Origin of the sequence: Algoriphagus sp. NF (genome assembly GCF_028823735.1) — a bacterium.
Lineage (GTDB): Bacteria > Bacteroidota > Bacteroidia > Cytophagales > Cyclobacteriaceae > Algoriphagus > Algoriphagus marincola.
The window spans coordinates 1-57,671 of the sequence record NZ_JAPEIB010000022.1; the positions used below are offsets into that span (position 1 = coordinate 1).

The 57,671-nt window shown below is 41.9% G+C and carries 42 protein-coding genes and 2 tRNA genes (1 of these 44 running past the window's edge); 36 read left to right on the forward strand and 8 right to left on the reverse strand.

Going from position 1 to position 57,671, the window contains the following annotated elements; all coding sequences use genetic code 11:
- Together OU792_RS11565 and rpsA are read left to right on the forward strand one after the other, a co-directional pair.
- Positions 1-496: hypothetical protein (locus tag OU792_RS11565; RefSeq protein ID WP_274670248.1), on the forward strand; the 496-nt coding region annotated here is incomplete at its 5' end.
- A gap of 298 nt (positions 497-794) precedes the next feature.
- Positions 795-2,555, forward strand: a complete 1,761-nt coding sequence (gene rpsA / locus OU792_RS11570) for a 30S ribosomal protein S1 (RefSeq protein ID WP_026947005.1) — start codon at positions 795-797, stop codon at positions 2,553-2,555.
- Positions 2,556-2,850: 295 nt separating this feature from the next.
- On the opposite strand, the gene OU792_RS11575 is transcribed toward rpsA, so the two are convergent.
- A tRNA-Cys gene (locus OU792_RS11575) sits at positions 2,851-2,921 on the reverse strand.
- Between the two features lie 425 nt (positions 2,922-3,346).
- Between OU792_RS11575 and OU792_RS11580 the strand changes: the two genes are divergently transcribed.
- From OU792_RS11580 to OU792_RS11725, 30 genes are all read left to right on the forward strand, one after another.
- Complete coding sequence (locus tag OU792_RS11580; RefSeq protein WP_134199828.1) at positions 3,347-4,615, forward strand: c-type cytochrome; 1,269 nt, start codon at positions 3,347-3,349, stop codon at positions 4,613-4,615.
- Between the two features lie 31 nt (positions 4,616-4,646).
- Complete coding sequence (locus OU792_RS11585; protein WP_274670249.1) at positions 4,647-7,730, forward strand: TAT-variant-translocated molybdopterin oxidoreductase; 3,084 nt, start codon at positions 4,647-4,649, stop codon at positions 7,728-7,730.
- A 17-nt stretch (positions 7,731-7,747) separates the two neighbouring features.
- Positions 7,748-9,112: an NrfD/PsrC family molybdoenzyme membrane anchor subunit gene (gene nrfD / locus OU792_RS11590; protein ID WP_024283465.1), complete on the forward strand. Its 1,365-nt coding sequence runs from the start codon at positions 7,748-7,750 to the stop codon at positions 9,110-9,112.
- Position 9,113: 1 nt separating this feature from the next.
- Complete coding sequence (locus OU792_RS11595; protein WP_026947002.1) at positions 9,114-9,647, forward strand: DUF3341 domain-containing protein; 534 nt, start codon at positions 9,114-9,116, stop codon at positions 9,645-9,647.
- A gap of 11 nt (positions 9,648-9,658) precedes the next feature.
- Positions 9,659-10,285: a c-type cytochrome gene (locus OU792_RS11600; protein WP_274670250.1), complete on the forward strand. Its 627-nt coding sequence runs from the start codon at positions 9,659-9,661 to the stop codon at positions 10,283-10,285.
- 2 nt (positions 10,286-10,287) lie between these two features.
- Positions 10,288-11,583: a hypothetical protein gene (locus OU792_RS11605; RefSeq protein WP_026947000.1), complete on the forward strand. Its 1,296-nt coding sequence runs from the start codon at positions 10,288-10,290 to the stop codon at positions 11,581-11,583.
- 23 nt (positions 11,584-11,606) lie between these two features.
- Positions 11,607-12,626, forward strand: a complete 1,020-nt coding sequence (locus OU792_RS11610; RefSeq protein WP_026946999.1) for a cytochrome c oxidase subunit II — start codon at positions 11,607-11,609, stop codon at positions 12,624-12,626.
- Between the two features lie 24 nt (positions 12,627-12,650).
- Positions 12,651-14,537, forward strand: a complete 1,887-nt coding sequence (locus tag OU792_RS11615; protein ID WP_026946998.1) for a cytochrome c oxidase subunit I — start codon at positions 12,651-12,653, stop codon at positions 14,535-14,537.
- Positions 14,518-15,600, forward strand: a complete 1,083-nt coding sequence (locus tag OU792_RS11620) for a COX15/CtaA family protein (RefSeq protein WP_274670251.1) — start codon at positions 14,518-14,520, stop codon at positions 15,598-15,600. The genes OU792_RS11615 and OU792_RS11620 overlap by 20 nt, the downstream gene beginning before the upstream one ends.
- Positions 15,597-16,502, forward strand: coding sequence for a heme o synthase (gene cyoE, locus OU792_RS11625; RefSeq protein WP_274670252.1), 906 nt, complete (start codon positions 15,597-15,599; stop codon positions 16,500-16,502). Before OU792_RS11620 ends, cyoE begins: the two co-directional genes overlap by 4 nt.
- Position 16,503: 1 nt before the next feature.
- Complete coding sequence (locus tag OU792_RS11630; RefSeq protein WP_026946995.1) at positions 16,504-17,085, forward strand: cytochrome c oxidase subunit 3; 582 nt, start codon at positions 16,504-16,506, stop codon at positions 17,083-17,085.
- Positions 17,086-17,110: 25 nt separating this feature from the next.
- Positions 17,111-17,887, forward strand: coding sequence for a cytochrome c oxidase subunit 3 (locus OU792_RS11635; RefSeq protein WP_026946994.1), 777 nt, complete (start codon positions 17,111-17,113; stop codon positions 17,885-17,887).
- A gap of 18 nt (positions 17,888-17,905) precedes the next feature.
- On the forward strand, positions 17,906-18,235 hold the full coding sequence (locus OU792_RS11640; RefSeq protein ID WP_026946993.1) for a cytochrome C oxidase subunit IV family protein: 330 nt from the start codon (positions 17,906-17,908) through the stop codon (positions 18,233-18,235).
- Between the two features lie 72 nt (positions 18,236-18,307).
- Positions 18,308-18,976, forward strand: coding sequence for an SCO family protein (locus OU792_RS11645; RefSeq protein WP_274670253.1), 669 nt, complete (start codon positions 18,308-18,310; stop codon positions 18,974-18,976).
- Entirely contained in the window at positions 18,963-19,514 is a 552-nt protein-coding gene (locus OU792_RS11650) for a DUF420 domain-containing protein (RefSeq protein ID WP_134199835.1), read from the forward strand. The genes OU792_RS11645 and OU792_RS11650 overlap by 14 nt, the downstream gene beginning before the upstream one ends.
- Positions 19,515-19,536: 22 nt before the next feature.
- Complete coding sequence (locus OU792_RS11655) at positions 19,537-19,782, forward strand: hypothetical protein (protein WP_024283452.1); 246 nt, start codon at positions 19,537-19,539, stop codon at positions 19,780-19,782.
- Between the two features lie 54 nt (positions 19,783-19,836).
- Positions 19,837-23,541, forward strand: a complete 3,705-nt coding sequence (locus OU792_RS11660; protein ID WP_274670254.1) for an ATP-binding protein — start codon at positions 19,837-19,839, stop codon at positions 23,539-23,541.
- Between the two features lie 39 nt (positions 23,542-23,580).
- A complete protein-coding gene (locus OU792_RS11665) occupies positions 23,581-27,045 on the forward strand; it encodes a hypothetical protein (RefSeq protein ID WP_274670255.1) in 3,465 nt (1,154 codons plus the stop codon).
- Positions 27,046-27,111: 66 nt separating this feature from the next.
- On the forward strand, positions 27,112-27,816 hold the full coding sequence (locus OU792_RS11670; protein ID WP_274670256.1) for an SDR family oxidoreductase: 705 nt from the start codon (positions 27,112-27,114) through the stop codon (positions 27,814-27,816).
- A gap of 4 nt (positions 27,817-27,820) precedes the next feature.
- Entirely contained in the window at positions 27,821-29,803 is a 1,983-nt protein-coding gene (gene ispG / locus OU792_RS11675; protein WP_274670257.1) for a (E)-4-hydroxy-3-methylbut-2-enyl-diphosphate synthase, read from the forward strand.
- A gap of 70 nt (positions 29,804-29,873) precedes the next feature.
- Complete coding sequence (locus OU792_RS11680) at positions 29,874-30,068, forward strand: DUF6728 family protein (protein ID WP_026946986.1); 195 nt, start codon at positions 29,874-29,876, stop codon at positions 30,066-30,068.
- Between the two features lie 284 nt (positions 30,069-30,352).
- Positions 30,353-31,768, forward strand: a complete 1,416-nt coding sequence (locus OU792_RS11685; protein ID WP_274670258.1) for a sulfatase — start codon at positions 30,353-30,355, stop codon at positions 31,766-31,768.
- Positions 31,769-32,239: 471 nt separating this feature from the next.
- Entirely contained in the window at positions 32,240-32,989 is a 750-nt protein-coding gene (locus OU792_RS11690) for a MotA/TolQ/ExbB proton channel family protein (protein ID WP_026946985.1), read from the forward strand.
- Between the two features lie 163 nt (positions 32,990-33,152).
- Complete coding sequence (locus tag OU792_RS11695; protein WP_342453733.1) at positions 33,153-33,374, forward strand: hypothetical protein; 222 nt, start codon at positions 33,153-33,155, stop codon at positions 33,372-33,374.
- A 2-nt stretch (positions 33,375-33,376) separates the two neighbouring features.
- Positions 33,377-34,009 carry an ExbD/TolR family protein gene (locus OU792_RS11700; protein ID WP_134199844.1) on the forward strand — a complete coding sequence of 211 codons (633 nt, stop codon included), beginning with the start codon at positions 33,377-33,379 and terminating at the stop codon, positions 34,007-34,009.
- A 1-nt stretch (position 34,010) separates the two neighbouring features.
- The gene (locus OU792_RS11705; protein WP_024283440.1) at positions 34,011-34,475 is read left to right on the forward strand and encodes an ExbD/TolR family protein; all 465 of its coding nucleotides are present in this window, start codon (positions 34,011-34,013) and stop codon (positions 34,473-34,475) included.
- Between the two features lie 58 nt (positions 34,476-34,533).
- Positions 34,534-35,856, forward strand: coding sequence for an MFS transporter (locus OU792_RS11710; protein WP_134199846.1), 1,323 nt, complete (start codon positions 34,534-34,536; stop codon positions 35,854-35,856).
- Positions 35,853-37,325, forward strand: a complete 1,473-nt coding sequence (locus OU792_RS11715; RefSeq protein ID WP_134199847.1) for an NAD(P)H-hydrate dehydratase — start codon at positions 35,853-35,855, stop codon at positions 37,323-37,325. Before OU792_RS11710 ends, OU792_RS11715 begins: the two co-directional genes overlap by 4 nt.
- 61 nt (positions 37,326-37,386) lie before the next feature.
- Positions 37,387-38,574: an MFS transporter gene (locus OU792_RS11720; RefSeq protein ID WP_134199849.1), complete on the forward strand. Its 1,188-nt coding sequence runs from the start codon at positions 37,387-37,389 to the stop codon at positions 38,572-38,574.
- Between the two features lie 67 nt (positions 38,575-38,641).
- Positions 38,642-39,484: a DUF3667 domain-containing protein gene (locus tag OU792_RS11725; protein ID WP_134199851.1), complete on the forward strand. Its 843-nt coding sequence runs from the start codon at positions 38,642-38,644 to the stop codon at positions 39,482-39,484.
- 59 nt (positions 39,485-39,543) lie between these two features.
- Here OU792_RS11725 and asnS read toward each other — a convergent pair whose 3' ends face one another.
- On the reverse strand, positions 39,544-40,995 hold the full coding sequence (gene asnS, locus OU792_RS11730) for an asparagine--tRNA ligase (RefSeq protein ID WP_274670259.1): 1,452 nt from the start codon (positions 40,993-40,995) through the stop codon (positions 39,544-39,546).
- Between the two features lie 176 nt (positions 40,996-41,171).
- Between asnS and rpoN the strand changes: the two genes are divergently transcribed.
- Positions 41,172-42,629 carry an RNA polymerase factor sigma-54 gene (gene rpoN / locus OU792_RS11735; RefSeq protein WP_024283433.1) on the forward strand — a complete coding sequence of 486 codons (1,458 nt, stop codon included), beginning with the start codon at positions 41,172-41,174 and terminating at the stop codon, positions 42,627-42,629.
- Positions 42,629-43,249 (forward strand): hypothetical protein, encoded by a 621-nt coding sequence (locus OU792_RS11740; RefSeq protein ID WP_026946977.1) that lies wholly within the window; start codon positions 42,629-42,631, stop codon positions 43,247-43,249. Before rpoN ends, OU792_RS11740 begins: the two co-directional genes overlap by 1 nt.
- A gap of 27 nt (positions 43,250-43,276) precedes the next feature.
- Here OU792_RS11740 and OU792_RS11745 read toward each other — a convergent pair whose 3' ends face one another.
- A complete protein-coding gene (locus OU792_RS11745; RefSeq protein WP_026946976.1) occupies positions 43,277-44,020 on the reverse strand; it encodes a porin family protein in 744 nt (247 codons plus the stop codon).
- A gap of 178 nt (positions 44,021-44,198) precedes the next feature.
- Between OU792_RS11745 and OU792_RS11750 the strand changes: the two genes are divergently transcribed.
- Both OU792_RS11750 and OU792_RS11755 read left to right on the forward strand, forming a co-directional pair.
- Positions 44,199-44,272 (forward strand) — tRNA-Arg (locus tag OU792_RS11750).
- Positions 44,273-44,422: 150 nt separating this feature from the next.
- Positions 44,423-44,686 carry a hypothetical protein gene (locus OU792_RS11755; RefSeq protein ID WP_274670260.1) on the forward strand — a complete coding sequence of 88 codons (264 nt, stop codon included), beginning with the start codon at positions 44,423-44,425 and terminating at the stop codon, positions 44,684-44,686.
- A gap of 30 nt (positions 44,687-44,716) precedes the next feature.
- Here OU792_RS11755 and OU792_RS11760 read toward each other — a convergent pair whose 3' ends face one another.
- The 5 genes from OU792_RS11760 to OU792_RS11780 all read right to left on the reverse strand — a co-directional run.
- On the reverse strand, positions 44,717-45,949 hold the full coding sequence (locus OU792_RS11760; RefSeq protein ID WP_026946974.1) for an MFS transporter: 1,233 nt from the start codon (positions 45,947-45,949) through the stop codon (positions 44,717-44,719).
- A gap of 105 nt (positions 45,950-46,054) precedes the next feature.
- Positions 46,055-48,796, reverse strand: coding sequence for a hypothetical protein (locus tag OU792_RS11765; protein WP_274670261.1), 2,742 nt, complete (start codon positions 48,794-48,796; stop codon positions 46,055-46,057).
- 110 nt (positions 48,797-48,906) lie between these two features.
- Positions 48,907-52,341, reverse strand: coding sequence for a T9SS type B sorting domain-containing protein (locus tag OU792_RS11770; protein WP_274670262.1), 3,435 nt, complete (start codon positions 52,339-52,341; stop codon positions 48,907-48,909).
- 142 nt (positions 52,342-52,483) lie between these two features.
- Positions 52,484-53,236 (reverse strand): peroxide stress protein YaaA, encoded by a 753-nt coding sequence (gene yaaA / locus OU792_RS11775; RefSeq protein WP_274670263.1) that lies wholly within the window; start codon positions 53,234-53,236, stop codon positions 52,484-52,486.
- 1 nt (position 53,237) lies between these two features.
- On the reverse strand, positions 53,238-57,671 hold the 3' portion of the coding sequence (locus OU792_RS11780; RefSeq protein WP_274670264.1) for a T9SS type B sorting domain-containing protein. 1,080 nt of this gene lie beyond the right edge of the window; the window shows 4,434 of its 5,514 coding nt (coding positions 1,081-5,514); its start codon lies beyond the right edge, outside the window — the gene reads right to left on this strand; the stop codon is at positions 53,238-53,240.

A 57,671-nucleotide genomic window follows, 5' to 3' on the forward strand; every position in this document is an offset into this window, starting at 1 on the left:
ATTGAATGGAATCAAGGGAGGGACAAAGTCTTTGGGAGGGCAAACACTCAATCCCCAGCTGATTGCTAGTATTGGAAAGGACTTATATTTTGGAGATAGCAAATGGGGAACGTATGTCTCGGCAGGAATCTCTACTACTAGACTCTCTATCGACGGTGAACGAGTTTATTCCTTAATTAGTGAGGAGGGAATTCGTTTTCAAGGAGTGATGATACGTGAAGATCAGAGTACAGTCAGTGAGCTATTAGCGCATGATATGCGCGTATTTCAAACGAGAAAAGATGCAATTTGGCACATCCGTCCTGAGGTTGGTGTTTTCAGGATATTGGGGAAGAACAGAATTTATGCATCTTTTACCTATGGATTGGCGCTAGGCGAGGGTTTATATTCAGTTAGTTATAGCTCTATATCCTTCAAAGGAGAACGCTACTCTGAGTATCATGATGCTACAGGATCATTTTTTGCTGCACAGTTAGGTTATCAGATTAATTTTTGATTGTCAATCAATAAGTGATTTTAGCTCTTTGCTTGAAGGTCTCGCGGTTGCGGGACTTTTTTTGGGTGTTCAAGTTTAGAGGGAATGAGAAAAATTTGCAACTGATGCAGAGTACTTCTGCAAAGACACGTAATCATTTTAATATTTCCCTGATTTGAAATAAAAGAAAATCAGTACCTTTGCAGTCCGTTCGGGTGAGCGGGGTGCTTTGGAATAGTCTAAAGCATTGATCTTCAAACAAAAAACCGCCACTTCATGATCCGGAAGTGGTCCGGAATTACAAGGATCAAACACTATTATGTCAAACAATTCAGATTTTAACTGGGAAAACTTCGAGACCAAAGGATTCGGAGAAGGGTACTCCAAAGAGCAGCGTGAGCAAATGGCCGCGATGTATGAGGGTACATTGAACGAGATCACTGAGAAAGAAGTGATCAAAGGAACTGTAGTTGGTGTGAACGACAAGGACGTGATCATCAACATTGGTTTCAAATCCGATGGCTTGGTTCCATTGAACGAATTCCGTGACTTGGAATCCATCAAGCCAGGTGACGAAGTAGAAGTATTCATCGAAGAGCAGGAGAATGCTTTGGGTCAGTTGATCCTTTCCCGTAAAAAAGCCAAGATCGTCAAGGCTTGGCAGGACATCGAGAGCGCATTCGAAAATGACAGCGTGATCGAAGGTCTAGTAAAGCGTAGAACCAAAGGTGGTTTGATCGTAGATATCTACGGTGTAGAAGCCTTTTTGCCAGGTTCTCAGATTGACGTGAAGCCTATCAGAGATTTCGATATCTATGTAGGTAAGAAAATGGAAGTGAAAGTGGTGAAAATCAACCACGCTAACGATAACGTAGTCGTTTCTCACAAAGTCTTGATCGAGAAAGATCTCGAGAAGCAAAAAGCAGAAATCCTCAACAACCTAGAGAAAGGTCAAGTGTTGGAAGGTGTGATCAAGAACATGACCAATTTCGGTGTATTCATCGATTTGGGTGGTGTAGATGGTCTACTTCATATCACAGACATCTCTTGGGGACGTATCAATCATCCAGAAGAAGTATTGCAGCTTGATCAGAAAGTACAGATCGTTGTATTGGACTTCGATGATGACAAGAAGCGTATTTCACTAGGTATGAAGCAATTGACTTCTCATCCTTGGGATTCTTTGGCAGGTAGCCTAGAGGTTGGTTCCAAAGTACAAGGTAAAATCGTCAATGTAGCTGATTACGGTGCGTTCTTGGAGTTGGCTCCTGGAGTTGAAGGTTTGATCCACGTTTCTGAAATGAGCTGGTCTCAGCACTTGAGAAACCCAGCTGACTTCGTGAAAGTAGGAGACGAAATCGAAGCAGTTGTATTGACTTTGGACAAGGATGAAAGAAAGATGTCTTTGGGTATTAAGCAATTGACCGAAGATCCTTGGACTAAGGAAGATATGTCTACCAAATATGCGGTAGGTACCAAGCACAAAGGTGTGGTTCGTAACTTGACCAATTTCGGTCTTTTCCTAGAAATGGAAGAGGGAATCGACGGTTTGGTTCACGTATCTGACCTTTCTTGGACTAAGAAAATCAAACACCCATCTGAGTTTGTGAAAGTTGGTGATGAGCTTGATGTAGCTGTATTGGAGCTTGATGTAGAAAACAGAAGATTGGCCTTGGGTCATAAGCAGCTTGAAGAGAACCCATGGGATACTTTCGAGAATGTATTCCCAATCGGTTCTGATCACAAGTGTACTGTTGTTTCTAAGAATGACAAAGGTGCAGTATTGGAGCTTCCGTACGGACTAGAAGGTTTCGCTACTTCCAAAAACTTGGAGAAAGAAGACGGATCTCAAGTTGAGGTTGGAGAGTCTTTGGATTTCAAAGTGATGGAATTCTCTAAGGATGACAAGCGAATTGTCCTTTCTCACACAGCTACTTTCCGTGAAGACGTGAAGCCTGCTCCTGCTAAGAAGGCTCCTAAGAAGAAAGAAACTTCTTCCTCTGAGCCAGCTGAAAAGTCTACCCTAGGTGATTTGGATGCTTTGGCAGAGTTGAAAGAGAAAATGGAAGGCAAGAAATAAGAAGCTAGATTTTAGAATCTAGAAGAAATATCTTCAAATAATTGAAAACGCCGGCTGAAAAGTCGGCGTTTTTTTTGGTTCGAAATTTTTCTGATCCTTAGCTTTGAATACGACTTGTTTGGTGGTGCTTATGGTATATCAGTCAGAAGATTGCCTTAGCGTGAGGTTGTGACTGGACCTGCCCTTGGCAGGCCTGCCTTCCTTCGGTAGGCAAGTTCTAATCGCTGTACAAGGTTTTGATAGGAAGAGATAATAGAAATAAAAAAAGCACCCTTAATAGGATGCTTTTTTGTTGAGGTCGCGAGCGGATTCGAACCGCTGTACAAGGTTTTGCAGACCTCTGCCTAGCCACTCGGCCACGCGACCAATCTGATTTTACTGAAAACAATTTGCAGTAATGAAATAGTTTCAGAGCTTTTAACTCTCGAAAGCAAATCGTAATCGGTGGGCAAAGGTAGCTATATTTGGCTTGTAAGCCAAAATCGATCCTCGAATTTTCATGACTTTTTTCGAAGTCCATAAGCAGGATTTATTCAATTTGAATACAGGATTTATAGCAGATATAATAGGTGAAATTTGGTAGGGGTAAATTGTATTTATTTATAAAGATTCTAAATTAAAACCTTTAGGAATTAACTGTGGTAAGTAATTGTAAATCAATTGACTATATTCATAAATCATCGAGTTTGAGCTTGATTGTTTAAATATTGTCCGTATTTGAAAAATAAACCCCGGATACTACCTTTGCAGGGGTTATTGAAGACCGAATAAACTATTTAATTAGCTATAATATGTTATCCAAACGCTCGTTAGTAGGAGTTCCATTGAAATTCCACACACTGGCATTGCTGTTTTTCCTGTTCTTGGGCGGACAGGTTTTCGCCGCAGATCCGGCAGTAAGCGACAGTGAGGAAGCCATCTCGGCAGGTAAGTCTGTTTTTAACGCAAACTGTAAGACTTGTCATAAATTGGATCAAAAGGCTGTTGGGCCTGCCTTGAGAGGTATTACCGACAGAAGATCCATCGAGTGGGCTAAGAGTTTCATCAAGAACTCTCAGGCAGTAATCGCCTCAGGTGATGAGTATGCCAACAATCTCTATGCAGAGTACAACAATCTGATGATGCCATCTCATGAGTTTTTGTCTGATACAGATTTGGACAATCTCTTGGCATACATCGAATATGGAGACAAGGTAGACCCTGCTGCTGAAGCTGCTGCTGCCGCTGCCGCGGGTGGTGAAGCTGGTGCTGGAGGAGGAGGAGGAATCCCTACTCAATACCTCACCATTATCATTGTGGTTTTGGTCATTGTTCTGTTCCTGATCCTCGTAGTCTTGGGATTGATTATTTCAATCCTGACCAAATATGTCAATAAGCAGGATCTCGACGAGACAGATAAAGAATTTGTATCTCAGAAGTTTGAGTTTGGAAAAGTATTTAAGAGCGATGCTTTTATCATCATTGTAACTGCCTTGGTGGTGGCATTGGTTGCTAAAACTGCCATTGATGGGCTATATACAGTAGGTGTGCAGCAAGGTTATGCTCCTACTCAGCCTATAGCTTATTCTCATGCTCTGCATGCTGGTACTCTTGAGATCGAATGTCAGTATTGCCATACTGGGGTAGAGATTGGTAAATCCGCAAATATTCCATCTGCCAATATTTGTATGAACTGTCACATGCACGTACAGAACGTACAAGGCCAAGATGGTATTTCTCCAGAGATCCAAAAGATCTACGACGCAATTGATAACAATCAGCCAATTGAATGGGTGAGAATTCACAATCTTCCTGACTTGGCTTACTTCAATCACTCTCAGCACGTGAAAGTGGGAGGAATTGAGTGTCAAACTTGTCACGGTCCTATCCAGGAAATGGAAGTTGTCTATCAGTACTCATCTCTGACCATGGGATGGTGTATCGACTGCCACCGTCAGACCGAAATCAATGCGCAAGGAAACGAGTACTACGACAAATTGGTACAGCTTCACTCTGATTCAAAAGATGCCTTGAAAGTGAAGGACATCGGAGGTTTGGAATGTGCTAAGTGTCATTACTAAAAAAATCTGAAATCTATTCCTAGATCATAAAATGAAGGAAACTAAGAAAACATACTGGAAAGGACTGGAGCAACTCAGCAACGATCCGGAGTTTGTTAAGAATGCAGACAGGGAGTTCCCAGAGCTTCCATCCATGATTTCCGAAGACGGAAACGCATCCAGGAGAGACTTTCTGAAAATGATGGGCTTTAGCTTGGCAGCTGCTTCTTTGGCAGCGTGTGAGGCTCCTGTGCGAAAGGCGATCCCTTACGTCAACAAGCCTGTTGATATCAACCCATCCATCCCTAACTACTACGCATCTACCTTCTCTTCCGGTGGAGATTATGCATCGATCGTAGTGAAAACCCGAGAGGGTCGACCAATCAAGATCGATGGTAATAAGCTTTCACCTATTAATAATGGAAAAGTAAATGCCATCGTAGAAGCTTCAGTTCTTTCGCTTTACGATAAAGAGCGTTTGACTGGACCGTATTTGGCTGGTGAAAATACAGATTGGGCAAGTTTGGATGCAGAGGTGAAATCAAAAGTCGCTGCTGCTGGAAATGTAAAGATCGTTTCCAACACCGTACTTTCTCCTTCTACTCTGAAAGCATTGAACCTGTTCTCTGAATCAATAGGAGGTGCAGAGGTCATTATGTATGATCCACTTTCAAATTATGGAATTGCCAAGGCTTCAGAATCAATGTACGGCCAAGCGGTAGTTCCTTCTTATTCATTTGACAAAGCAAAGACCATCGTCTCCTTCGGAGCTGACTTCCTAGGAACTTGGATATCTCCGATCGAATTTGCTGGTCAGTATGCTAAGACTCGTAAAATCAGCAAAGAGCGTCCTGAGATGTCTCGTCATTACCAGTTTGAGTCCAATTTGTCTCTAACAGGTGCCAATGCAGACTATCGTTCACCAATCAAAGCTTCCCAAAGCGGATTGGCTGTTTTGGCTCTTTATAATATGCTTGCTCGAAAAGCTGGCGCTGCTACGGTATCTGCTCCTGCAGTTGAAGTAGCTAATTTGGAAAAAGCAGCTAATGACCTTTGGGCTTCCAGAGGTGCTTCTTTGGTTGTTTCAGGTTCTAACGATCCAAACGTTCAAACTGTCATCCACGCAATCAATGAATTGCTTGGAAACAATGGAGCTACAGTTGATTTTTCTACTCCTGTTAACTTTAGAAAAGGAGATGATGCTAAAATGAATCAGTTCATCACTGACCTCAATGCAGGTCGAGTAGGAGCTGTTATTTTCCATAACTGTAACCCGGTATATGATCATCCAAGAGGTGCAGAACTAGCGGAAGGTATTTCTAAGGCTCGTTTCTCTTTGGCGACAAACATGACCATGGATGAGACGGCTTCATTGGTGGGAGCGATTGCTCCGGATCATCATTTCCTAGAAGCTTGGAATGATTTCGAGCCAAAACCAGGTCATTATTCACTTTCTCAACCAACCATTTCTCCGCTGTTTGACACCCGTCAGGCGCAGGAGTCACTTTTGGTTTGGGCAGGAGAAACCACAAACTACTACGATTTCCTAAGAAATAACTGGGAAACAGGTCTCTACACACAAGTTGCGACTTTGGATTCATTCCAGACTTTCTGGGATAAATCACTTTACAACGGTGTATTGGCACTAGAGCGAGAGGGTATTCCATTTGCTCCTATTGGAGATGTCACTGAGGCTGCTACAGCAGTAGCTAGAACTTACAGTGCTGATAATTCCGGAGCAGAACTGATTGTATATCCTAAAGTAGCTATCGGAAATGGTACCTTTGCCAATAACCCTTGGCTTCAGGAAACTCCGGATCCGATCACCAAGGCTACTTGGGACAATTATTTGACAGTATCTCAAAAATGGGCTTCCGATAATGGAGTAACCATGATTGAAGAAAATACTCGCAAAGCTTCTGTAACTATCAACGGTAAAAAAATCACTGTTCCAATTTTGATCCAGCCAGGTCAAGCTGAAGGTACTTTTGGTTTGGCCCTTGGATACGGAAGAACAAAGGCAGGTAGGGTTGCAAATGGCGTAGGTGTGAATGCTTACGAATTGCTTGATGCTTCTGCTGGCTTTGTGAATTTTGATATTACTTCTGGAGTGACTGTAGAGGTAACTGGTGATTCTTATAAAATTGCAAGAACGCAGACACATCAGACTTTCATGGCACGTGAAAACGTGATTCAGGAAGCTACGCTTTCAGAATACAAGCAAGATGCTTCTGCAGGGCGATACAAGCCGGAAATCTACAAGGAAGGTGAATTCATCAAGCCATCTAAGATTTCCCTGTGGAAAGGGCATCAATATTCTCAGCATCACTGGGGATTAGCCATTGACATGAACTCCTGTATCGGCTGCTCGGCTTGTTCTGTAGCCTGTCAAGTAGAAAACAACGTCGCTGTAGTAGGTAAAGAAGAGGTCTTGAATCGTCGTGAGATGGCTTGGATCCGTATCGATAGATATTACTCTTCAGATGCTGCAGCAGATGATTTGTCAGGTTTGGAAAAAGCTTCTGAAAATCCAGAAGTTACCTTCCAGCCAATGATGTGTCAGCAGTGTAATAATGCACCTTGCGAGACTGTATGTCCAGTAGCTGCGACCACTCACTCTTCTGAAGGGTTGAACCAAATGACTTACAACCGTTGTATCGGTACGCGTTACTGTGCTAACAACTGTCCTTACAAGGTTCGTCGATTCAATTGGTTCAAATACCATGACAATACTCAATTCGCAGGAGTCAATGTAGCTCAAAACGATGATTTGGGTAAGATGGTATTGAATCCTGACGTGACTGTACGAGTTCGAGGTGTGATGGAGAAGTGCTCCATGTGCGTGCAGCGAATTCAAGCTGGTAAGCTGGAGGCTAAGCGTGAGAAGCGTAAAGTAAAAGACGGAGATATCAACGTGGCCTGTGCAACAGCATGTCCAACCGATGCTTTGGTATTCGGAGATATGAATGATCCGGAAAGCCGTGTATCCAAGCTCTTGAAGATAGAAGAAAACTCAACTTCTGCTCTGAAGGAAGTAAATGAAGAGCGGGCTTACCACGTATTGGAAGAGATCAACGTGAGTCCAAACGTTTGGTACTTTACCAAAATCAGAAATAAAGACAAAAACGAAGCGTAATCATAATTTTATAAACTATGCAGGTTACTTCATCCGTACGAGAGCCTTTAGTTACCGGCGGGAAAAGCTATCATGACGTCACCCATGATGTGTCACGTCAAGTAGAAGGAAAGCCGTCACTATCTTGGTTCCTTGCCTTTTTGACAGCAGCTGGTGTATTGGGACTTGGTTCCATCGCATTGATTGCTACCCTTTGGGAAGGAATTGGAATGTGGGGACTCAACAAGACCATTGGTTGGGCTTGGGACATCACCAACTTCGTGTGGTGGGTTGGTATCGGTCACGCCGGTACTTTGATCTCAGCCGTACTTTTGCTATTCAGACAAAAGTGGAGAACATCCATTAACCGAGCTGCAGAGGCGATGACTATCTTCGCTGTAATCTGTGCGGCGATGTTCCCGGTTATTCACATGGGTCGTCCTTGGTTAGGAGCTTATTGGGCACTTCCTCTTCCCAACACCTTTGGTTCGCTTTGGGTTAACTTCAACTCACCGCTCCTTTGGGACGTATTTGCGATTTCGACTTATTTCTCCGTATCGCTTGTTTTCTGGTACATCGGTTTGATCCCAGATTTTGCAACGATCCGTGACCGAGCTACTGGCTTGAGAAAAACTATCTACGGTGCCTTGTCCTTTGGATGGGATGGAGCAGCAAAAACTTGGATGCGTTATGAATCCGTTTCCTTGATTTTGGCAGGTTTGGCTACACCGCTTGTACTTTCTGTACACACGATCGTATCCTTTGACTTTGCGACTTCCGTGATTCCAGGTTGGCACACGACGATCTTCCCTCCATACTTTGTGGCAGGTGCGATCTTCTCTGGATTTGCTATGGTATTGACCCTGATGATTATCACCAGAAAAGTATTTAAACTGGAAGATTACATTACTATGGGCCATATCGAATTGATGAATATCGTGATCATCATCACCGGTTCGATTGTAGGTATAGCTTACATTACAGAATTCTTCATCGCTTGGTATTCAGGAGTGGCAGCAGAACAGTATGCATTTATCAACCGTGCAACAGGACCTTATTGGTGGGCTTACTGGTCTATGATGACTTGTAATGTGATTTCACCACAGTTGTTCTGGTTCAAGAAAATCCGGACTTCTATCGTGGCTACATTTATCCTATCACTTGTAGTGAATATCGGGATGTGGTTTGAGCGATTTGTAATTATCGTGACTTCCTTGCACAGAGATTACTTGCCTTCTTCTTGGGCGATGTTCTACCCAACTTGGGCTGACATTGGAGTCTATCTATTTACCTTCGGACTGTTTTTCACCTTGTTCTTCTTGTTCGCTAAGTTTTTTCCTGTGATCAACATGGCTGAAGTAAAGTCTGTATTGAAATCATCATCCGAAAAAGCTGCTAAATAATATGGAAAGAGATACTCATTTTGTATTGGGCGTATATGAAGACGAAGACGTTCTTCTTGACGCAGTAAAACAAGTAAGATCCAGTGGTGTGAAAATCCATGAGGTGTATTCCCCTTATCCTGTTCACGGTCTGGAGCATGTACTTGGTTATAAGAGAAGTAGACTTCCTATCGCAGCTTTCCTTTTTGGAATGCTGGGTACTTCCCTTGCTTTGACGATGCAGTTTTACATGATGAAGTTTGACTGGCCAATGATCATTGGTGGTAAGGATTACGCAGCCTTCCCGGATTTCATTCCAGTTTCTTTTGAGATGACTGTATTACTTGCTGCTTTCGGAATGGTAGGAGTTTTTATGGTGAGTTCTAATTTGAAGCCTTGGGCACAACCGCGAATCTTCGATGTAAGAATCACCGATGATAAGCACGTAATGGCAATTGACATTGCGAACAATAGCGCTATGGATCAGGAAAAAATCAAAGAGATTTTGAAGTCTTCCGGTGCTACTGAAGTGAATAATAAAAGTTTTGACGAGTAATTCCCGATAAAATGACGATAAAGAACACACTAGGAATCTTGGGAATGGCAGTTGTAGGAGCTGTTTTTGCTGGCTGTAGTGCTGGTGAAGACAATCCTGGATTGGAATATGCTCCACAGATGTACCATTCTGTAGCCTACGAACCACTTACTCAGATCAAGGATGAAAGTCAAGGCTCTTGGCTCTCTAACAGAGAAGATGGTAAAGGGGAGTTTTTCAACAGTAACGTACACAATCCCAATGGGATGAACATGCGCGAGCCTGTCGAAGGTACAGTGCCTCGAAATAAATATGATATGCTTCCGTACAGATTGAAGACATTTGAATTGGAGGAAGCTGCTCTTATTGAAAATCCTTTGACTGTGGATGATGCTATTGTAAAAGAGGGAGAAACTCTTTACAACCAATACTGCTCATCTTGTCACGGAAAAGGAGGAGAAGGTGATGGAAAAGTAGGTGAAATCATCGGTGGTGTTGCTAACCTTAAAGGTGGAGCGTATATCAATTTGCCAGAAGGTCACATTTTCCATGTAATCACAAAAGGAAAAGGACGAATGGGAGCTCATGGTTCTCAGATCACTCCAGAAAATCGCTGGAAGATCGTTTCCTATGTTAAACAAGTAATTCAGAAGCAATAATCATGGCTCACGAAGTTCAAAATTTCAACCTTGATCAAAAATTTGATTTCACCCCAGGAATCAAAAAATCCATCATGACGGTCCTTTTGATAGGGGCTGCTTTGTTGGTTGTGGGAATTGTATTAGCTATGATGGGTGGTGGTCATGCAGAAGAAGGTGCAGAGGCTGGAGGACATGCATTCCATTGGTATCAGCGCTTGTATGCTAATATTTGGATCAATAATGTCTATTTCACAGGTATTGCCATTGTAGGTGTATTCTTCTTTGCTATTCAATATGCTGCTCAAGCAGGTTGGTCAGCACCAATCACTAGAGTAATGTTAGCGTTTGGAAATTGGTTACCAATCGCTGCAGTTTTGATGATTGTAACTTTCTTCGTAGCTGGTCATGATTTATTCCATTGGTGGCATGCAGAGTTGTTCGATAAGAACTCTGCAGAATATGATAAGATCATTGACGGAAAAGGCGCTTTCTTTTACTGGCCGATGGAAAAGGGCACATTCCCGATTTTCTACATTGTAAGAATGGTTGTGTTTTTTGGATTCTGGGTTTTCTTCTTCTCGAAATTCAAGAAAATAGCTGCTGCAGAAGATCAATTAGGTGGTACTTCGCATTGGTTTAAAATGAGAAGCTGGTCAGCTTACTTCTTAGTATTCTTTGCAGTTTCTTCTTCTATTTCAGCGTGGGATTGGGTGATGTCAATTGACACGCACTGGTTCTCTACGCTATTTGGATGGTACGTATTCTCTTCTTGGTTTGTAGCAGGTCTTTCTGCGATCACACTTGCAGTTATCTTCTTGAAAGGCAAAGGCTATCTTGAAATGGTGAATGAAAACCATGTTCATGACCTTGGAAAGTTTGTTTTTGGCTTCTCTATCTTCTGGACTTACTTGTGGTTTTCACAGTTCCTTTTGATCTATTATGCCAACATACCTGAAGAAACAGTTTATTTTGTTGAGAGATTGACTTCTGACGTGTATGGAGGGTTCATTTTCGTAAACATAGCGATGAACTTTGTCCTGCCTTTCTTAGTTTTAATGACAAGAGATGCAAAAAGACACGGAGTATTCTTAAAACTTGTTTGTACGCTTCTAATCGTAGGTCACTGGGTGGATTTCTTCTTGATGGTTCAGCCAGGTACCCTAGGTCATAATGGAGGTGTAGGATTGATGGAAGTAGGAATGTTCCTTGTTTATGGCTCAGCGGTGGCGTTGGTTGTGCTTGGAGGCTTAGCTAAAGGAAATCTAATCCCTAAAAATCACCCGATGCTTGAAGAAAGCTATCAACATCACATTTAAATCAAACCCGAAAAAGTAAAAATATGTACGGATTTCTAATTGCAGTAGGGGTTGTTCTCCTTTTATCAATTGTTTGGATGGTATACCGAATCCAGACATTGGTATCTGTTGTAAAAGGTTCTGACAAGAAAATCGCATCCGGAAGTAATAAGGTTAATGCCTTCTTGTTCTTGGTGTTTTTGGTGGCTGTTGGAGGATTGATGTTTTGGTATTCAATCAAGGAGTTTGATAATTACCAACTTCCAATTGCCTCTGAGCATGGAGTGGTTACGGACCGTTTGTTCTGGATCACGATGGCAGTGACAGGAGTGATATTCATTATTACTCACATTTTGCTCTTCGTTTTCCCATACAAATACCAATACAAAGAAGATCGTAAGGCATCCTTTTATCCAGAAAACAATAAACTTGAGGTTATTTGGACTACTGTTCCCGCTTTAGTCTTGACTGTTCTGGTTATTACTGGTTGGATGGCATGGTCAGATATTACAGCTCCTGCTCCTGAGAATGCTCATGTTGTCGAATTGATGGGTTATCAATTTGCTTGGGATATTCGATATCCTGGTCAGGATAAAGTATTGGGAGACAATGATTATCGATTGACATCTGCAATCAACCCTATGGGAATTGATTTCACAGATCAAAAGTCTGTGGACGACTTTCCTTCTCCAAAAGTAGTAATTCCAAAAGGCGAACCGGTATTATTCAAAATCCGTGCACGTGATGTATTGCACTCTGTTTTTGCTCCGCACATGAGGTTGAAAATGGATGCAGTACCGGGAATGCCTACTCGATTCTGGTTTGTACCAAATAAAACTACTGCTGAAATGCGGGCAGAGTTGAAGAATCCGGATTTCAATTATGAGATTGCATGTACGGAAATTTGCGGTAGAGGTCACAATGCAATGAGAAGAGTGATCGAGGTGGTCGAGCCTGCTGAATATCAGAAATGGCTGACTGAGCAGAAGACTTTCCTTCAAATGAATCCTGCCTTGGCTGAAGGGATAGAAGTAGAAGTAAAAGAAGTGGCAGAAATTCAATAAGAAAACAACACAAAATAATTAATTATGGCTACAGCATCTGTTGCGACACATGACACCGCCCATGATCATCATGATCATGAGCATCATGATAATTTTGTGACCAAATATATTTTCAGTACCGATCATAAAATGATCGGAAAGCAATTCTTGATTACTGGTATATTCTGGGCACTTATAGGTGGTCTTTTGTCTGTACTATTCAGACTTCAGTTGGGTTTCCCTGATATGAATCTGGAGTGGTTGAGACCGCTGTTAGGAGGATGGATTACCGAAACAGGTCAATTGGATCAAACATTCTATCTGGCCCTAGTGACTATGCACGGTACGATCATGGTATTCTTCGTATTGACTGCAGGTCTTAGTGGTACTTTTTCCAATTTCTTGATTCCCTTGCAAATTGGAGCCCGTGACATGGCTTCAGGCTTTATGAATATGCTTTCATACTGGTTCTTCTTTGTATCCAGTGTGATCATGTTTATTTCCTTATTCATTAAAACCGGTCCTGCCGGCGGTGGTTGGGTAGTTTACCCACCATTATCTGCGCTTGAGCAGGCTATTCCTGGTTCAGGATTGGGAATGACCTTGTGGTTGGTTGCAATGACTTTCTTTATTGCTTCATCACTACTTGGAGGTATTAACTACATCACTACTGTCATTAACCTTAGAACAAAAGGTATGTCTTTCTCAAGACTTCCTTTGACGATTTGGGCTTTCTTCTTGACAGCTGTAATTGGATTGTTGTCTTTCCCTGTGTTGTTTGCGGCAGCTCTTCTGTTGGTTTTTGATAGAAGTTTTGGTACTTCTTTCTATTTGTCGGATATTTACATTGGGGGTGAAGCCCTTCCAAACACCGGTGGTAGCCCAGTATTGTATCAGCACTTGTTCTGGTTCCTTGGTCACCCTGAGGTTTACATCGTATTGCTTCCAGCATTGGGTATTACCTCTGAAGTAATCGCAACCAATTCCAGAAAACCAATTTTCGGATACAAGGCGATGATTATTTCCATGTTGGGTATTACAATCCTTTCATTTATCGTGTGGGCTCACCACATGTTTGTGTCAGGTATGAATCCATTCTTGGGATCGATCTTTATGTTCTTGACTTTGATCATTGCGATTCCTTCTGCGGTGAAGGTATTCAACTACCTCACTACGCTATGGAGAGGTAACTTGATCTTTACGCCTGCGATGCTTTTCTCTATCGGTCTAGTATCCTTCTTTATCTCAGGTGGTTTGACTGGTATTTTCTTAGGAAACTCAGCCATTGATATTCAGTTGCACGACACATATTTCGTAGTGGCTCACTTCCACTTGGTAATGGGTTCTGCTTCCTTCTTCGGTCTAGTGGCCGGTGTTTATCACTGGTTCCCTAAGATGTTTGGTAGAATGATGGATGCTCGTCTTGGATATGTTCACTTCTGGTTGACATTCGTAGGAGTTTATATGGTATTCTTCCCAATGCACTACATCGGTATTGCAGGTTTCCCAAGAAGATACTATTCATGGACTGGGTTTGAATTCTCAAACATGTATACTGATTTGAATATGTTCGTATCTGTAGCTGCAATTATCACTTTTGCTGCTCAGTTTATCTTCCTATTCAATTTCTTCTATTCTATGTATCGTGGAAGAAAAGCATCTTCCAACCCATGGAGATCTACTACTTTGGAGTGGACAACTCCAATTGTCCCTGGACATGGCAACTGGCCTGGAGAAATTCCAACTGTTTATCGTTGGCCATATGACTACTCCAAGCCTGGAGCAGAAGAAGACTTCATCCCTCAGACCGTTCCACTTTCCGCTACGCCTGAATCCAATCTGCCACATGAGCAGGAGCAAGTGAAGACTGAAATGGAAATTATTAAAGATGAATCTGAGGCTCTAGTCGCCAATGAAGCAAAAGAATCTTAAAAACTTAAACAGCTTTCGCCGAACCGGATTGGTGACGGTGATTGCTGTTTACTTTCTCATACTGGTTGGAGGCATTGTCCGGAGCACTGGCTCTGGAATGGGATGTCCCGATTGGCCAAAATGTTTTGGGAGCTTGGTTCCGCCTACCAGTGTGGATCAGCTCCCAAAAAATTATCAAGAGATTTATCTTGAAAAGAGGCTGGCTAAAAACGAAAGGTTTGTAGCTACACTTGACAAGCTTGGATTTGACAAAGCGGCTGAAAGAATCGCAAATGATAAGACAATCCTAATCGAGGAGGAGTTTAATGCTACCAAAACCTGGATCGAGTACATTAATCGATTGATTGGAGTAGTCATCGGATTTCTTATCATTCTTACGGTCTGGAAATCGTTAAAACTTTGGAAAATTGATCGGACGATTCCGATTTTATCCATTGTATCACTAGTATTGGTGTTATTTCAAGGATGGATAGGCTCTATTGTTGTCTCTACCAATCTCTTGGATTGGATGATCACCTTTCATATGATTCTGGCATTGCTTTTAGTGGTTTTGTTACTGTATATCAACCACAGGGCGTTTCTCGTAAAGTATGAGAATCATAAAGAGGATCAGGTTCCAAGTAAAGTCAAATGGTTGCTTGTCATTGGAACGGCCCTAATGGTGGTACAAATAGTATTTGGTACACAGGTGAGAGAGGAATTAGATCAAATTTCCTTTGCAATGGGAGGAATGATGCGAGATACTTGGATTGAACAGATAGGTATGACCTTCTTGATACATCGATCGTTTTCTCTAGTGCTTCTGGGAATTCATCTACTCTATTTCTTCTGGGCATTTAAGTATACCCGAAGGAAATCGCCTGTCAATAAATGGTCTCAAGCATTGTTGCTTGTGATCGTCATGGAAATAGCAACAGGTATTGGAATGGCTTATTTTGCCATCCCTGCTTTCTTGCAGCCTGTTCATTTATTATTGGGTTCTTTGATCATCGGAGTGCAATTCGTATTGCTATTCCAACTTAGAACCCAAGAAGATGTGAATCTTATTACAAATCCCTCATGAGGACCGTTGGTATTTCGGAGTTAAGCTTTATAGAAGGACTTTTAGTCCGCGTTAAAGCATATGCAGATTTAATCAAATTGAGGCTTTCCGCTTTGGTTACCTTTTCTGCTGTGTTTGGCTATATATTGGGTGATTCCGGTGTAAGCTTTGGATGGTCTGGCTTCATCGGATTAGCTTTAGGAGGTTTCTTAATCTCCGGAGCATCAGGAGCTGCTAATGAAATCATGGAAAGAGACTTGGATAAGCTCATGAAGCGAACCCAAAACCGACCTCTTCCCCTTCAATTGATTAGTCTAAGAGAAGCTTACTGGTTTACTGTAGCCGTAGCCATTCTTGGTATCTCTTTACTTTGGATCTTTACGAATCCATTGACGACTTGGCTTGGAATCCTTAGTATGGTTTTGTATGCTTTTGTTTATACTCCTTTGAAGAGAGTAGGACCAATTGCAGTATTTGTTGGAGCTATTCCTGGAGCAATGCCTCCTCTATTGGGATGGACTGCAGCGACTGGCACGATTGGCTACGAAGCATTGATCATTTTTGGAATTCAGTTTATATGGCAATTTCCACACTTTTGGGCTATTGCCTGGGTAAGTGATGAAGACTATAAGCGTGCAGGCTTCAAGCTACTTCCAAGTGGTGGTGGACAGGATTTGAATACCGCTATCCAAATTATGATTTACACCCTGTTTCTGCTTCCTTTAGGATTGTTGCCTTCCTATTTCGGATTGACAGGGCTAAACTCAGGTATCGTTGCTACTGTATGTGGAGTACTCTTTTTGGCACAAACTTTCTCCTTGATGCGTGATTGCTCTAGGAAGTCTGCCTTGAAAATTATGTTCGGTTCCTTTTTGTATTTGCCTATCGTGCAAATAGCTTACCTTCTTGATAAGATACCTTAAAATGGAAAAAGAACTAAAATATATTGATCTGGTAGAGCAACCCATCTCTATGCATCCCAAGAAGTTTGCCTTATGGCTCTTCATGGTGACTGTGGTGATGATCTTCGCTGCCTTGACAAGTGCTTATATAGTCCGTCAAGCAGAGGGAAATTGGCTTGATTACGATTTACCTCAAGTCTTCTGGTTTACTTCAGGCGTAGTAGTATTAAGTTCCCTGTTTCTTCATTGGGCTTATATCTCTGCTAAAAAAGACAACCTTTCTCAGCTTCGAATCGGAATGAGTATGGCTGTATTATTGGGAATTGTCTTTTTGGTGGGACAATGGTACAGTTGGGTTGCCTTGGTAGACCGGCAAGTATTCTTTGTGGGTAATCCATCGGGCTCATTTCTCTATGTTTTCACTGGATTGCACGCTGTTCACCTGATCAGCGGTGTGATATTTCTGATTATTGTATTAATTTCGTCCTTTAGATATAAGGTCCACTCGCAGGCCATGAACACTATGGAAATGGCCACCTCGTATTGGCATTTCCTTGGAGGCTTGTGGATCTATCTATTCATGTTTTTGCTATTGAATCATTAATTTACCTGGTACAAATAAATAATCTATGTCTGCGCATTCTACTGCTATTGGAGTAAGCCCAAAGAGGGGCACCTGGGGAGGAGGAAATGAACCTCTCAAGGCCAGTTATGGAAAACTCATGATGTGGTTTTTCCTACTCTCTGATATCTTCACCTTTGCTGCTTTTTTGATCAGCTACTTGGCTATTCGCGTCAGTTATCCTGCCTACGCAGGACCTGCCGAGACATTCGTTGGATCCAATGAATACTGGCCTATTCCCGAACTAGTATTTGAGGCTGTACCTTTCCTTCATGGATTTCATGCTCCTCTAGTATTCGTAGGTATCATGACCTTCATTTTGATCTCGAGTAGTGTAACCATGGTACTTGCTGTGGAAGCTGGACATCGAAATGATCGAAATGATGTGGTTAAATGGATGCTTTGGACCATGCTAGGTGGTATCACTTTCTTAGGTTGTCAAGCTTGGGAATGGTCTCATTTTATCCATGGTACGGACAGTGGTTCAGTGCTGACCTACATTGATTCTTTGAGTAGAGAAGTTACCGAGACGGTATTTGGAGCCAATCTTGTGGTCAACGAATATGGGCCTCCTGCATTTGCACAGTTGTTCTTCTTCATTACTGGATTCCATGGATTCCACGTGACCATAGGTGTGGTATTGCTGTTTTTAGCATTTTACCAGGCAGCTGTAGGTGTATATGACCGTAGAGGTCACTATGAGATGATCGAGAAGATTGGTTTATACTGGCACTTTGTAGACCTTGTTTGGGTATTTGTATTTACCTTATTCTACCTGATCTAAAGCTAAAAATATTCAATTATGGAAGTTCAAGACACTAAATCTACGCTACAAGTAGTTCCTAGAAATAACGAGAAGATCAAGAAAATCTGGAAAACCGCAGGTATTCTTCTCGCACTTACCGTTGCCGAATTTATCATGGCTTTTACGATGGACAGAGGCATCCTACTTTATGCACTCTTTATCATCCTGACGATCTGGAAGGCAAAATATATTATGATGGAATTCATGCACCTCGGTGATGAAGTGAAGCCATTATTCTATTCGATCATAGTTCCGCTTATTTTCCTGATATGGTTATTGATCGCCTTGGCCAAGGAAGGTTCGGATATCTTTATGATGCGTTGGTAGGATTTAAAATTTAAATAAAAAAAGTAGGTTGGGGTGTGACACTTCAACCTACTTTTTTGTTATGAAGCCACGATGAGAAGTTTACGAATTTTACAAGGTTTAGTATTGGTTTGTATTCTACTGATTCCTGTTTTGATTATTATGTTTCTCAGGAATTTTGGAGAAAACCAATACGATCTCCCGGTGTTTTATGAAAATGGTGTAAGCAACCCTTTCATGGAATGTCCGCCTAATGACAGTACCCAACATTATATTCCTGAGTTTACCTTCACCAACCAAGATGGTGAAGCGGTAGGACGAACTGAAATGGAAGGAAAAATTACCATCGTGGATTTTTTCTTTACTTCCTGTCCTAGTATCTGCCCCATTATGTCCAAAGAAATGGAGCGAGTGAATGATATGTTCAGGGATGAACCGGCCGTGCAAATCATGTCTATCAGTATTGATCCAACTTATGATACGCCTGAAGTTTTGAAGGAGTATGCCGATAAACATGGAGCCATCCGGGGTAAGTGGCATTTTCTTACTGGACCACCTGAAGAAACCTATCAGTTAGCGAAGTGTGGATTTGTACTGCCTACAGTCGATGGGATGGGAAATCCGGATGATTTTATCCACAGTGATAAGTTTGCCCTGATAGATGAACAGGGTAGAATTCGCGGTTACTATAGCGGGACAAACAGAGAGGACGTAGATTTGTTAATACTTGAGACAAAAGTGCTTTTACATGGAAAAAGTTAATTCATTACTAGAAAATGAATCCAAAGTAAAATCTTGGATCATCATCATTTCCATTCTGATTCCGGTGGTTGTAGCTATTCTGCTATTCATGCCCTCCAAAATTAATGTTGGTGCAGAATGGGTTTACTTCCTACCTCATTTAAATGCAGTGATTAATTCTGCAGCTAGTGTTGCACTCATTGTTGCTTTGATTTTCGTCAAGCAAAAGAAATACGCCTATCATGGTGCGACTATGTCCGTTGCGATGGCACTAGGCGCGATCTTCCTAGTTTCCTATGTGATCTACCATGGTTCTGCTGAGAGTACTTCTTTCGGTGGAGAGGGTTGGATTCGCTCAGTATATTACTTCTTGCTCATTACACACATTGTTTTTGCAGCTGTGGCACTTTTTCCAATTCTTTTCGCTTATTACTATGGGTATACAGATCAGCGGGCTAAACACCGGAAGGTTGTTAAATTTGCTTATCCGATTTGGCTTTATGTTTCTGTCACGGGGGTAATTGTTTATTTGATGATTTCTCCGTACTATATTCAGTAACTTATTAAAAAAGTAAGGAACAATGAGATTGAAAATCACCCTATTTACATTACTATTCTTCGGATTCCAATTAGCTACCTGGGCTCAGTGTGCTATGTGTCGAGCTTCTGTAGAGAATAATGTCAGTAATGGAGATACTTCTATTGGCGCAGGATTGAATACGGGGATTTTATATTTATTCGCTATGCCTTATACCATTGCCTTGGTAATTGGCATACTTTGGTATCGGGCGGCGAAAAAACGGAAAAATAAACTGGCTATTCGATAGTCTGATGGAAAGCAAAGTTTGATACAAGACTTTGCTTTTTTTATTTTTAGGGAAATGCTTCAAAAATTCAAACGGCTGATCATACTTGTCAGCGCCTTCTTGCTCCTTGCAGTATTGATACTGAATTTCTTTTTCTTTCAGAAAAGTGAGGAAGAGGCTTTTTTTGAAGATGTACAGGAGGAAATCTATGAGATCGATCGGGAGTTCGACATGGATTTCGTGCAGATTCTCATGGAGGTAAGACCTGATGAGGCATTGAGTTTTGAGAATATTTCTTCTAAAAGCTCCATCCACCCCTTTTTCATTCTTGATGAGTCAAAGAAGCTTTTGTATTGGTCAGATTTTTCAGTGAGCTTCAATTTGGAGACGCTTATCCCAAATCAGGAATATCAATTCATAGAGGATCCATATGGTACTTTTCTGACCAAGAGCCGAAAGTTTACCAGAAATGGGAACAGTTATTACGTAGTCCATGCATTTAGGCTTTTTTGGCCAGGATCCATTCAAAATGACTATCTGCGCACCGGTGTAAACCGTCGAGTATTTGGGAACGATGCAATTCAGCTCAGCGATCCAGATAGCCAAAGCCCTTTCTTGGTAAGTAATGCGGCAGGCATCCCGCTATTCGGAGTAGCTTTTGAATATGGATACCAGTCATCAGGTCGGCTTTCCAACCCCGCCATTCTCATCTTTTTCACTTCGGTTTTCCTATTGTATTTCCTACTGAGTTCGGATTTTGTAATTCGGAAATGGAAACAAGGAAGAAGATGGCAAGCGATTGGCTACGGGAGCTTAGTACTTTTAGCCTTTAGGTTGGTCATGTTGGTATTAGGTTTTCCAGGTTCTTATTTCAACCTGCCATTATTTGATCCATCCAACTTCGCCTCTTCTTGGCTAAACTCCAGTTTAGGTGACTTATTGATCAATACCCTATTTGGAGTAGCTATTGGAGGAATGATCGTTTTTCAATTTGCCTCTCCATTACTTCATCGCAAGATTAAGATTTTAAAAACATCCCAAGAGCAGCAGGCCTTTTTTGGTTTTTTTGTTTTTCTTAGCTCATTGGCCTTTTTCCTGGTCTGGGTGCTACCAAAAAATCTTATCCTAAACTCTCAATGGGCCATGGATATTTCCATTATCCCCACTTTTGGGTGGTTTGAAGGGATCAGTTTTTTGATCGTGTTTTTGTGGGCTTCAGTTTATGTGATGCTCAATCTTACCTTGATCAGCTTACTATTCGAACTAGCGATCAAGATGAATATTTTGATCCGATATCTTTACTTAGCAGCTATACCCATAGGACTTGTTTTGGGTTTTATTTCGATTTGGTTGGCAATAGCGTGGACTGTCCATATCCTTTTTCTCACTGCAATTATTCGCTTTAGGCTATTTCAAAATATTTTCCGCTTAGGCCTTAATACCTTTTTGACGTTCTTCTTTGCGAGTTTTATCTGTGCCGTGATAGCAGGTATCGCAACTTTTCAAACTGAGAAGGAAGAACTGATTCAATCAAAAATTCGATTCGCCAATCAAAATTTGATTGAAGGTGATGTGATGACGGAGTTTTTCCTCGGTGAAGTTTTTGGAAGGATTCAGTCTGATTTATTTATTCAAAATCGTCTTGCTGATCCTTTGCTTTCCAAAGAACCTATCGAGACAAAGATCAGAAGGATTTACTTAGATAATTATTTTGATCAATTTGAAGTCAATATCCGGGTTTTTTCTTCTAAAGGTCAGGATTTGATCAATACGCAGGATGAACGAAGCCTTAGCGAATTGCGAGATCTTTACATCAAATCTGATTACCTGACTAGTCAGCGAGGATTGTATTTTATTCGGGGCAAGGAGTCCAATCCCAAGAATCAGTTTGTTGCTTTTGTGCCGGTCATTCGGGATCAGAATAGCGTTGGAACGGTTTTTCTTGAGCTTCGGCAGCTTCGGGTTCAGCCGGGTTCGGTTTACCCGCGACTGCTATTGGATAAAGAATACAATGAACGCTTGGATCCCGTCCAGTATGATTATGCGGTTTATCGCGAGGAAGAGCTAATCCGTAATTTCGGGTCATTCAATTATGTGAATCCTGAGCTAAAGTCCAGGTTAACGGAGAGCAAGTTGTTTCAGAGTGGCATTCATGTCGCAGGCTATCACCATCTAGGGTTGGTCAATGGTTCAGAATTGATTTTGATCTCATCACCCAATAGACCTTACTCGTACTTTTTGGGAAATATTTCGCTCTACTTTGTCATTTTCATCATCTTGACATTTTTAACGATTCTGGCCAATTCCTTATTCAAAGGGTTTAAAAATCTGGAAATCAATTATTCCACTAAGCTTCAATTGTATCTGAATTTTGCCTTTTTCTTTCCAATCATCATCATTTCTATCATCACAATTGGTCTGCTGGCCAATAGCTATCGGGAAGATTTGGATGAGCAATATTTACAGAAGGCCTTCTTGATCAGGAGTAATCTGGTCAATTTTCTCAATGACCGCTCTCCATCCGAGATCAATCCGGAATCTCTGGAAGAGGAAATAGTGAATTTGGCAAATACGGTAGCTGCCGATCTGCATCTATATGAAGCTAGTGGGAAATTAATCGCAACGAATCGGCCAAATATTTTCGATAAGAAGCTCCTCTCTAGACTCATCAATCCTGTCGCAATGGCAGGAATAGTAGAGAATAACCAGATTCAGCTGCTAGTGGATGAAAGACTTGGGTCCTTGAGCTATAAATCCGTTTATCTAGCCATCTTACCACCTTCCGATCAGGAAGAAGTAGCGATTTTGTCTGTTCCATTTTTTGAATCTGAGTCGGAATTGAACTCATTGATCGCAGATGTGATGAGTAATATCTTCAATGCTTTTGTGGTGATATTTATCTTGTTCTTGATCGTGTCTTATTTTGTTTCGCAGAATTTGACTTTCCCATTCCGACTGCTGACGCAAAAACTCAAAACCACCAATCTTGAAAATAATGAACCGATGCGTTGGGATACAAAGGATGAAATTGGGATGCTGGTCAATGAATACAACAACATGCTTTTCAAGCTAGAAGCAAGTAAGAAGGTATTAGCTTCTACTGAGAAGGAATCTGCCTGGAGGGAAATGGCCAAACAGGTAGCCCATGAGATCAAAAACCCACTCACACCCATGAAGCTTACGCTTCAGCATTTGCTCAGACTACAGCAACAAGATCGGCTTGATGACACTTCGAAGTTGAAAGAATCATTCGAAACCCTGATTCATCAGGTGGATGCCCTGAGTGGAATTGCCAGTTCATTTTCCACTTTTGCCAAAATGCCGCTTCCGAAAAACGAGCGAATGAACTTCAAGTCTGTGCTAATGAAAGTGTTGGACTTGTTCAAAAATGACGAGCGGCTCGATTTGATATTCAAAGACGATTCATTTACGAATGAAATACCCATCCAAGGGGATGACAAGCTTTTTGGCAGGGTGATTTCAAACCTGATAATTAATGGAGTGCAAGCGGTAGAAGGGAATAAACGGCCGGTCATCAATGTATGGCTTTGGATGACTGAGCAGGATGTCTTTCTAGAGATATCGGATAATGGCAAAGGAATACCCGAAGAGCTGCGTGATAAGATCTTTATCCCGAATTTCAGTACCAAGTCCACAGGCTCAGGACTGGGCCTCGCCATAGCGAGAAGCGGTGTAGAGACAGCGGGTGGAAAGATATGGTTTGAAACGAAGATAGGAGAGGGGACGACTTTTTATCTAACTTTCCCCCTCACACAATAGGTAGTAATTGCTACCTTGGTCTCTAGGACTAGATTGGCTATGAGGACTTTGATACTTCTTTTCCTGATCTTCGGCTTTTCGCTTTCAGCAGCGAAGGCACAGGAGAAGTGCAGGGATTATCAGGTAGTCCTTCTGGAGCAAGGCTTGGAGTTAGATTCCCTTTCTGTCATTGAGGAAAGTATCCGAATAGTTGGTGATGGGTTTGATTCTCTGAGGTGGTCTTTTGATCTGAATACCAATCAAATACAGATTGTTTTTCCTGATGATTTTGAAAGTTCCAGCATCCGTATTTGCTTTCGAACCTTCCCATTTCGCTGGGATCAAGCAGTAGCTCGTAGAAGCCTCCGAGTTGATTATGATTCGGCTGCTCGTTTTTACGATAATAGGGTAGTGGATTCAGAGATTTTTGACTTTCGAGAAGAGCTTTTTCCCACCACTAATCTCTATAAATCCGGTAGTCTGACACGCGGAATATCGGTGGGAAATACACAGAATGTCTTTGTTAATTCTGCCTTGAATCTGCAATTGGAAGGTGAAATAGCTGAAAATCTACGCATTCGTGCCAGTATCACCGATCAGAATGTTCCTTTCCAGCCAGAGGGAAACACGCAACAGCTGCAGGATTTTGATAATGTGTTGATAGAGTTGTATAATGAAAATTTCAACCTTTCGGCTGGAGATGTGGTCCTTCAGCAGCGAGAATCAGAGTTTTTGCGATACTATAAAAATGTACAGGGCTTGCGGTTTACTTCCGAGTATCAGGCAAATGGTTGGAAGGCCAGTACACAGGCTTTTGCTTCTGTCGCCAAAGGGAAATTCGCTTCCATTAATGTTCCTCCTCTTGAAGGGGTTTTAGGACCTTACCGACTTACAGGGCCGAATAATGAGCGCTTCATTATTGTCATGGCCAATTCAGAACGGGTTTTTCTTGACGGGAAATTACTACAGCGAGGTTTCAATGCTGATTATGTCATTGATTACAATCAGGCTGAAATCACTTTTACACCCTCCGTTCTGATCACTCAATTTTCCCGAATACGCGTTGACTTTGAATACGCAGAGCGGAATTTTTCCAGATCCATAATCGGAGCCAATCATATCCAAAGTAAGGGCAATGTCGATCTCTATTTCAATTATTATCAGGAGAGAGATAACCGAAACAGGCCATTATTCACAGAGTTTTCTCAGGAAGAATTGAGTCTACTGAGTAGTGTGGGAGATCAGGTTCAAAATGCCGTCATTCCGAGAATAGATTCGGTAGCCTATGATCCCAGTAAAATTCTCTATGAGCGGATCACAGAATTGGATGGAGCCGGAGTGGCTTTTACCTATTATCGGTACAGCACCGACCCAGCCGTAGCGCATTTTGAACTTGCTTTCTCCTTGGTAGGGAATGGGAATGGAGATTATCGCCGTGTCAATCAATTGGCGAATGGGACCGTGTTCGAATATGTGCCGCGTGTAAATGGTCAGCCACAGGGGGATTATTCTATTTTGACCCAACTTCCTGCACCAGATAGCCGGCGAATGCTCACCGCAGGTACCCGAATAAAACTTGGGGAAAAGGAGAAAATCTATTCTGAGCTAGCTTGGTCTTCCCGTGATCGGAATTTATTCTCTGAAATAGATGATGAGGATAATCAGGGACTCGGCTGGAAAGTCGGTTTAAGTTCGGAAGGAAGAAAATTGAATTTTTTGCCAGAATATACGCTGCGTTCGGGTGCAGAATTCGAGTACAACTCTACCAACTTTAATTTCATTGATCGTTTCCGATATATTGAATTTGATCGGGATTGGGGCATAGACCCTACGGTTGTGAACGCTACGGCTGCTGCTGAGCGACTTTTCAGAGCAGATGTCAGTTTGGAAAAGGATGCATTCAATCGCTTTGACTATCAGCTTTACCTTCGAAATAGAGCAAAGATGCTCAGAGGACAACAGCACAAGGCCAACTGGAATACAGAGATTGGGCATAGAATTCGGCTTCGAAATGAGTTTTTTCTACTGAAAAGTGATCAGGATAGCATCCGCTCAGACTGGCAGCGCTACCTCGGAGAGATTACTTACAAGTCCAAAATTCTTGTCCCAGGATATCGCTATTCCTTGGATAGAAATGCAGTGATTGCGGTCGAGAGTGATTCGGTTTTGGGTACTGCGATGAATTTTCAGGAGCACTTAATTTTCCTGCAGAATCAGGATAGCTTAAAAACGAAATTCCGAATAGATGCTGCCTGGCGAGAAGATAGAGCACCTTTTGAGGGAGAACTCGAGACCGATACCCGGGCTTTCACAGCCAATGCAAGATTCCAAAAGCAATGGCAAAATCACAGTCTCCAGTCGACTTTCACTTACAGGACTATCGAATACATTCGAAGAGACCTGCCGGAGGAATTGACTGTCATGGGTAAGGTCGACTACTTGGGATCTATTGCAAAAAATCTGATTCGCAGTGAGCTAAGTTATGCCCTAGGAAACGGTAGGGAGCTTCAGCGGGAGTATATTTTTATACCGGCTCCGAATGGAGATGGGACGCATACTTGGCGGGATGACAATGGCGATGGAATTCAGCAATTGAATGAGTTTTACCTAGCGATCAATCCAGAAGAAAAGCTGTATGTAAAGATCTTCGTACCGACTGACACCTATGTTCAAGCTTATACCACCCTGCTCAATTATAGACTCCAGGCAAAGTTTCCAGCCAGTTGGCAAGAAGAAGGGGGCCTGAAAGCTTGGCTTGCTAAATTTTCTAATACATCAAGTCTAAGTGTTGAAAAAAAGGTGAGTTCAAATAATTTTCTGGATCGGATTAACCCCTTCATTGGCTCGGTGAACCGGGAGGACATCTTGTCACTCAGACAGGTGCTGCGGTCCAGTTTCTTCTTTAATCGTGCCTCGGCTAAATACGGCTTGGATCTTTCTTACTTTGATTCTCAAATCAAGCAATTATTGGCAGGAGGCTTTGAAGATCAAATTCAAAAGGATTGGCGGATCAATTCGCGGGTCAATTTTGGTGGTCTTCTTACTTTGAGATGGGTAGGTAGCATCGGAGAGAAGGCTGCTAGTTCTGACTTTTTGGATAATCGAAACTTCATAATCAAGCAATTGAATACAGGGCCTGAATTGGCATGGCAGCCCAGCCCTTCTTTTAGGGCTACGGCAACCTATTCTTATACCCAAAAGCAAAATACTTCCAACTTGGAATTGGATGAAAGAGCCATACTTCATCAGACAGGAATGGATTTTCGACTTGCAAAAGCCATTAAGACGACTTTGACTGCGAATCTTAAATGGATCGAGATAGACTACAATGGCGTGGTTAATTCTCCGGTCGGTTATGAAATGCTCCAAGCCTTGACACCGGGTACTAATATTACTTGGTCCCTCAATTGGCTTCAGAAAATCGGTGAGGGACTTCAGATGAATTTGGTCTACGAAGGCAGGAATTCTCAGGGCCTTGATCGAGTAGTTCATGTTGGAAGGATGCAAGTCTCGGCACTCTTTTGATAAAAAAATGTAACTTTGCCACTGCTAGATAGTTGTCATACTAACTATTAAAACACGAACAATCTAATGGGAAAATGTATCCTCGTCACAGGCGGAACAAAAGGCATCGGAAGGGCTATTTGTCTCCGGTTTGCAAAAGAAGGATTTGATATAATTACCTGCGCCAGAAACGCTGATGACTTACAAACCTTAGAGAAAGAGCTTCAAGCTATCAATTCAGATGTAAGAGTACTGACTGTTCAAGCTGATCTTTCTAAAAAGGAAGAAGTAATGAATTTGGCACAAAAAGCCAATGAATTTTCTAAGATAGATGTCTTGGTGAATAACACAGGCGTATTTCTTCCAGGAGCCATTCATGAAGAGCCAGAAGGTAATTTTGAACTCATGATGGAGACGAATTTATACTCAGCTTATTACCTCGTACGAGCCATTCTTCCTCAAATGATGGAGAGCAAATCAGGGCATGTATTTAGTATGGGATCAATAGCTGGGACGACTGCCTATCCTAATGGAGGTAGTTATGCAATATCCAAATGGGCCATGTTGGGAATGACCAAGTGTCTGCGGGAAGAAATGAAACCATTTGGAATCAAGGTGACATCTATCCTTCCAGGAGCGACCTTTACTGCGAGCTGGGAGGGAGTGGATCTGCCTATTGAGCGTTTTATGAAAGCCGAGGATGTAGCTGATACCGTTTGGGCAGCTTATAACCTTTCTCCTGCCTCGGTTGTTGAGGAAATTACCATTCGACCACAACTCGGAGATATCTGATACTATGAACCCAACCATTCAAACTGCGGAGCTAAACTATTGCGACAGCCTCACATCCTATAACAGACGAAAGACTATCCCGGTACGCGTAGGAGATGTCATCATCGGAGGAGATAATCCTATAGTGGTCCAATCTATGACCACAGTGGATACCATGGATACCATAGGCTCTGTGGAGCAATGCATCCGAATGATCGAAAGTGGATGTCAACTAATCCGTATCACTGCACCTAGTATCAAGGAAGCTGAAAATCTTAGAAATATTAGAGATGAACTTAGAAAGCGTGGTTACAACACTCCTTTGGTAGCAGATATTCACTTTACTCCAAATGCTGCAGAAATTGCAGCTGGTATTGTGGAGAAAGTCCGGATCAATCCGGGAAATTATGCTGACAAGAAGAAGTTTGAGGTAATCGAATATACCGATGAAAGTTACCAGGAAGAGCTAGCGCGAATCCGAGAGCGTTTTTTGCCTTTGGTGAAAATCTGCAAGGAAAATGGTACTGCTATGCGAATCGGGACTAATCATGGTTCGCTTTCAGATCGGATTATGAGCCGCTATGGCGACACCCCATTAGGGATGGTTGAATCGGCTTTGGAGTTTTTGAGGATTTGTGAGGATGAAAATTATCATGACATCGTGATCTCGATGAAGTCCTCCAATACTCAAGTCATGGTGCAGGCTTATCGTCTGCTTGTGCAAAAGCTAAATGAAGGAGGATTTAAGCCTTACCCGCTTCATTTGGGGGTAACCGAAGCAGGAGAGGCTGAAGATGGCCGGATCAAATCAGCCGTGGGAATCGGTACCCTGCTAGAAGATGGTCTTGGTGATACGGTGCGGGTTTCCTTGACAGAAGACCCTGAGTTTGAGGCACCGGTTGCGAAAGCACTCATTGACCGATACATTTCAAGATTGCCTCATGCTACTATCGATCCTATTGAGAAGTATCCGATTACTCCTTTTGAGCATACCAAGCGTGAGTCAGCTGAGATTTACAATTTTGGTGGGCAGAATGTACCTCGGGTTATTACAGATATTTCCCGTATTGACGGAATTACGGAGAAGGAAATGAAGGCAGTTGGTCATTTTTACCTTCCTGAGCTGGATAAATGGAAAATGAATGATCTCGGATGTGATTTCGTGTATTCAGGAGATCATCCCATTCCTTTTATGTTGCCAAACGGCATGCGGGAAATCCAAAATTTCGCCACTTGGGAAGAAAGTCAAACTCGGGAAAATATCTATCCTAGGTACACTTTGGATGAATTTCAATCTGCACAGGACTTTCATCCTCAATTGAATTTCCTTGAAGTTTTTGATACGCAAGTGTCCGAGGTTATCCAATCAATTCGAAACCGCAAGGATCTGGTACTGATTTTAAAGACATCCAATGCTCACGGCATGCCAGCACTCAGAAGGGCTTTTGTATCCTTAATGGATCAGCAAATTCAGGTTCCTGTTGTGGTCAAAGTAAGTTATCCAGACCAAACAGCCGATCAGACCATGCTGTATGCAGCGACTGACGTGGGTGGACTTTTGGTAGATGGAATGGGAGACGGGATTCTGATTTCCCTAGAAAAGGAAAAAGCACATACCAGAGAAGAGGTCTTGGAGCAAATCAAGCTACACAACAATGTGTCTTTTGGCGTACTTCAAGCAGCTAGAACCCGAATGTCCAAGACCGAATATATTTCCTGTCCTTCTTGTGGTAGAACGCTTTTTGACCTTCAGGAAACAACGGCTATGATCAGAAAACGCACTGACCATCTAAAAGGAGTAAAAATCGGAATCATGGGTTGCATAGTCAATGGTCCCGGTGAAATGGCAGATGCGGATTATGGCTATGTGGGTTCAGGAAAAGGAAAGATCACTTTGTACAAAGGGAAAGAAGTGATCAAGCGTTCGGTACCTTCAGAAAAGGCTGTTGATGAGCTGATTGAGATCATCCGGGAAGATGGGATGTGGTCCGAACCTGAGGCTATTTAAAAACCTTTGATTTTAGCTGAAATTGTAAACTATTCTGAATCTGGACCTGTTCTAAGACAAAATGGAAAAAATGGCCGAAAAAAATAAAGTAAAGGAGTTTTTTAAGCTTGGTGAAGTGGGTAATTACTTCATTCGGGTTTTTAAAAAACCAGATCCTAATCAAAAATCAAACTTCAATTTGAGAATGATGCATGGAATCAATAAGATTTCTATTCTAATCTTTCTCTTTGCGATTATCGTTTGGACGATTAAGCGACTGATGTAAGTTGTTGTTTATTTGAATCCAAAAATACTTAAACCAAAAGCCCCCAATTAGTAGCCAATACTTCTTGGGGGCTATTTATTTAACCTGCAACTAAACTCCCGATTGGTGCAGAGGCCGGGAGGGTAAAAATTACCACTCCCGAATTCCTCTGACTTGAAGAAACTAAACTGAATTTACCAGCACTCGAAAATCAAATCAATTCTATTTACGGGAGCTGACTTAGCAAAAGCTGAAATTTTTAATGAAAAGATTTTATCTTATCCATAAGATTCAATCAAGGAAATATGCGAGTGCTACAAATAGTTACTTTTTTGGCTTTAATGGTGGTTTTTGGGCAGTCGATTGCTCAGAAAAAAGACTTAAATATTTTAATTATTCATGTCGATGATCTGGGTGCTTCAGATTTAGGTGTTTATGGAAGTGATTTCTATGAGACTCCTAATATAGATCGATTGGCCGCTGAAGGGATGCTTTTTACTCAGTCCTACGCTGCAGCAGCTATTTGCTCCCCAACCCGAGCGGCATTACTGACTGGCAAATACCCGGCGAGATTGGGAATTACAGATTGGATTCGCGCAAAATTCCAAGGTTACTCGACTTCTGGTAAGGAGGGAGAATATGAGATTTTCGAAGATAGATCCATGAAGACTCCAAAAATACAGGGCTATCTGCCACTAGAGGAAGTGACTCTACCTGAGCGTCTACAATCCATGGATTATAGTACCTTGCATGTAGGGAAGTGGCATTTGGGAGAAGAAGGATTTCATCCGGAGGACCAAGGCTTTGATATGAATATTGGCGGAAATGATTTAGGGCAGCCACCCAGTTACTTCGATCCCTATATTTCATCAAATCCAAATCCGGATTATGTGATTAAAAACCTGCCGGCAAGACAGGAAGGGGAGTTTTTGACCGATCGAGAAGGAAGTGAGATCATCAATTTCATCCAAAATCAAGAGAATAAATTTTTTATTCACTGGGCTCCTTATGCGGTTCATACGCCCATAATGGGGCCAGAAGTTTTGGTGAAGAAATATCAAAATAAACTACCCGGCATACAGCGAAACCCAACTTACGCGGCTTTGATAGAAAACTTGGATCAAAATGTAGGGAAAGTGATAAGTAAGCTAGACCAATTGGGCCTTCGTGAAAGCACGCTTATTATTTTCACTTCCGATAATGGAGGTCTGGTAGGTAACCCGGATAATCCCGTCACGGTCAATCTTGGCCTTCGATCATTCAAGGGATATCCCTATGAAGGAGGGATTAGGGTTCCTACTATCGTTTCCCTACCAGGTCAAATTCCTAGTGGGGCATCCTCAGATATCCCAATAATTACTATGGATTGGCTTCCTACTATTTTGGATTTTCTGGAAACGGATTTTAATGTGGGAGATGGACAGTCGCTTAAATCGATTTTGCTTAATCAAGGTCAATTGCCAGAGCGGGATTTCTTTTGGCATTTCCCTCATTATCGAGGGGCTGATGTCTTACCCTATTCAATTATTCGCTCAGGTAATTACAAAATGATTTATTATTTCGATGGAGAAGGAGTGGAGCTTTTTGATTTAGTTTCCGATCCACAAGAAAAAGAGAATCTAGCCAATCAGTTACCGTTTTTAGTTTCAGAGATGAAGAGCAAGTTGGAGCGATGGTGGGAGAACACAAATTCAAGATTGCCGGTTTTGAAGGAGAATTGATCAGGGGTTTGGTTTTGAAAAGGTCAAAAAGGAATAATGATTTTGAACAAAGAATAAATACTCTGATTTGAAGTATCGGACGGTGAAAAGTACTTTTGATTGTCCTGTAAGCGCTTTTTTGCTTAAAATTTTACCCAATCAATAGTTTACTGAAGAATCCATAGAGAGGTGATTTGATGGATTTATGATAATTATTGACTTGAATTTTAGGAATCTTAGCATGAATAATTTTTTGTTTCAGGAAAAAAATGAAATTTTAGCATCGAGTTAGAGAGTTATTGGGATTTTAGAAAATGGAATATTCCTTCCGCTCGTGTAAAAATTGACGAATTCGAGTCAAAAAGCCTGAATATTTCACAAAAATCTAAAAGACCCCATTGTTTTTTGAATTCAAAAAATGATAACTTTAAAACTCGATTTTAGTCTAGAAACCATTTAACCTTTATCAAAAGTCTATTTAAAAATCACATTATGAGAAAGTTAATCGCTTTGTTCATGCTTGCAGGAATCCTGTTCGCACCTGTATTCGCAATCGCACAAGATTCTCCCACTGTAGTTGACGACGAGATCGTAGCTGAGGAGCAGAGTTTCCACCAAGTCGTTAAAGAGAAGTTTATCGAAGGAGACCCTGTCTTTATGACGCCAGTTTTGGTTTGTCTTATTTTGGGACTTGCTGTAGCGTTAGAAAGAATCATTACCCTCAATTTATCTACTACTAATACCAAGAAGCTTTTGGCAAAGGTAGAAGATGCGCTAGCTTCGGGAGGAATTGAAGCAGCTAAGGATGTTACTAAGAGCACCAAAGGCCCGGTTGCTTCCATCTTTACTCAAGGTCTGATGAGATACTCAGAAGGCATCGAGATGGTGGAGAAGTCAATCATCGCCTACGGTTCCGTAGAAATGGGTCGTTTGGAAAAAGGTCTAGTATGGATCTCGCTATTCATCTCCTTGGCTCCAATGCTTGGTTTCATGGGTACCGTAATCGGTATGATTGGTGCATTCGACTCTATCGAAGCAGCCGGTGATATCTCTCCATCCCTAGTAGCAGGCGGTATTAAAATCGCCCTTTTGACAACCGTAGCAGGTTTGATCGTTGCGATTATCCTTCAGCTATTCTACAACTATTGCGTTGCAAAAATCGATTCTTTGGTGAACGATATGGAAGATGCATCCATCTCTTTGGTGGACATGCTTGTAAAGCACAAATTGACTGGTAAGTAATCCGTCTTTTGTAGCATTTCCTTATTAAATTCTAAAACTCCAAAGAAGAAACATTATGGATACTTATGACATTTTCCTTTATGCTGGATACGGTCTAGTAATTGCTGGGGCTTTCTTTGCGATCGTTATGCCGCTTATTAAGTCTCTGGACAATCCAAAATCTTTGCTAAAAACAGTGGTTGGCATCATCGGAATCGTAGTATTGTTCTTTATCGCATACTCGATTTCTAGTAATGAAGTACTTCCTAAGTTTGAAGCAGATCCGTTCAACCTAACTCCAACAGGTTCGCAGTTTGTAGGTGGTATGTTGATTACCACATATGTATTAGCGATTGTAGCATTGGTAGGAATTGTATTTACGGAACTCAATAAAGCTATCAAATAATTATGGCTAAAAGTAAAAGCAGAATGAGTCAGGAAGTCAATGCAGGTTCGATGGCAGATATTGCCTTCCTACTTTTGATTTTCTTTCTCGTGACCACGACGATCGCTTCGGACAAAGGTATCTTAAACGTACTGCCTCCGAAGTTGGATCCGAATAATCCACCTCCAGAAATTGATAAAAACGAACGAAACATCTTTACCATTCTTGTCAATGCGAATGATGACCTACTAGTAGAAGGTGAATATCGTGAATCTGCAGAAGGATTAGATGAAGATATCAAAGCTTTCGTTTTGAATTTCGGAGCTCCAGATGAAGATGCACAAGCATTATTCAACTCGCTTCCACAGTCATTGCGAGCTCAAGCTGCACGTGATCCAGAGTCTTCAGACCATCCAGGAGAAGCTGTAGTCTCTATCAAAACAAACCGTGGAACCTCTTATGAGAAGTACTTGGAAGTATTTGACTTGGCAAAGAAAGCTTACTTTGACATCTATGCAGAGCGAGTAAATCTCGAAACCGCCGAATATCGAACACTTCCTGGAAATGACGATGCTGAAAAAGCGCTCATCGACAAAGGAAAAGAAGGTATTCCAATGGCGATTTCTATTGCAGAACCTGATAAAATTGGAAGTTGATATGGGAAAGTTTAAGAAAAAAACCAAAACATCGGAGAACATCCCTACTTCAGCCCTTCCTGATATTATCTTTATGCTGTTGTTCTTCTTCATGGTGACGACAGTATTGAGAGAGCAGGAAATCTTGGTAGAGCAAAAGATTCCTCAGGCTACACAGCTTCAGAAGCTTCAGAAGAAAACTCTTATCTCGTACGTGTACATTGGTAAGCCAAAAAACACAGCCTTGTATGGTTCTGAGCCAAGAGTGCAAGCTAATGATGCTCTTTTGACCCCGGCAGATATTGTACAGTGGGTTAACAGAGAGCGTGATGCCTTGCCAGAAGCAGATAGAGGAATGATTACAATCTCTATGAAGGTAGATAAGGACGTGAAAATGGGTCCAATCTCTGATGTTCAGACAGAACTTAGAGAAGCGGATGCAAGACGAGTTCTTTACGCTTCAGTAGGAAAAGTTGTGAATAATTAATTTAGAAATACTTTAAAAATTAAAGCTATCTCCCCAAAGAGATAGCTTTTTTTCTATAATGGCAGTCCTGATAAAAAATAAGCGGCAAGTTCAAAATGCCTGGGCCATGTATGATTGGGCAAATTCGGTATATAGCCTAGTCATTACATCTACCATTTTTCCAGTTTATTACAATTCCGTTACTAAAGGAATTGACGGATCAGAACTTGTTTCATTTTTTGGATTTGAAATCATCAATACGGTTCTGTATTCGTATTCTATATCTTTTTCCTTTCTAGTTATAGCTTTGATCTCTCCTATTCTATCTGGTATAGCCGATAGTAGTGGGAAGAAACTCGAATTCATGAAGTTTTTTGCCTATCTAGGTTCTGTCGCCTGTGTAGGTCTTTTCTTTTTTGAGGGAGATAATTTGGAATGGGGAATTATCTGTAGCGTAACAGCAAGTGTTGGTTATGCGGGGAGTATTGTGTTCTATAATGCTTTTCTTCCTGAGATATCAAAAGAGGATGAGTACGATTTACTAAGTGCCAAAGGCTTTGCCCTCGGATATATTGGAAGTGTGGTGCTCTTGGTAGTGAACCTTTTAATGATTCAAATGCCTCATCTTTTTGGTATTCCTGAAGGGGGGATGGCTGCTAGGATTTCTTTTTTGATTACTGGAGTCTGGTGGGCTGGGTTTTCCCAAATCACCTTCAGATACCTTCCTAAAAATCCTTACAATAAAAGAATAAAGAGGGAATTGTTCTTTTCTGGTTATCAGGAAATAAGAAAAGTTTTTCGTTTGATCAAACAGATGCCCTTTACAAAGCGATTTCTAGCTTCTTTTTTCTTCTATTCCATGGGGGTTCAGACGGTCATGTACCTAGCCGCCACCTTTGGAGACAAAGAACTTGGACTGCCTGGAGATCAATTAATAATTACCATTCTCATTATCCAATTCGTGGCTATTATTGGTAGTTATCTTTTTGCTTTCATCTCGAAGAAATTCGGAAACAAAACTAGCCTTATCATCATGGTTCTAATTTGGACGATGATTTGTGCTGCAGCATACTATGTTTACAATGTGTATGAGTTTTTTGCTTTGGCCTTTGTGGTCGGTCTTGTGATGGGGGGGATTCAGTCCCTTTCTAGATCTACCTATTCCAAATTGATTCCTCAAAGCACTACGGATCATGCCAGCTTTTTCAGTTTTTATGATGTCACTGAAAAAATGGCAATTGTGCTCGGTACCTTTTCCTACGGTGCAATCGAACAACTAACAGGAAGCATGCGGAATTCGGCACTTTCACTTGGGATTTTCTTTCTTGTAGGCTTAGGGTTTTTATTTTTAGTTTCTATTCCAAAACGTGAATTAGCTGTAAAAACAGAGGAGGTTTTATGATACGGATTCTTAAAGGAGACGCTGTCAGCAAACTGGACCAGATGCATTGCAAAAGAAGTGGGCAGTCAAGCTATGAACTGATGGAAACAGCAGTTCTAGGCTTTATCCATTGGTTTGAGGAACAGAAATTTACTGGTCAAGAAATTTTCATCTATGTGGGTGGTGGAAATAATGGAGGAGATGGTCTTGGAATTGCCAGGCATTTACAGCAAAGAAACTATCAGGTAACGGTAGTGCTTTGTTTCAATGATGAAGTTGATATTTCTGCTGATGCCAAAATCAATTTTGACAGATTACCAGAAGGCGTAAGCAAAGTAAGCTTTGAAGATTTTGACTTTCCCTCTAAAGGTATATTTATAGACGCTTTCTTAGGAGTTGGCTTGAAAGGCAAGTTGAGAGACTCGGCTCGTCCGATAGTTGATTCTTGGAATAAGCAGCGAGGATTAAAAATAGCCATAGATATTCCCAGCGGTCTTTTATCAGAGGGAGTTGTAAATGATAAGAGTTTGGTTGCATGTGCGGATTACACGGTCACATTTGCCTTTCCTAAGCTTTCCTTATTATTTCCCGAAAACGCCCAAGTCGTTGGTGAGTTAGTACTGGTAGATATTGGAATAGCCGATAGTTTATACCAAGAGTTTGAATCTGATATATTTTATACCCAAAAGAAGGACATCCCAGAGAGACACAAACGGTTTCACCGATTCTCGCACAAGGGAGATTTTGGGAGAATATTGCTGATTGGGGGAAGTCTGGGGAAAATGGGAGCCGTCGTTTTATCCGCAAAAAGTGCACTGCGGACTGGGGCGGGTCTTGTGACTTGTCAAATTGATGAATCAGAACGTTTTATCATACAAGCCTCAGTTCCCGAAGCCATGGTTATTGGGGAAGATTTCAAAGATTTGGATGCTTTTGATTCGATCGGTGTAGGGCCTGGCTGGGGAGTTGACAACCGAGAAAAGCAACTGGAGTTTTTACTTAAATCCTTTTCAAAGCCGATGGTCTTAGATGCAGATGCATTGAATGTATTGTCAAGAAATCCGGAATTGATGTCACTTCTTCCAAAAAACTCAATTCTTACTCCTCATTTGGGTGAGTTTGAGCGGCTAGTTGGCAACTGCGTCAATCATCCTGACCGGATGAAGAAAGCTTCAGATCTTGCAAAGAACTATCAGATTGTTCTTGTGCTCAAAGGAGCAAATACATTGATAAGCCTTCCTGATGGAAGACAGCTTTTCAATAGTACTGGGACGCATTTTATGGCTACTGGTGGGGCTGGAGATGTCCTGACAGGAATGATCACAGCTTTTTTGGGAATGGGCTATAGTCCTGAAAATGCAGCTATCTGCGGAGTTTTTTATCATGGACTAGCAGGAGAATATGCAGGAAAAATCAGATTTCAGGGAACCATAGCATCAGATATTATTGAGCAAATTCCCCGTACTTTTGAATTCGTTGAGAATTCTTAAATATTTTTCTCTCAAAGCAAACTAACCTGGAAATGGATGGGTTTTCGGATAAAGGATTTTTATGAACCGTGAAAAATTGCTGCTTTGGACTTTAGCAGCTATCAATTTTATCCACATTGTGGATTTCATGATCTTGATGCCATTGGGGCCTCAATTGATGCGGCTATTTGAGATATCTCCTAGTGAATTTGGTTTATTGGTATCATCTTACACCTTCAGTGCAGGGATTTCCAGTTTTTTTGGAGCATTTTTTTTAGATCGATTTGATCGTAAGAAAATCCTTTTTTGGGTTTATGTAGGCTTTACGGTAGCAACTTTAGGCTGCGCACTTTCTCCTAGCTACGGTATCCTACTTTTAGCCAGGATCTTGTCCGGATTGTTTGGAGGATTGACTTCGGCCTTGATCTTAGCGATTATAGGTGATGTGATTCCTGATGCCAGACGGGGAAGAGCCATGGGATTGGTCATGGCGGCCTTCTCGGTAGCTTCTGTGCTTGGGGTTCCGCTTGGACTGTTTTTGGCGGGGCTATCTGATTGGCATACGCCTTTTTTCATCTTGACAGGACTTTCTTTAGTCAGCTTAGGGATGATATTTCGATTCATTCCCAATATTGCCGATCATCTTGGGCAGGAAGTTCAAAGACCCCATCCGCTCGAAGTAGTAAAAAGAGTGACAAGTAATTCTAATCAAATGCGTGCCATTACTTTGTCGGTCATGATGATGTTTGGTCAGTTTATGATTATTCCGTTTTTGAGTCCTTACACGGTAGCCAATGTAGGTTTCACTGAACTTCAATTGACTTATATCTATATGGCTGGAGGCGCTTTCACCATCTTTACTTCACCATGGGTAGGGAAGATGTCTGATAAATACGGAAAGCTCAAAGTCTTCACCATTTTTATGTTTCTAAACGTCATCCCCATCGCAGTGATCACCAATCTAGGAGTAACTCCTATCCCTTTTGTATTGATGATTTCGACGATGTTCTTTGTGACCTCCAATGGACGCTATGTTCCTGCAGCCGCGATAATCACGGGTACTGCTAGACCTGAGAATAGAGGTAGTTTTCTGAGTTTCAATTCGGCAGTGCAGCAAATGGCTACCGGGCTAGCTTCCCTGATTGCAGGGATGATCATCGGTGAAAATGCCCTTGGCCAGCTTACAAACTTTAACCTAGTGGGTTATATCGCGATTTTCTTCAGTCTCCTTTGTATTCCTCTTGCCCGAAGGGTGAAAGTAGTAAGTTGAAAAAACTCGATTGTTTGAATTGATACAATTATTCGAGATATTAATCTTCTCGGAAATTGTTTTATCGATGGTTGACCAAAGGAATGTTTGCGTAAGGTGTGGTGAAGAGCTAAAAGGCGTGTTTTGCTACTCTTGCGGAGAAAAAAAACTCGAAAGGAAGGATAAAAAGCTCAGTCATTTTTTTGAAGAATTGATTGCCTCTGTCTTTGTCGCCGATGGAAAGTTTCTTTCAACGATCAAATTATTGATTACTCGGCCAGGAGAACTGACTCGGAATTTTGTCATAGGGATTAGGAGAAAATACCTCTCACCACTCCAACTCTTCTTTTTTGCAAACCTGATCTATTTCATATTCCCCATTATCTCTACATTCAACACTTCTCTGGAAGTCCAGATGTATCAATTGCCCTATAGCAGCCAAATTGAAAAAGTTGTAATCACACATCTTGCGAAGAGTGGCGAGAATAAAGAGCTATTTAAAACGAATTACGAACGAGTTTCAAACTCCAATGGGAAACTCTTACTAATTATTCTAGTCGTATTGCAAGGACTGTTTCTGAAGCTGCTATTTTTCAAAAGAGAGGATTTGTACTTGATTGATTTTTTTGCAGGTTCAGCCTATTTCTATGGCTTTTATATTCTATTCGCTTTAGTGTTATTTCCTGCCTTATTTAATCTGGGAGTTGGCTTGTTTTCATTTTCCATCGGAGGGATGATGAATGAGGCGACTTTATCGATCATTTTATTGGCTGTTGTGATTGTCTACATGTATGCTTTAATCAAAGGTGCATATAGTACATCCAAAGCAGGAGCAATTTGGAGAAGTTTGCTGCTAGGTGTGTTTCTGATTCCAAGCTTTATTATCTACCGATATATTCTTTTTTGGGTCACTTTTTGGATGGTGGTCTAATCCTTTGCAAAAAAAATCCCCAACCTTTCAGTCGGGGATCTTTACTTGATTGATTTTTCTTAAAATTCAGCGTTCCCTGGCGTCCTTGGGAAGGCAATGACGTCCCGGATATTTCCCATTCCAGTGACAAATTGCACCATTCGCTCAAAGCCCAAACCAAAGCCTGCGTGTGGAGTAGAACCGAATCTTCGTGTATCCAAAAACCACCACATTTCATCAGTCGGAATTCCAAGCTCCTCCATTCGGCTGACCAAAAGGTCCATTCGCTCTTCACGCTGAGAACCTCCCACGATTTCTCCTATCCCTGGGAATAGAATGTCCATTGCTGCTACGGTTTTGCCATCTTCGTTCTGTCGCATGTAGAAAGACTTGATCTCTTTCGGATAGTCCGTGAGAATCACTGGCTTTTTGAAGTGCTTTTCTACTAAATAGCGCTCATGCTCCGATTGCAAGTCAGCTCCCCATTCCTCGATCAGGTATTGGAATTTTTTCTTTTGATTAGGCTTGGATCGCTTTAGAATGTCGATAGCCTCGGTGTAGGTGATCCGTACAAAATCATTTTCAGCTACAAACTTCAGCTTTTCGATCAAGCCCATCTCCGAACGCTGATCAGCTGGCTTGGACTTCTCCTCATCAAAGAGGCGATTTCCTAAAAACTTCAGATCTTCCTGGCAATTATCCAGCGCGTAGTTGATCAAATATTTCAAGAAATCTTCTGCCAAATCAGCATTATCCTCGGCATCATAGAAAGCCATCTCTGGCTCAATCATCCAGAATTCAGCCAAATGTCGGGTGGTATTGGAGTTTTCGGCCCGGAAAGTAGGTCCGAAAGTATAAATCTCAGAAAGAGCCAATGCAGCCAATTCTCCTTCAAGCTGTCCAGACACCGTCAGGTTCGCTTCTCTTTCAAAGAAATCCTGCTTAAAGTCTACCGATCCATCTTCCGTTTTAGGAGGATTTCCAATATCTAGGGTGGTTACCTTGAAGGTCTCACCGGCCCCTTCCGCATCGGACGCTGTAATAATTGGGGTATGGATGTAAAAGAATCCCTTATCATTGAAGTACTGATGCACGGCAAAAGCCAAGGCATGTCTTACACGGAATACAGCCCCGAAGGTATTGGTGCGCATTCTCAGGTGGGCGATCTCTCTTAGAAACTCCAAGGAATGCTTTTTCGGTTGAAGGGGATATTTTTCCGGATCTGCTTCCCCGAGCACTTCAATGCTGTTTGCATGAAGTTCAGATGTCTGTCCCGAACCTTGGGACTCGACTACAGTTCCGGATATTTTTAGGCATGCGCCTGTCGCACATTTCTTTAAAATTTCCTCCGAAATCTGATTTGGATCGGCTACTACCTGATAGTTGGTGATGATGGATCCATCATTCAGAGCGATGAAAGACACATTTTTATTGCTTCTTCGGGTACGTACCCAGCCCATGATTGTGACTGATTCTCCGATCGGACTCTGCTCCAATAAGGTTTTGATTTTGACCCGTTTGTTGAATGCCATGTTTGTGAATTTTGAGTTTTTACTTAAAAAGGGAAGCCCTTTTAAGTGGTTTGCAAAAAAACGATTAAATAAGCTTTTTATCAAAAATTTGCTCCTTTTTCCTAACTTTGAATTCAAGGCTTTTTCACTTGAAAAGGCTTTTTTTAGACCCAGATAAAAGGTTTTATTCCGTTCAAATGCAGAAGTTACACCTCAGTCAGTCACTCTCTCAGAAGCTTTCACCGCAGCAGATTCAATTTATCAAACTGCTACAGGTACCTACTGCCGAACTCGATGCTCGTATCGAGGAGGAGTTGGAGATTAATCCTGCCTTGGAAGAGGGGAAGGAAGAAAAGGAGGATGCAGCCGCTGATGAGGATTTTGAGGACTCTTATGAAGAGGATCTCGGTGTGGATGATCGGGACATCAACTTGGATGATTACCTCGATGACGAGTACAGTGGGTATAAAATGCAGGGAGATGGAAATTACAATCCAGATGAAGAGGATCGTGAGATGCCGATATCATCCCAATCTTCCCTTCATGAGCAATTAATTCAGCAGCTTAACTTCCTCAGACTAGATGATAGACAGCGAATCATTGGTCAGCAATTGATAGGAAGCATCGAGAATGACGGATATATCCGTCGCGACTTAGAGGCGATCATCAACGACCTTGCTTTCAGTCAGAATATTGAAACCGATATCGATGAGCTGGAAGAAATATTGATAAAAATTCAAAATTTTGATCCTGCTGGAATTGCTGCCCGCAACCTTCAAGAGTGTTTGCTGATTCAGTTGGAGCGTAAGGAGCATCCCGATGACCCGGTGGTGCAGCATGCTATTCGGATTTTGCATGATTGCTTCGATGAGTTTACCAAGAAACATTACTCCAAAATCCAACGGAAATGTGATCTCACTGAGGAGGAAACGAAAGAAGCGGTACATCTAATCACGCACCTAAACCCCAAACCCGGAGGAACTTCGGATGGTTTGGTAAGGACTCAATACATTATTCCTGATTTCATATTAGTCAATAATGGCGGAAAACTTGAAGTCAGTCTCAATTCTAAAAATGCACCCGAGCTTCGAATATCCCGGTCTTATGCCGAGATGTTTGACGCTTATGATAAGTCCGACAAAAAGGATAAAAAGCTAAAGGAAACGGTCTCTTTTGTCAAGCAAAAATTGGATGCAGCGAAGTGGTTTATAGATGCGATTAAGCAGCGTCAAAATACGCTTCTTCGGACCATGCATGCGATTATTGACTACCAAAAGGAGTTTTTTGTTGATGGTGACGAAACAAATCTGCGTCCAATGATTTTAAAGGATATAGCAGAGCGAATTGATATGGATATTTCTACCGTTTCCCGAGTAGCGAACAGCAAGGCTGTCCAGACAGAATTTGGGGTATATCCATTGAAGTACTTTTTCTCTGAAGGGATATCGACAGACAGTGGGGAAGATGTCAGCAATCGGGAGGTGAAGTCAGTCCTTCAGACCATGGTGGATGAGGAAGATAAGCGTAAGCCGCTTTCCGATGACAAGTTGGTTAAAATGCTGAATCAAAAAGGATATAATATTGCCAGAAGAACCGTAGCGAAGTATCGAGAGCAGCTGCAAATCCCTGTGGCCAGACTTAGAAAAGAATTGTAGTGGAGAGAGCGATAGCCCTGGTCATTTCCATCGTATTTCAACCTTTGATTGTACCGACCCTGGTTTTTGGGTTGATCTTATTTGGAGTGCCTGAGGCGAGCAGTGTTCCTGCCTCCTTTAAGTTGAGGATTTTCTATTTGATTGTCTTGTCCACCTTGGTGATTCCTATGCTGACCATTTTTGGGTTGAGGCTTAGCGGAACAGTCAAAAGTTTGCACATGCATACGATAAAAGATCGTGCGATTCCTTTTTCAGTTACCACCGTCTATTTTTTAATGACCGTCTATTTCATGTTCAAAATAAATGAACTAGATCCAATTCTTTGGCAGTCACTTGGTGTGATTGCTTTGGTAGTATTGGTTTTGACCGTAGTTACATTTTTCTGGAAAATGTCTGCTCATATGACCGGTATTGGAGGTTTGGTAGCGATAGTGGTCGTGTTAGGTTTGAAGTTCACTAACTTCCAAGTGCTCTACCCATTGCTGCTATCTTTGCTTTTGTCGGGGGTTGTGGGGTCTTCGAGACTGTACTTAGATGCTCATAAGCCCGTTGAAATTTACGCGGGATTTATTTTTGGCTTCTTGGCCTGTTTTGTAGGATTTCTGTGGGTGTGGGCATAAAAAAACCGGGCTAAACCCGGTTTGAAATTAGAAAAGATTGACGGCCACTCCGAAGCTTATTTGTTGTGCTTCATTATTGCCGGGACCTTGATTCTCTTGGAACATTCGATTCAGACCGAAATAACTCCATGCATAAAAGCCAGGTGAACCAGCCTTCAGCGTAATTCCATACCTGATTTGTTCGAATCCGTAGTTTTGTGAGTCTTTTACCTTTCTGGTGAGTCCATTCTCGTCTTCATAGGTGATTTTGCTGTGTGCGTTGTATAGGATTCCCACCTTACCTCCAACCGAGACCCGAAATCCTCTGCTGTAGTTAGATTTGTTGAAATGGTAGGTAAAATCTAGAGGAACATCAAAGTAACTTAGAGCAAAAGTATTTTTGTTGACTTGGATGTTTTCTCCATAGACTTCGGTCAAATCTAAAAGTTGACTTGACTCAGGTCCTTTTTCAGGGTCATTAAATAGGTTTCTATCATTTTGAAAGGCTAATTTGTCTGTGCCAATACCAAAACCAGGATTGAAAGTGACTCCAGAATTTTCCCCAAAAATGCGAAAAGGGTGCTGATAGTAAATGTTGAATGTCTTAGAACCAAAAAATCGGGTGCTCAAATCAGCAGGTCGATTGTTTAGCAGGTTAAATCCAAACTCAAGAACAAGATCAGAAGGAATATTCGGCCTTCCCCCTATTGGGACTTTAGGGCCTGTTTTTTCCTGTGCCTGTGCGGTAAAGATCAGTGATAGGGCGAATAATAATCCGAGTATTTTTTTCATCAAAATGCTATTATAATCATACTAGTGCGGGCAAAAATAGAAAATCCCTAAGGATTAATCCTGATTTTGTCCTTAATAATTCTTAAGTATCGCCGAAGATAAGTTGAGATATTTTTAAAAAACCTCGATCATGTTGTTTGGATAAAATCCATTTACTCGTACCTTTGCATTCGCTTTCGGCCTCGTAGCTCAACTGAATAGAGCACCTGATTACGGCTCAGGAGGTTTCAGGTTTGAATCCTGACGAGGTCACTAACAGGCCCAACCATTTAGGTTGGGCTTTTTTTTATTTAAAAAAGCTTCTCTTTTGAAAGTGAAGCAATATCAAAGGATCTATTTCTTTTGAGAGTAGCTTTTTTTTTGGTGATGATTGAGTTACTTTGAATTCGAAATAGAGACCCAATGAAAGTCGGTAGAATTTTAGCAGGTGTATTCGTTGTTGTTGTACTCAATTCATGTGATAGCTGGTTTCAGGATATTGGCTTGAAAGATATCAAGCGAGTCGATGGGCCTTGTACGATAACTTTGGTAGACGGTACTGTTATAGAGACTCCATATAGCTTGGAAATAAGCATTCGAACTGAGGCGATTACCTACCGGGATGAAGACCGGAAACTTTGGACGGTCTTCCGAGAGGAATATGAAAGTTACTTTTGTCAGGAATAAAAAAAGCAGCCCGAAGGCTGCTTTAATTTTTTAATGGGCTCCTGCGGCGCTGACTGCAGGTTTGCTTCCTTTTTGCCAGATAAATAGGATGATAAATAGGACTATCAAAATTGCTGGGAACATGGTTAGTTTCAACAGCGTTTCTTGACCTGTCGCAAGTTCAAGTTGTGCTCCAGTTAGCCCTTCAGCAAGATTGGATGCTCTGGCGGAGTCAATCCAGCCTCCAATAATGGGTTGCCAAATAGCGGTAGAAAACATTCCTACACCTCCGATGATTGACATACCCAATGCCCCACTCAGTGGGACTCGCTGAGCAACTGCTCCAACCATCACAGGCCAGAAGTAACCTACACCTAAGGCAAAAACGATAGCTGCGACATATGCAACAGGTCCTGTAACCACGCTGAACATGTAAGTTCCAATGGTAGCTAGAATAGCTCCACCCAAAAGAACCCCGGTCTGTCCAAGTTTACCTACCACTGGCCCTGCAAAGAATCTAGCAACGGCCATTACACCAGTTGTCAAGGCTAGGATAAGCATTCCGCTAGCTCCTGAACTGTCCAATACTACATTTGCCCATTGCTGAGTACCAAATTCTGTGATAGCAGTAATAGACATACAAATAAACAGGAATATGTAAAGCGGGCTGATCATTGCTTTGACATTGCTTGAGATAGAAGTAACTCCTTCTACAGAAGGCTTTGGGAATGCTTTTCCAAAGAAAAGAACCGCATAGGCGATGGTTGGGATCATCATTACCCAGATTTGTGGCTGCCAGCCAAGACCAGCGTCCGTCATGAATTTCGAGATCAATGATCCTAAAACGATTCCTCCAGGGAACCACATGTGGAATCGATTGAGCATTTTATTCATTTTCACACCGGTGTACATATCCGCTATCATTGGATTACAAGCAGCTTCGGTACAGCCATTTCCAAATCCGATAAATAGGGTGGAAATCAGTAATGTGGTATATCCCCCAGCAAACAGGGTCATTAGAATTCCTAGGGTGTGAGTGACAAAAGCGATATTCATGATCATTTTTGGTCCCACTTTATGATAAAAAAGGCCCCCTAAGATCATGGATATCGGGAAGCCTAAGAACCACATGGAATTGATAAAGCCCAGTTGCTCAGCACTAAGCCCAAAGTCTTCACCCAGTTGGGGGAGAATTCCAGCTCGGATAGCAAAGGTAAATGCCGTGGTAATCAAAGCCAGGCAGCTGGCATTGAAAAGCGCAGTTCGGTTAATTGCTTGTGACATAGAAATAGGTTTTTTGGATTAAGGTTGATAATGCATTCGATTGCAGGCCATCAAAATAGGAAAAATATCGGACTCGAACTTTTCCGATAATAAAAAAAATCCTTCCTATTCAATCACAAGTAGCGAGCCAATTAGCTTTTCTTCAAACCCGTAAATAGGATTTCGAAGGAATAGGACCACTGTTAGGGTTCCGATAGAAACTTTTTCTCCTCGTATAGTTGTCCCAGACCAATTGAAAAATGGGGATTCTACAGGGATTTCTTTCGACTCTTCATGGTAGATGAGCTCTCCAATTCTATTGTAAATGAAAAGCTCTGCTTCCGTAACGCCTTCACTTACTAGTACTCTGAAATCCCGATTTGAATCACCAAGAACCATAGCATTGGGCATGATCACACTGAAGTTGCAGGCATCAAATGTTCTGAATTCTCCGACAAACAGGCAACCATCAATAGTCACAACTTCAAGTTGATAAGTTCCCACTTGAGTAGGCTTGTAGATTGGAGTTGTGGAAACTAGATCACCTTCAAAATACCAAGCATATTCTTCGAAAGAACCTGGATTGATACCAGGAAGTGTATTTTCCTTTGAACAGATAGCATAAGTGTCTTCCAGCTCAGGTCCAGAGATTAAAGTGGATACGCTTACTTCAATGAAGTTTCTTCCTATTTCGCAGCCAATATCATTAAATACAATAGCCTCATAGCTTCCTGCTCGATCCACTGTCAATTCGTAAAGACCACTGTACTGAGGCAAATCCTCTCGATTGTCATTTAAGTCGAAGAAAATCCATTCAATCCGGTCGACCTCATCCTCATCGGTTGTTAAAGTAATCACCGCTGTGGCCGGGTCAGGACAAATTTTGGTAGCTTCCAATTCTACTGGAACCGAAAGTACCGGGGGTTCTACACTAAATGGGATTGGTTCGATTTCACAAAATCCACTTGCTAGTGGTTGGACAGATAAGGTGTAATTACCTACCGCAGTTGGATAGAACAATTCGCCTCGACCCACGATTTCTCCATCCTCATTCAGCCAACGGATAGAGGTCTGAGCAATATCCAGGTCTTCGACTGTAGCTCTATATACCTGATTTCCAAAACAATCTTCCTCGAAAAGCTCCAAGTCAAAATTGATTTTTTGATTAAGACTTGCCTCGAAAGTCACCTCTCTTGGACAGTTTCCATTATTTTGATTTGACTCGCCTAAGAGGGTATAAGTCCCGGATTTATTCAGTAGAAATGATTCCCCTGAGCCTGCTGTAAAAATATTACCCTCCGGATCCTGAAGTGTAAAAATCAAATCCTCCGAGGTTTCTGGGGTAAATTCAAATTCCTCGCAAATAGCAATTGTACCAGGATTACTGAAAGATACCTGAGGCTGACGATCAATAGTGATTTGCTCGACTGGATAGGTACAGCCATCTACCTTAAGTTCCACTAGATATGTTCCGCTGGATAGATTGAGCTCTAGGCTGGATTGATCTTGAATTTCTCCTGCGGCAACTTCACCAGTACCAAGTGCCATAATTCTATAGTCCCCATTTACTTCACCTTGGGCAAATTCGAGTCTAAGTTTGCCAGGGATAACTCCTCTCTCTCCGCAACTCTCGGGCTCGACTTGATAGCTTGGCTCCTGAATAGTAGGTGTATTTCCATCTACAATAGGAGGCTCTTTGGTTTCGAGGTTTAGAAGTGTACTAAACTTGCAACCATTGCTGTAGGCAAGTATGGTGTAGATTTGAGGATCAAGATTGCTCAAAATAAAGGAAGACCCTGAGGAAAGACCTACATTGAGATAGTCTCTTTCTACCACCCGAATCGAATCAAGGTTACTAAGAGCTGTAATTTCAAATGATCCGTTTGGTTCGACACAATTATCTGGTTTTTCCAGCACAGTTGCTTCCAGCTCCGGAGCTTCTCTTACTTCGAAACTTATTCTTCGCTCTGACCTACAATCAGAGTATCGCTCATCAATTGCGGAGAAAATTGCCGTATAAATGCCGGGTTCTTCTATTTCGCTTGACGGCAATGAAACCTCAAAGGCAGAGCCTAAGGCTTCAGGATTAGAACCTCCAGGCTTGATCAAAAACCAATCACCAGGAAGAGGTGTGTCTGTAGATAGTGTCTGGGACTCTCCTTGACAAAGTGAACCCTTGTCAAGTTGGAGCTCGAAATCCAATGAAGGCCCCACATATGTTGAACCATTGATCAAACATTCTGCAGCGCCTGTGCTTGAAACTTGGAAAAGCTCTACTTTATAAAACCCCTCCCGGCTTACTAAAATGGTGTTTTGATTGCCAATGATATTATCTCCCAAATCCCTCCAAATAAAAGTGAACTCACTTAGATTAGGTGTTTCTGGATCAATAGCGGTAAGCTCGACTGGATTATTTCCACAAATGAGATAATCGGGGAGCAATGCCAATTCAGGTCCTTTCTGAACAACCACAGCCTGACTTTCCTCATAAATAATTTGTGTGGCACGCCGAACCCGAAGGGATACTCGATGGGTTCCAGTTTGATTGAAAGCGATTTTTACTGTCTCAAAAGCTGCTCCACCTCCTGTGCGATTAAAAATTTCATTCCCACTTGGATCAGTGGCTATCCAAGTATACACATCTCCAGGGGCTCCACCAGCGCTGAAAGTGCCTATCACCCCTCCAAATACGATGCATAGTGTCTCTGGACCAATCAGTTGAGGGTCAGCAAATTCAGAATAAGGTAAGGGAGAATTTGGATCGAGGTTTTTATTTTGGCCAAAAGGAGAAAAGGCCAAAAACAAAATGATCGTTCCAAGTATTCGGTTCCCAATCTTCCAAAGAGGAAATTGAGCCTTGGCTTGCACGGATAATCTTTTTAGGGTGAGGGGCAAAATTAGGGCCTTTTGCCGGATCTAAGTATAGATTACTTTCCAATTCAAAAAATGAGCCAAGTCTTTCATTTTTTTGATGATATTCAGTCGATTACCATCAAAGAGCCTAATTGAGTTTTATTGATGTTTTTTTCATAATTCACCAGATTGATTCGAATACTATAAGCACCATTCGGTATTTTTTCTCCTCTGTAAGTTCCGTCCCAAAGACAGGTTGACTCCTCGGTGATCAATTGGTCATTTTTACAATGAAAGATTAATTCTCCCCACTGATTGAAAATCCATAATTCCAATTCATCCACCAAATAATTCGTGTAGATCAAAAATGGTTTTTGATTGTCCTGAGGGGTGATTGCCGTGGGAAATTGTACTCGAAGTTCACACTCTTCTTCTGTTTCGAAGCTCGCCGAATATGTGCATCCTTCAAGACTTGTTACGATCAAATCAAAATTTCCTATCTGAAGTGGCTTAAAAGTTGGTGATGTGGAGACTAATTGATCCTCAAAATACCATTCGTAGGAAGCGAAATTTCCCGGATTTATTTCAGGAGCTATTTCCAAGCGTGGACAAATTTGGTAAACGGAGTTCACATCTGGTCTTACCTCGTCTTGACTCCTTAAGATTAATATTTCCTCTCTTCCCAAGAGACAGGGTATGTCGTTGAATACCCTGGCTTCATACGTTCCCTCCAAGCTGGCTGAAATTTCCCGTTCATTCGTAAGGTCGTTCAGTTGTCTCTGATTCCCATCAGGATCGGTAAACCACCATTCGATGGTAGTGATTTGCTCAAAATCGCTCTGAACGGTAACTAGTGCACTACTTGCATCTGGGCAGAAAGGCTCACTCGTCAAAGAAACATCTACTGATAACACTGGCTCAGCAATCTCAAATTCGATGGGTGAAATTTCACAAGGAGTAGACCCTGCAGGCTGGACTTCCAAAGAGTATGAACCAGGGTTTGTGATTGTTAAGGTTTGGGCTTGTCCTAGGAGATTTCCGGTATTATCCCTCCAAAAGAAGACGACATCCTCTGCGGAATAGTTCTGTAATTCGGCTGAATACAAACTGCTACCATCACAGAACTCTTCTACCAAAACTGGCTCATAGAGGACCGGCTGTACTCGGCTGACCAAGATTTCCTTTTGTTCAGGGCAGAATGGAGTTGGACTATTTTGGTCAAAAGCCAAAAAGGTATAAACCCCTGTTTGATCTAGGACTATTGATTCTCCGGTCGAAATCTCGATTGTTGAGCCTGAAGGGGTGGTAATAAAAAAGTCAAGCTCCTGATTGGTGTCCGGTGTCAATTCAAATCTTTCACAAATTGTCAATTCGGAGGGGATATCAAAAGCCACTTTTTCAGGTGTTAAATCAAGCTGTACAGTGGCGCGTCCAAGTTCGCATTCCTCCACACTGATGCCAGGTATGAAGCGAAAAACAGCCACTTCATAGGTTCCACCTACTCGTGTTTGTATTTCGTTTAGATCATTGAATTGGGGTAATTCGACGATTTCTCCAGCCTCATTAAATCGTCTCCAACGGATGTCAGTTACCTCATCTGGAAAAGTAGTTTCCAAATTGACAATAGCTTCAGGACCAAATTCACAGAGTTTGGTTGTAGTGAGTGATATGTCCACGCTCAATACTGGCTCCCTTACCTCAAAAGGAATAGGGTCATTGGAGCATGCAGTACTATTAGAAGGCTGCACATCAAGTCTGTATGTGCCAGTGGAAACGGGGTTTAGGAATTGTCCTGTACCCACCAAATCTTCATTTTCATCAAACCAAAAGAAGTCTACCGTTGTGGGATCTCTTCCAAAAATATTCGCTTCGAAAGTTCGGTTGCCAAAACAATCTTCACTGATCAATACCGGCTCAAAAGTAACTGGTTCGACTTTTTCTACTTGAATTTCTCTTGTAACCGGACAGATGACAGATTGGCCCGGAATTCTTCCAACTAGCGTGTAGGTTCCTTCATCCAAAATGCTAAAACCTTCACCGCTTTGCTTAATTTCTTCGGAACCATCTGGATACGTAAGTGTGAATTCCAGATTTTGGGAAGTTTGTGGGATGAGTTCAAATTCATCACAAATGGACAAAAAAGTCGGGGAAGTGTAGGAAACTAAGTTGAGGCTTTCTATTTCAATCTTTTCGGATTGAGGAAGATTACAAAGGGTTTCATCATACAGTTCAAAAAAATAGTTTCCTCCCGATACGGAGAGGGTAAACTGGTCTGTATCTGGAATTGGATTATCAATTAAAAGAACTCCTCTTTGATTAAATAGGCGATACCCACCATTTGCACTTGGGTTATCCAGTTTTACGGTAAAGCTGCCCTCAATCTTACCAGTATCCGTACAAGCTTCTCCAATTTCATCAATGATTTCAAATTCTAATTGATCTGGCGGATTATTTAGAGGAACGATTGCAGTTAGCGTATTAAAACAATTTCCTAACTGTCCAAAAATGGAATAAGCCCCGGACTTTAGATTTGGTATCTCGATAATATCACCTTCCAAAATGTCGGATTCCGAAAAGCCTGAGCTTTCTACGGTCAACTGATCAATAGGGGTGAGTGCTCGGATAAACAGTTTACCATCTGTCCCCGAACAACCGTCGGCACTTTCTGCACTGACGAATTCAATTTGAGGTTCTGGATTAAAAGTAAAAGGCCGGGATGTTTCGATTTTGCAATTGGGATTGTTGGGATCGGTGAGTTCAAAATATACCAAGTAGTCTCCATTACCATTTAATGCTGAATTGGGATTGATAGTAATTTCCTCACCCGAAGTAAAAAAAACCTTTCCTGGATCCTCTATTTTTTCAAAAAACCAATCGCCTGAGATAGGAGGGTCTGACGAAAAAGAGATTAATTCTGTAGGGCATATTTCCGATTTATCAGATAAAATAATGAAAGCCCCTGTATCTAAAACCTCAGTGGAAATGGTAGTCTCGCACTCTAGGTTTCCTTCAGAATCTAAAAGAAAAAACCGGACAGAGAAAAATCCAGGAGTTGATATACTGATCGTATTTTGATCACCAATCAGATTATTGTCCTCATCTAGCCACTCAAATTGATATTCCTCAAATTCTGGGCTTTCAGGGTCCAGGGCAACTAAATCTAGGCTTTCTCCTGCGCAGAGAAAATTATTTTCTTCAAGTAGGATGTCCGGACTGGGAACCAATTCAACCTCTTTGAGTTCGGAACCTATAGATATTCCTCCTCGGAGAATTTCTAATTGTATTTGGTAAATTCCGACATCTGAAAAAGTAAAGGAAATGGTCTGAAAGCCTCCTGTGCGATCGAACTCAACTTCTCCCGAAGGAGATGTTATTTGCCAGCTATAAACATCAGTTTCGGGAATTCCACCTCCGGAGAAAGATCCAATCACGGTGCCGAAATAGTTGCAAATCCGATCAGGACCAAAAATTAAGGTTTCATTGGTGGTTTTGTAGGTAGGTTCATGTGATTTTTTTTCAATACGGGAGATATTACTCAAGTCCATTTGAAGGAAGAGCATAAAAAAGGTAATCCATAAAACCGGAACTGAAGACCTCAAGGGGATTAAATTAAAAAGCGTTGAAAATCAGATCTTAAAGATACAAAAATGTATTTGGGCCAAAAAAAGCCCGGGTTAAATTAATTAACCCGGGCTCAGGATATTATCTCACAAATACCCAATCCTGATCCGAACTTAGTGGTTCAGAAAATTCATAGCCTTCCAGATTGAAGGTTTTTAATTTTTCTGGATCGGTGAACTTATTTTTTATGGCAAAGTCTGTCATCATTCCTCTTGCTTGCTTTGCAAAAAGTCCAATGACTTTATACTTACCATCACGATGTTCTTTGAAGTGAATGTTGATTACAGGCGATTTTAAAGCTTTGAGATCTACTGCTTTAAAGTATTCTTGGGAGGCAAGGTTTACAATCGGACTACCTTCAGCAACAGCATTGATTGCTTTGGCAATTTTGCTTCCCCAATATTCGTAAAGATTGCTCCCTTTTTTGGTTTCCAATCTTGTACCCATTTCCAATCGATAGGGCTGTATAAGGTCAAGCGGCTTCAAAAGTCCATATAGACCAGAGAGTATCCGAAGATGATCTTGAGCAAAATCAAATTCATCTTCAGTATAATTATCTACATCGATTTTGGTGTAGACATCTCCTTTGAAAGCCAGAAGTGCTTGTTTTGAGTTATCTTGAGTAAAATCTTTTTGAAATGTCTTGTATCGCTCCTCGTTCAGGTTTGCCAAATTTTCGCTGACAGACATCAAGTCTGCGATTTCTTTGGCAGACTTTTTCTTCATCACTCCTACAAGTGATTTGATATCTGTAGTAAAATCCGGTTTTGAATATTTTTCGAAATGGGGAGTGCTGTAATCTAGAGTTTTTGCGGGTGAAATTAGGATAATCATATTATTGAATAATCGTAATGGCTCGTGTAATTTGTTCTGTTTTGTTTTGATCTCTACTAGTAAACTTAACTACGACTGCATATGTTCCGTTTGGCACCAATTCTCCATTGGCTGTTCCGTCCCAAGGGCAGAAGGCTTGAGCAGGCTCTAGATTTTCATGCTCACAATAGAAAATCAATTCTCCCCATCGATTAAAGACAAATACCTCTGCCTCATCAATAAATTCATTGGCATACACAACGAAATTTCGACTGGGGTCATTTAATACTACTCCTGTCGGGAAATTCACCTTGAGGGTACAATCCTCAAATACTTCAAAGGTTTCTACATATTCACAGCCTAAATTATCCGAAACACGCAACTCGTAAATTCCCGGTAGGGTTGGAGTGAAGATAGCCACTGTGGATACTTCTTCTCCGTTCAAATTCCATGAGTAATTGTCATAATCTCCCGGGTTAATGCTAGTCGTAACCCCTTCTGCCGCACAAATCGTGAAACCTGATGGAACTATCGGTGGAATAATCGTAGACCGAACAACAATTCCGCTAGCTCTTCCGATATCACAGCCTGCAGCACTTCTTAGTAATACCTCATAAGTGCCTTCCTGACTCACTTCGATTACAGGAGCATCGTCAAATTCTGGAATTCGTGTGCGCGTTCCTCCCTGTACACGATACCACTCTATATTAGCCACAGTGGTCAAATCAGCGAGTACTACCAAATTTGTGGTTTCTAGGTCACCACAGAAAGGAGTTACATCGAGTTCCACATCCACATCTTCTTCTAATACAATCGCCGTAAATGCCACTTGATTGGGTGGGCATTGGGATCCTGAGATAGGCTGTACCTCTAAGAAATAATCGCCAGCATTTGGTGGAGTAAATCGCTGTTGTCTTCCTACGATAGTTCCCAAATCGTCTTTCCAAAGAAAGATCACATCAGCAGGGGAAGCATTATTTAAGATGGCTTCATAGAAAACCCCCGACTGACAATCGATGATCGGTGAGCTGACTTCAAAATCAATAGGGGCTGTAATGGTTGCATCAATCTGAATCTCTCTAGGACAGTCAGTTCCTGTAGGATCTTCGCCTCGAATGGTATAAGTTCCAGTTTGGGTGATGGTGAAATTTCCATCTGCATCTGGAAGGGTAGTAGCTCCAGATGGCTCAAAAAGGGTGAAATTTAAATTTCCTGATGGCTCAGGTGCGAAGGTAAATTCCTCACAAGCGGTAAAATTGGTGGGCACTGAAAACTCTACCGCAAATCGCTCTGCGACAGGAAACAATTGATCATCCGGAATGCTACAATTGGTGGGGTCTAAAACTTCTACCGCATACTCACCATTAGGTACATCGATGTTGATTGTCGCTTGATCAATGGTGCCGGTAAACTCCAAACCGTCACCTTGTCTTGTGATAACATATGTTCCGCCTGCAGGCGTTCCATTGGTAAAGTTGATGCTGATAGTGCCATCTTCTACTCCATTAGGTCCGCAAGTCTCATCTGAGGAGGTGACAGTAAATTCATAGCCAACAGGAGGATTACTATTCTCAACAGTCACCGTAGCGATGTAAATACAGCCAAATTGATTTTCTGCTTCGATCGTATAAATCCCAGGTAGGAGATTTGGAATTGGAAATACATCTCCTGAAAGTACATTGGTAAATGTTTCTCCAGTCTCTTGAATCAAGACAATTTCTGCATCGGCCTGCATGCTGATTTCAAATCCTCCATCAGCGGTGGTACAGTCAGTAGCCGGGTTGGTTTGGACTGCAGCAAAGAGCGGAAGCTCATTAACGATTAAATCAACACGCTTTTCAACAGTACAGCCATCCAGTATCGGATCCTGAGTGATGAAAATAATTTCATAATTTCCAGCGCCTGGTAGCGTACTGATGTCTAAGGCCAATTCAAAAAACTCGCCTATTAATACGGGAGTGCCATTTTGATCCTGTTCATAGTACCATTCGCCCGTGACTGGGGTGTCAGGTGCAAAAGTGACCACGGCATCTTCATAGCAGACTTCTTGAGCATCCTGATTGATGTCAAACTCGAATGCCGGTCCTACAAATACTTCGGCTGTTGCTGGACAAGTTTCAAAAAGTGCCGCCTCTTCTGTTGTCAATCCATCCGGTACTCGGAATGAGACTTCAACGGTATAAATACTTTCTTCATCAACTGTAATACTATTCGAGTTTTCATCGCCGAAAACTTGACCAGCTGCATTTGTCCAAAGGAAGTCATAAATACCTTCTGTAGGATCATAGCCATCGATGGCTGTCAGAGTCACCGGATTGCCAGAGCAAAGTGTAGCATCGGCTTCAAGTGTCAGAGTTGGAGGAGCGTCTACTTGAATCTCTAGGCTGGCATCATAATAATCCGGCGTGGCGCAACGGGTAACATTCAAATTGACTGTGTAAAGTCCCGGTTCCGTAAATACTTGATCGAGTGTTTGAAATTGATCTCCCGGTCCTCCAAAATTTTCCAAAATCACCGTGCCATCATCTCGGGTAATGGTCCAGAAATAGGAATCAATATCTGGTTCCCCACCTCCTTCAAGCGTAGCTGTAGCTCCCTCATCAGGGTCCAAGCACAATCGGGCCGGACCTGCAAGGGCTGGCTCAGGGATAGAACTACCTCCTAGTTGGGCAAAAGAAGGGAGCCCGAGATTGGTAGTGCCAGGCATAGGCTCTACCGAATCCTGATTGAAAGTACTTGTCGAATTACAACCTGCCCCAACTAATATTTGACCGATTTGATTAGAGCCTACAACAGCTAAATACACATTTCCATCAGGCCCAATTTGCAAGGCTCCTAAATCTAATCCGGATGTTCCCGAAATTTGATTTCTCGTAGATAGCACACAAGCTTCTATTTGTGGTCGGGTAGTCGCATTTCCAAAGCAAGTCGGACAGGTGGCGGCATCCGGATCATCCTCATCGTTTACAGGGCGAATGGTAAATTCTTCAACACCTGGCCCTCCATTTCGATAGGAGACAAAGACTTTTTCCCCGCTATCGGAAAACTCCAAGCCATAAACTTCTCCGTCACAACCCAAATCAAGCAATGCGTATTCGGTCAGCTCTCCGGTATCTGCATCAAAATCAAATATTTCTAATCGATTACAGCCGCCTTCCGAAATAGTCACAGCAACTTTGTCTCCATCAGGACTGAATTTCATCGCGCCGACTCCTGAATTGAAACCATGATTACTTCCTACCGAACTGAAGACTGGCTGGCCAATGCCTTCAGAAGAAACTGGGTATGCCCGGAATGTATTGTTTCCCAATTCATGGAATAGTACCCAAGTGGTATCGCCATTTACAAGTGCGGCAGATTGCTCTGTAGAGGGACTGAATAGGAAATTATCTTTGGTGACTACATTGCCAACACCGGAAGGGTTTTCGGCTTTGATATCGATCAAAGAGAATTTGACCTCATTGCTTCCATTTGCACTCGCTTGGGTAGTAAAAAGATAGTATAGCGTAGGTTCCTGGGGAACGGCCACGGCAATGACTGATTGCGAAGAAGTATTGTCTCCACCAATATTGTCTCCATTTTCCATCAAATCACCATTTAAATCCCAAACGGATTCACCGTCCGTGAAGAAAAGCACTTCTCCACTTGAGTCAGTAATGGTGGTCGTACCGGCAGGAATACTTCTTGGATGGGGAGATTCGATGGGCCTTGGTGTCGGCGCATTGGGGTCATCGGGGTCGGGATTAAAATTCAGACCCGCACCATCTCCAAAATACCAAATTCCATTGCTTTGATCCTGAAGATCCCAGACTTTTACATCGATTTCAGCATAAGCATAGCAGCTTGAGCCTGGCTCGCGTACCAGCACCCAATAAGTACCCGGTAGGCAGACTTCATTTTCTTGTCTTGAGGTCCAGCCCTCTTCCTTGAAGTTGGACCAGAAGTATTCATAATTGTCACCTCCTCCGCCAGGAGGTGCTTCACCGCCTTGTTGCCCTTCTGTACTCTGAGCTTCGAGTAGCGCACCGATATCTACACACTGACCTTCGCAAATGGTAGTGTCTGATGGAGTAAAGTTCGCCTCCAGATTATTCTCGGTAAGTGTTATGCTCTTTGTGACCGGAATGGTCTGTCCATCCGCAAAAGTCACCGTCAGAGTTACCGTGATGGACTGCTCTTGAGTGGCGTCTGCCGGAATCAGGAAATGTTCCTCAGTGTATTCGCCCGGAAGTGGATTTCCGATTGAATCCGTCAAAGGCGGATCAAACTCCCAGTTGAAGGAAATGGGCTGGTAGTTTTCAGGAAGTATTTCGCTGGTTAGTTGGACAGGATTATTGGCACAAGGCTCATCGGGTGTCCAGGTGAAATCTACAGTTGGACTAATATCTGCATTCGGCCCAAAAACCGGGAAAATTGTACCGCAGAAATCGGTTCCAGCGAAGGGATCCATTTCTAC

What these genes read in the sequence shown, in the direction of transcription:
- OU792_RS11655 (WP_024283452.1), top strand. Translation starts at nt 19,537, where the DNA reads ATGAGATTGAAAATCACCCTATTTACATTACTATTCTTCGGATTCCAA.
- OU792_RS11635 (WP_026946994.1), top strand. Translation starts at nt 17,111, where the DNA reads ATGTCTGCGCATTCTACTGCTATTGGAGTAAGCCCAAAGAGGGGCACC.
- rpoN (WP_024283433.1), top strand. Translation starts at nt 41,172, where the DNA reads ATGCAGAAGTTACACCTCAGTCAGTCACTCTCTCAGAAGCTTTCACCG.
- OU792_RS11770 (WP_274670262.1), bottom strand. Translation starts at nt 52,341, where the DNA reads ATGCTCTTCCTTCAAATGGACTTGAGTAATATCTCCCGTATTGAAAAA.
- OU792_RS11615 (WP_026946998.1), top strand. Translation starts at nt 12,651, where the DNA reads ATGGCTACAGCATCTGTTGCGACACATGACACCGCCCATGATCATCAT.
- rpsA (WP_026947005.1), top strand. Translation starts at nt 795, where the DNA reads ATGTCAAACAATTCAGATTTTAACTGGGAAAACTTCGAGACCAAAGGA.
- OU792_RS11630 (WP_026946995.1), top strand. Translation starts at nt 16,504, where the DNA reads ATGGAAAAAGAACTAAAATATATTGATCTGGTAGAGCAACCCATCTCT.
- OU792_RS11585 (WP_274670249.1), top strand. Translation starts at nt 4,647, where the DNA reads ATGAAGGAAACTAAGAAAACATACTGGAAAGGACTGGAGCAACTCAGC.
- yaaA (WP_274670263.1), bottom strand. Translation starts at nt 53,236, where the DNA reads ATGATTATCCTAATTTCACCCGCAAAAACTCTAGATTACAGCACTCCC.
- OU792_RS11645 (WP_274670253.1), top strand. Translation starts at nt 18,308, where the DNA reads ATGAGAAGTTTACGAATTTTACAAGGTTTAGTATTGGTTTGTATTCTA.
- cyoE (WP_274670252.1), top strand. Translation starts at nt 15,597, where the DNA reads ATGAGGACCGTTGGTATTTCGGAGTTAAGCTTTATAGAAGGACTTTTA.
- OU792_RS11760 (WP_026946974.1), bottom strand. Translation starts at nt 45,949, where the DNA reads ATGTCACAAGCAATTAACCGAACTGCGCTTTTCAATGCCAGCTGCCTG.
- nrfD (WP_024283465.1), top strand. Translation starts at nt 7,748, where the DNA reads ATGCAGGTTACTTCATCCGTACGAGAGCCTTTAGTTACCGGCGGGAAA.
- OU792_RS11580 (WP_134199828.1), top strand. Translation starts at nt 3,347, where the DNA reads ATGTTATCCAAACGCTCGTTAGTAGGAGTTCCATTGAAATTCCACACA.
- OU792_RS11700 (WP_134199844.1), top strand. Translation starts at nt 33,377, where the DNA reads ATGGCTAAAAGTAAAAGCAGAATGAGTCAGGAAGTCAATGCAGGTTCG.
- OU792_RS11660 (WP_274670254.1), top strand. Translation starts at nt 19,837, where the DNA reads ATGCTTCAAAAATTCAAACGGCTGATCATACTTGTCAGCGCCTTCTTG.
- OU792_RS11670 (WP_274670256.1), top strand. Translation starts at nt 27,112, where the DNA reads ATGGGAAAATGTATCCTCGTCACAGGCGGAACAAAAGGCATCGGAAGG.
- OU792_RS11720 (WP_134199849.1), top strand. Translation starts at nt 37,387, where the DNA reads ATGAACCGTGAAAAATTGCTGCTTTGGACTTTAGCAGCTATCAATTTT.
- ispG (WP_274670257.1), top strand. Translation starts at nt 27,821, where the DNA reads ATGAACCCAACCATTCAAACTGCGGAGCTAAACTATTGCGACAGCCTC.
- OU792_RS11650 (WP_134199835.1), top strand. Translation starts at nt 18,963, where the DNA reads ATGGAAAAAGTTAATTCATTACTAGAAAATGAATCCAAAGTAAAATCT.
- OU792_RS11680 (WP_026946986.1), top strand. Translation starts at nt 29,874, where the DNA reads ATGGCCGAAAAAAATAAAGTAAAGGAGTTTTTTAAGCTTGGTGAAGTG.
- OU792_RS11745 (WP_026946976.1), bottom strand. Translation starts at nt 44,020, where the DNA reads ATGAAAAAAATACTCGGATTATTATTCGCCCTATCACTGATCTTTACC.
- OU792_RS11605 (WP_026947000.1), top strand. Translation starts at nt 10,288, where the DNA reads ATGGCTCACGAAGTTCAAAATTTCAACCTTGATCAAAAATTTGATTTC.
- OU792_RS11595 (WP_026947002.1), top strand. Translation starts at nt 9,114, where the DNA reads ATGGAAAGAGATACTCATTTTGTATTGGGCGTATATGAAGACGAAGAC.
- OU792_RS11620 (WP_274670251.1), top strand. Translation starts at nt 14,518, where the DNA reads ATGAAGCAAAAGAATCTTAAAAACTTAAACAGCTTTCGCCGAACCGGA.
- OU792_RS11710 (WP_134199846.1), top strand. Translation starts at nt 34,534, where the DNA reads ATGGCAGTCCTGATAAAAAATAAGCGGCAAGTTCAAAATGCCTGGGCC.
- OU792_RS11610 (WP_026946999.1), top strand. Translation starts at nt 11,607, where the DNA reads ATGTACGGATTTCTAATTGCAGTAGGGGTTGTTCTCCTTTTATCAATT.
- OU792_RS11755 (WP_274670260.1), top strand. Translation starts at nt 44,423, where the DNA reads ATGAAAGTCGGTAGAATTTTAGCAGGTGTATTCGTTGTTGTTGTACTC.
- OU792_RS11640 (WP_026946993.1), top strand. Translation starts at nt 17,906, where the DNA reads ATGGAAGTTCAAGACACTAAATCTACGCTACAAGTAGTTCCTAGAAAT.
- asnS (WP_274670259.1), bottom strand. Translation starts at nt 40,995, where the DNA reads ATGGCATTCAACAAACGGGTCAAAATCAAAACCTTATTGGAGCAGAGT.
- OU792_RS11685 (WP_274670258.1), top strand. Translation starts at nt 30,353, where the DNA reads ATGCGAGTGCTACAAATAGTTACTTTTTTGGCTTTAATGGTGGTTTTT.
- OU792_RS11715 (WP_134199847.1), top strand. Translation starts at nt 35,853, where the DNA reads ATGATACGGATTCTTAAAGGAGACGCTGTCAGCAAACTGGACCAGATG.
- OU792_RS11600 (WP_274670250.1), top strand. Translation starts at nt 9,659, where the DNA reads ATGACGATAAAGAACACACTAGGAATCTTGGGAATGGCAGTTGTAGGA.
- OU792_RS11705 (WP_024283440.1), top strand. Translation starts at nt 34,011, where the DNA reads ATGGGAAAGTTTAAGAAAAAAACCAAAACATCGGAGAACATCCCTACT.
- OU792_RS11690 (WP_026946985.1), top strand. Translation starts at nt 32,240, where the DNA reads ATGAGAAAGTTAATCGCTTTGTTCATGCTTGCAGGAATCCTGTTCGCA.
- OU792_RS11725 (WP_134199851.1), top strand. Translation starts at nt 38,642, where the DNA reads ATGGTTGACCAAAGGAATGTTTGCGTAAGGTGTGGTGAAGAGCTAAAA.
- OU792_RS11665 (WP_274670255.1), top strand. Translation starts at nt 23,581, where the DNA reads ATGAGGACTTTGATACTTCTTTTCCTGATCTTCGGCTTTTCGCTTTCA.